The organism is Micromonospora sp. ATLC16, assembly GCF_057196645.1.
Map to the genome: position 1 here is coordinate 1 of NZ_JBXUOW010000021.1, position 55,025 is coordinate 55,025.

The window sequence follows — 55,025 nt, forward strand, 5'->3', positions numbered from 1 at the left end:
GCGGCGGCCCGGTCGGCGCCGCCGGCCCAGCCGGCCAAGGCAGCGCGCAGGGTCTTGCGCCGCTGCGCGAAGGCGGCGTCCACCACCGAGAAGACCTGCTCGCGGGGTACGTCGGCGCGGGGCGGCTCGCGGCGGGAGAAGGCGACCAGACCGGAGTCGACGTTCGGCACCGGCCAGAACACGTTCGGCGGCACCTTTCCGGCGGCCCGGGCGTGGGCGTACCAGGCCAGCTTGACCGACGGTATGCCGTACACCTTGGAGCCGGGACCGGCGACGAGCCGGTCGGCTACCTCCTTCTGCACCATCACCAGTCCGTGCCGGAGGCTGGGCAACACGGCGAGCAGGTGCAGCACCACGGGTACGGCGACGTTGTAGGGCAGGTTCGCCACCAACGCGGTGGGCGCCGGGTCGGCCAGGTCGGCGGCGGTGATCCGCAGGGCGTCCGCGTGGTGCACGGTGAGTCGGTCGGCGGCCGGGCCGGCATGCCGGCCGGCGGTGCCGGTGAGCGCGGCGGCCAGCGTGGCGTCGATCTCGACGGCGTGCACGTGGGCGGCGGCGGGCAGCAGGGCGAGGGTGAGCGAACCCAGTCCGGGGCCCACCTCCAACGCCACGTCGTCGGGAGCGAGACCGGCGGTGGCGACGATCCGGCGGACCGTGTTGGGGTCGTGCACGAAGTTCTGGCCGAGCTTCTTGGTGGGTGCGACGCCGAGCCGGGCGGCGAGGTCCCGGATCTCCGCCGGGCCGAGCAGGTCTGCGGCCATAACCCGACAGCGTACGGGTCAGCCGCCGACGCCGGCCGGGTGCCAGGGACCGAAGGCCCGTTCCCCGGCGGCCGAGATGGCGGCACAGAGTTCGTCGAGGTCGGCGCCGGTTGCGGCGGCCAGCGCCCGGACGGTCAGCGGGATCAGGTACGAGGCGTTGGGCCGGCCTCGGTGCGGGACGGGAGTGAGGTACGGGGCGTCGGTCTCCACCAGGATCTGGTCCAGCGGGGTCAGCGCGGCGGCCTCCCGCAGTGCCCCGGCGCTGGCGAAGGTGACCGTGCCGGCGAAGCTGAGCAGGTAGCCCCGACGGACGCACTCGGCGGCGAACTCGGCGTCGCCGGAGAAGCAGTGCATCACCACTGTGTCCGGTGCGCCCTCGTCGTCGAGGATGCGCAGCACGTCGGCGTGCGCGTCCCGGTCGTGGATCACCAGCGTCCGGCCGTACCGTTTGGCGATGGCGATGTGCGCCCGGAAGCTCTCCTCCTGCGCGGCGCGGCCCTCGTCACCGGTGCGGTAGCGGTCCATCCCGGTCTCACCGACACCGCGGACCCGCTCCTGACCGGCGAGTGCCTCGATCTCGCGCAGGGCGCCGTCGAGGTCGGCCAGCCGGGGCGCCTCGTTGGGGTGCAGCGCGACCGTGGCCAGCACCGCCGGGTAGCTGCCGGCCACCTCGGCGCCCCAGCGGGAGGAGGCCACGTCGACACCGACCTGCACCAGCCGGTCCACCCCCACGGCAGCGGCGACGTCGATGGCGGCGGCGACCGGGTCGGCGGGATCACCGCCACCGGGTACCCCGGCCTCGCTGACGGTGATGTCGAGGTGGGTGTGACTGTCCAGCACCGGTCGGGGCAACGGCTCGGGTGCGGGTGGGAACTCTCCGGCGCGGCGGGCCGCGCGCTGGCTACGGGACTCGGTCGGCTCACTCATCTCCTCGACAGGATCACACACCGGACGAGGCCACCCGGAGGCCACCCGGAGTTCACCTCGGCTACGCCCCACGCACCTACCGTCGCGACGTGGACGCGCGAGGTGAGCTTTTCCGGGCCGGAGGTGCGGTGCCGGAGCGGACCGGTCTGCGGGTCGCGTTCGGCGGCGCGGTGTATCCGGCGGAGGAGATCGCCCGGGGCGCGGCGTACGAGTTGTTCAGCGCCGACGAGGTGGCCGGCTTCGAATGGGCGCCCCGGGTCAACTCGACGCTGCCGTGGCGGCGGTTCGTGCACGTCACCGAGGTCCGCGCCGTGCACGGAGCGACCGAACAGGCCGAGGATCCGGAGGCTCCCCTGCTGGTGCCGCTGCACCGCGAGCGGGGCTGGGCGGAGGTGCACCGACTCGCCCAGCAGCCGGCCGCCGCGGACGACCCGCTGATCACGACGGTACGTGCCTCGGCCGGCGTACGGCGGGGCACCCGGATGATGAAGATCCTCTCCGCCCGGCAGCTCGCCGGGTACGTACGCGGCTGGCTGCCGCACGGGTTCTGCTACCGGGAACATGACGTCGCGCACCTGCGTACCCCGATGACGACAAGCGTGCTGCGCACCGACGGCGGGGACAGCCGGGACGGCGCGGACGTGACGTACGCGTTGCGCTGGCGGGCCGCCGACCCGGGCGACTACGACGTGCCGGCGGGCGCGGCGTACCGCGGGCTGACGGCGCTGGGTGCCCGGGACCGGTTGGGCCCGGCGGTGCTGGGCACCGGCTTCACGCCGAGCAATCACCACCTGATCCCCGAGTTCGTCACCCGGGACTTCGCCGACCTGCCGATGACCGCGAACGCCACCCTGCTGGCCTACCCGGCGGAGGGCCTGGAGGTGGTGCTCTACGCCTACCAGGCCGAGCAGCGGGGCTGGCTGCGGATGGTCGGGCCGCAGTGGCGACACCTGCTCGCCGCGGTGCCGGGTCTGTCCCCGGAACAGGAGTACGTGCCGACCGGGGAGGCGCCGCGGTCGACCCGCCTGGTGGGCACGTACGCGGGCGGGGAGTACGAGGCGGTCGCCGACCTGCCCGGCGATTTCCGGGTACTGGCGCTGACCCGGGCCGCCCGGTACCCGGTCGACGGGGTGAGCCGACGGTTGCGCCTGGCCGCCTGGCGGGGGGTGCCGTGCCTGGTGTTGCGTGAGGAGGCGGGCTGGCTGCGGTTGCGGCTGCGACGCCCGGATCCGGACGCGGTCGCCGCGACCGGCGCACAGTGCCACGAACGGGGCGTCTACGAGACGTGGGCCCCGGGCGGTGAGGTGACCGACGACCAGGTGGTGGACCACCCGTATCTCCGCTGACCTGGCCCGTCAGTCGGGCGGCGCAGGAATATCGGATGCCCGCCGGGGAAGCCTCGGTTTTCCACCCCTACAGGAGGACGAGATGCCCTTCATCACCGTCGGCACGGAGAACTCCGCGCCCATCGACCTGTACTACGAGGACCATGGGTCGGGTCAGCCGATCGTGCTGATCCACGGCTTCCCCTTCAATGGGGCGACCTGGGAGAAGGTCTCCGGACCGCTGCTCGACGCCGGCTACCGGGTGATCACGTACGACCGGCGTGGTTTCGGCAACTCGGCGCAGCCGACGTTCGGGTACGACTACGACACCTTCGCCGCCGACCTCGACGTGCTGATGGCCGAGCTAAATCTGCGCAACGCGATCCTGGTCGGTCACTCGATGGGTACCGGCGAGGTGACCCGCTACCTGGGCGCGTACGGCTCGGAGCGGGTGGACCGGGCGGTACTGCTGGCACCGCTGGCGCCGTACCTGCGGCAGGCGCCGGACAACCCGGAGGGTGTCGAGCCGAGTCTCTTCGAGGGCTTCAAGCAGGCGATCACGCAGGACCGGTTCGCCTACCTCACCCAGTTCTGCAACAACTTCTTCAACTACGACGAGAACAAGGGCAAGTTGGTGAGCGAGGAGGCGTACCGGGCGCACTGGAACATCGGGGCGATGGGCTCGGCCAAGGCCACGCACGACTGCGTGGACGCCTGGGGCACCGACTTCCGGGCCGACGTGTCCCGGATCGACGTGCCGGTGCTGATCGTGCAGGGCGACAAGGACAACGTGCTGCCGTACCCGAAGACGGGTCAGCGGTTGCAGCCGATGCTCGCCGACAGCCGGTTGGTCACCCTCAAGGGCGCGCCGCACGGCATCCCGTGGACCAACGCCGACGAGGTGAACAAGGCGATCATGGAGTTCGTCGGCTCGCCGGTCATGGCCCGCGCCTGATGCGGGTCGGGCCGACGTCCGGCGCCCGCCACGACGGACGGGCGAACATGTCACGCCACGGGCGCGACCCCGAGCGGGTCGCGCCCGTGGCGGACGGTCGGAGGGGTCAGCCTTCGAGCCGGGCCAGCTCCTCCTCGACGATCGAGGGGTCGAGCTTGCGGAAGACAGGCTTGGGCGCCGCGAGCGTCCGGCCCACCACGAGCGGTATGGACTCCCACCGCGCGCCCTGCGTGTAGTCCCCGGTGAGCACCGGGTACGCGGGACCGACGTCGAGGTCGGCGACCTCCTCGATGACCGGCATCGGTGCGTGCACCCCGGTGCCACCGAGCAGCTCGTGGATCTTCTGCGCGGAGTGCGGCAGGAACGGGGTGAGCAGCGTGTTGGCGTCGCTGACCACCTGGAGGGCGACGTGCAGGATGGTGCCCATCCGCGGCTTGTCCGCGGCGTCCTTGAGCTTCCACGGCGCCTGCTCGGAGAGGTACCGGTTGGCCTCGGCGACCACCTTCATCGCCTCGCCGATGGCCTGCTTCTGCCGGTGCCTGGCGATCAGGTCGCCGACCGTGCCGAAGCCGGCGCGCGCCACGGTTAGCAGCGCCTCGTCGGCCTCGGTGAGCCCGTCCGGGCCGATCGGTGGGATCTCGCCGAAGTTCTTCGCCGCCATCGAGACGGACCGGTTGACCAGGTTGCCCCAGCCGGCGACCAGCTCGTCGTTGTTGCGGCGCAGGAACTCGGCCCAGGTGAAGTCGGTGTCGTTGCTCTCCGGCCCGGCCACCGCGATGAAGTAGCGCAACGCGTCGGCGTCGTAGCGCTGGAGGAAGTCCCGGACGTAGATGACCACCCGGCGCGACGAGGAGAACTTGCGGCCCTCCATGGTCAGGAACTCGCTGGAGACCACCTCGGTGGGCAGGTTGAGCCGGCCGAGCCGGCCCGGCTCGCCGTCCCGACCGCCCTCACCGGAGTAGCCGGCCAGCAGGGCGGGCCAGATCACCGAGTGGAAGACGATGTTGTCCTTGCCCATGAAGTAGTAGGCCTGCGAGTCCTTCCCCTCACCGTCGGTGGACCACCACTTGCGCCAGGCCTCCGGGTCGCCGATGCGGCGGGCCCACTCGATGGACGCGGACAGGTAGCCGATGACGGCGTCGAACCACACGTAGATCCGCTTGTCGGTGCGGTCACGCCAGCCGTCGAGCGGGATCGGCACGCCCCACTCCAGGTCGCGGGTGATGGCCCGGGGGTGCAGGTCGTCCAGCAGGTTCCTGGAGAAGCGCAGCACGTTCGGACGCCAGCCCTCCCGGGTGTCCAGCCACTGCCGCAGCACGTCGGCCAGGGCGGGCAGGTCGAGGAAGAAGTGCTCGGTCTCGACGAACTCCGGCGTCTCCCCGTTGATCTTCGACCGTGGGTTGATCAGGTCGATCGGGTCGAGCTGGTTGCCGCAGTTGTCACACTGGTCGCCCCGGGCGCTGTCGTAGCCACAGATCGGGCAGGTGCCCTCGATGTACCGGTCGGGCAGGGTCCGCCCGGTGGACGGCGAGATGGCACCCATGGTGGTCTTCGGCACGATGTAGCCGTTGCGGTACATCCCCTCGAACAGCTCCTGCACCACGGCGTAGTGGTTGCCCGTGGTGGTGCGGGTGAACAGGTCGTAGGAGAGGCCGAGACCGTGCAGGTCCTCGACGATCACCCGGTTGTACCGGTCGGCCAGTTCCCGCGGCTTCAGCCCTTCGGCGTCGGCCTGCACCTGGATCGGCGTGCCGTGCTCGTCGGTGCCGGAGACCATGAGCACGTCGTGACCGGCCATCCGCATGTACCGGGCGAAGACGTCGGAGGGAACGCCGAAACCGGAGACGTGGCCGATGTGGCGCGGGCCGTTGGCGTACGGCCAGGCCACCGCCGCGAGAACGTGACTCATGGACAGAAAGCCTAGTGACCCCTGGGAGGTGACCGCGAACCAATAGGGGTCCCTGGTCGGCACGATGAGCCAACCACCCTCGACAAATAGTCCGAATTGTCATCGACACGCGGCCTGAGCTGCCCGATCAACCCCGCTCGCCGGTGTCCAATGAAACGCGTGACTGGCAGCCGAGCCGCCCGAGACCACTCCGACGGACCTCCTTCCGACCCGGGGGTGGATTCCACCGCGTCGCCGCGTACCCAGACGGTGGCACCTCAGCCCCGCGCGTTGCCCTCGTTGACATCGGAGCTGGAGACCGGCGCGGCCGGGCCGGAACGGGCCGACGCCGTCACGGTCGGGTCACGCACCGGAGTCGAGGTGGAGCCGACGACCGGCGCGCCGGTGGACACGCTGCCACGGCGGGTTCCGGTCCGGCCGGCCGGACGTCGGGGCCGTCGGGGCCGATCGCACGACGACGGTACGCCGGACGAGGACACCTTCTGGGCACCGATCGAGCAGGTGCACTGGGACGGCACGCCGGTGCGGCAGGAGCCCGGCGACGCCGAGCGGTGGTGGCGGCGATTATGGCCGGTGCGCCGGCGTCGGGAACGCAGCAGCCACCCGCCGGATCCGCTGGCAGGGTTGGCCGCGTTGATCGGGTTGAGCCTCGCGGCGGCCTTCTTCGCCTGGGTCAGCGCCGGTCCGCTCTGGCTCGCCGTCGGGCACGCCACCTCCGGCACGGTGGTTGTCACCAGGTGCACCGGCGACGGCCTGACCCAGCGGTGCCGAGGCATCTTCACGGCGGCGGAGGCGGAGTTCCGGATCCACGGCGTACGGATCAGCGGGGTGTCCCGGGAGCGTGCGGTGCCCGGTTCGGCCCTACCCGCCCGGGTGACCGGCCCGGACGGTCACGTCGCGTACGCCGACCGTGGGCTGGGTGCCCAGCTGCGATGGCTGCTCGGGGTGCTCGCGGTGCTCGGCTGCGCGGTGGGCATCGCCCGCTGGACCGGTGCGACCCGGCTGCCCGATCGAACCGAGCGGCGTTGGGCGATCGCCGCCTCGCTGGCCGGCCCGCCGCTGACCGCCCTCGGCTTCCTGATCGCCGCCTGGTAGTACCTGGCCTCACTGGTGCACGAGCGTGTAGACGTCGCGCCGGCGCAACCCGTACTCGGCCGCGACGTCAGTGATCGCGTCCCGGCGGCTCCGGCCCGCCGCCTCGCGCTCGGCCACCGCCGCACGCAGCGCGTCGTCGTCGGGACGGACGGCAGGTGCGGCGGGCGCACCGGCCACCACGAGGGTGATCTCGCCACGCGGGTCGCCGTCGGCGGCCCACCGGGCCAATTCACCGAGCGGGCTACGCAGCACCTCCTCGTACGTCTTGGTCAGCTCGCGGCAGACGGCGGCGGGCCGGTCGGGGCCGAACGTGTCAGCCAGGTCGGTCAGCGCGGCGGCGATCCGGTGCGGCGCTTCGAAGATGACCAACGTCCGTTCCTCGGCGGCCAGTGCCCGCAGCCGGGCGCGCCGGGCGCCGGTGGCACGGGGCAGGAACCCTTCGAAGCAGAACCGGTCGCAGGGCAGCCCGGACAGGGCCAGGGCGGTGGTGACGGCGCTGGGACCGGGCGCGGCGCTGACCGGCACCCCGGCGTCCAGGGCGGCGCGGACCAACCGGTAGCCGGGGTCGGAGACGCTCGGCATGCCACCGTCGGTCACCAGCGCTACCACGTATCCCTCGGTGAGCACCTCGACCAGTTCCGGGGTGCGCCGGTCCTCGTTGCCCTCGAAGTACGAGACGATTCGGCCGGGAATGGTCACGTCGAGGTCGCGGGCGAGCCGGCTCAGCCGGCGGGTGTCCTCGGCGGCGACCACGTCGGCGGCGGCGAGAGTGTCCCGTAGTCGGGTGGAGGCGTCGGCGGGATTGCCGAGCGGCGCGCCGAGCAGAATCAGGCGACCGGTTTCGGACATTTGACCCACGGCAGCGCACTCCTTAATCGACGGGCGTACCGGATATGGGGACGACAGGCACCACCGACCCCCTTGGCAGCCTACGATCGCCGGGTGACGAGTGCGTCGACAGCACAGAGCGCGAGCCCCGACCAGCCCGCGGAGCCGGAAACGACCACAGCCACCGCCCCCGGTCCGGCGGGGGGTGGCGTACCGGCGGCGATCCGCCGCCGGCTGGCCACCGTCGAGGCCGGGCTGGACGATCGTTCATGGCTGGCCACGGCGGTGGTCGTGGTCATCGCGGCGGTTCTCCGGTTCGCGAACCTCAGCCATCCGCCCGGCAAGATCTTCGACGAGGTCTACTACGCCCGGGACGGCTGGGGGCTGATCGACAAGAGCGTGGAGTGGAACTACACGAACAACGCGCCGTCGTACGTGGTCCACCCGCCGCTGGGCAAGTGGTTGATCGGCTTCGGCGAGTGGGCCTTCGGCTACAGCGACGCCGAGCACGGCATCTCGGTGCCCGGCCACCTGTTCACCACCGCGCCGGAGTTCGGCTGGCGCTTCTCTGCGGCACTGCTGGGCACCCTGTCGGTGCTGCTCATGGTCCGCATCGGCCGTCGGATGTTCCGCTCCACTGTGCTGGGCTGCGCCGCCGGCCTGCTGCTCGCGGTCGACGGGTTCCATCTGGTGCTCTCCCGCACCGCGCTGCTCGACATCTTCCTGCTCTTCTTCATCCTGGCCGCCTTCGGTGCGCTGGTGCTGGATCGCGACGCGACCCGCCGCCGATGGGCCCAGGCACTGGAGGCCGGGCTGGATCCGACCGCCCGGGGGCGGGTCGGTCGCCCGGCCGGCGGGTGGCGGAACTGGCCCTGGTGGCGGCTGGCGACCGGGGTGCTGCTCGGTTGTGCCTTCGGGGTCAAGTGGAGCGCGCTGTTCTTCGTACCCGTCTTCGCCCTGCTGATGCTCCTCTGGGACGTCGGGGCCCGGCGCTCGGCGGGGGTACCCCGGCCGTGGCGGGACACCCTGCTCGACGGCGTGCCCTGGATGGTGCTCGCCGGTGTGCTGATGGCGGTGACGTACGTCGCGACGTGGTCCGGCTGGCTGTTCAGCCAGGAGGGCTACTACCGGCTCGCTGAGCGGTACCCGGACGCCGGGCTCAGCGACGCGCCCCTCGTCGGCCCGCTGTGGAACCTGATTCAGTACCACGAAGCGGCGCTGGGCTTCCACAGCCAGCTCGACGACCCACACAAGTACCAGTCGTGGCCGTGGCAGTGGCTGCTGCTGGGCCGGCCGGTGGCGTTCCACTGGACCGGCGAGGGCCCGTGTGGCGCGGCGAGCTGCGCCGAGGAGGTACTGCTGTTGGGTACCCCGCTGCTGTGGTGGTCTTTCCTGCCGGCGCTGGTGGCGCTGGTCTGGCTCGGCCTGGCCCGGCGGGACTGGCGCGCCGGAGCGATCCTGCTCGCCGTGGCGGCCGGGCTGCTGCCCTGGTTCTGGTTCGCCCTCGACGGCCGGACGATGTTCTCCTTCTACGCCGCGCCCACGCTGCCGTTCCTGGTGCTGGCCGTGGTCTACGTGCTGGGGGCCATCGCCTCACCGGCCGGACCGAGCGGCACCCTGGCCGTGACCGGCGCTCACGAGGAGGCCAGCCGGGACCGCCGGCTGGTCGGCGGGGTGATCGCCGGGGCGTACGTGGCGCTTGTCGTCCTCTGCTTCGCGTACTTCTATCCGATCTTCGTCGGCTTGGTGTTGCCGTACGAGGACTGGTCCGCGCGGATGTGGTTGGACGGCCGCTGGATCTGACACCACCGCAGGGCCCGTACGCCGAGGCGTACGGGCCCTGCGTCGGAAATAGGACGCGCCCCGATCGCCTGCCACGGGGGAAGCGGGCGATTGGGGCGCGCACCAGCAGCTTAACCACCCGCGACCGAGGGCACAACGGGGCGGCGTGAGTCAGATTTCCGACGAATGCCGAATGCGACAAGAAGTTGCGGCCACGGTTGTCGCAGGGTGACTCCTCGGGGACGCTGCGCCGCCCGGAGCCACCGTACGACAGATGGCTGAACCGTTGCGTCCAGCCACTCAGCTCCCCGTGACATCGCCCGACATCGAAGTGCGGCCAGCTCGTCCGGACGAGATGGTCAGGGTCGTCTGGGGCGAGGCGGCAGCCAGCCGAAGAACCTCTCCTGCAGCGACGTCGATCCGGCGAGATGCAGATCCTCGGCGGCGGCGGCGAGACAGGCGCCCAGGTAGACACTGAGCATCGGCCGATCCACGCCGTACTCGATCAGCAACTGCTCCCGTTTCGGGGCACAAGGCCACTCGGCGCCACAGATGCCACACGTCCATTCGGGGGCCACCGGGACGTGCTCACCCGCCCGCCCGGGCGACGCGGCTCCGTCCGCCGCTGCCACCGTGGCACCCGAGCGATCCGTAACACCCGTCATCGCGCTCCTCTCCGTCTCCACCGGTGACGGCGGGCTCTGCCGCCCACCGTCGGGTCGAACGTGCCCGTGCTCATCTACAGCGCCCGGGAACGCAGCGGCGTTCGTCGTTGCGGTACGTTGACCAACCATGGCCGCCGCGACCCGCCCCGGGCACTGCATCAGCCGGAAGTATTCATCGTCGCCGGTCGCTGGTACCGGCGCCACCGGCCGAAGGGGCTACCCCGGAGCCGCAGGTGCGTGATCTGCTCCCGCCCGCCGTCGCGGTGGCCGTAGCGGGGCCGGACGACTGGTCCGGCCGGTTGCACGCGGCCGAGGCGGCCTGTCTCGGCGACCACGCGGTGGACAGCCGCCGCCGGGACTTCACCGCCGGCCGGATGTGCGCCCGCCGTGCCATGGCCACGCTCGGCCTGCCGCCGGTCGCCGTACCGGCCGCCGCCGACCGCTCACCCGTCTGGCCGGCCGGCCTGGTCGGCACCATCACGCACACCCGCGGCTACTGTGCCGCAGCCGTCGCCCGTAGTGACGAGATCCGGGCGGTCGGCATGGACGCCGAGCAACACCGCGAACTCAGTGCGGGGGTACGCCGACTGATCTGCCTGCCCGAGGAGGACGAGCAGGTCGCACACCTGCCACCGGGCACCCACTGGCCGGCGGTGATCTTCAGTGCGAAGGAGACCGTCTACAAGGTGTGGCATCCGGTCGTCGGCAACTGGCTCGACTTCCACGACGCCCTGGTACGGCTCGATCCCGACGCCGGGACGTTCACCGCGCGGATCTCCCCCGCCCGGGTAACCGAGGCGCCGGTCGACCACCCGCCCACGCTGATCAGCGGCAGCTTCGCGGTCGACGCCGACCTCGTACGCACGGCCGCCACGCTCGCCCCCCGGTAGCCGACCGGCGACCCGATGACTTGTCCTGAGTGGACTTGTCTACACTCCGCTCGGTGATCAACAAGAGATGGTCGTCAGCCGCCCTCCTCGGGTTGCTGACGGCGACCACGCTGGCCGGCCCGGTGCCGGCACTCGCCGACGACCGGGCGGAACCGCCCACCGAGCCACCCCGGGTCCAGCTCGTGCTGGACGTGAGTGGCTCGATGCGGGCCGCCGACATCGACGGACGCAGCCGGATCTCGGTTGCCCAGCAGGCGTTCGGCGAGGTGGTGGACGCCCTGCCCGACGAGACCCAGTTGGGCATCCGGGTGCTGGGCGCCACCTACCAGGGCAAGAACAAGCAGCAGGGTTGCCTGGACACCCAGCAGATCGTGCCGGTCGGCCCGGTCGACCGGACGCAGGCCAAGGCCGCCGTGGCGACCCTGCGCCCGACCGGCTTCACCCCGGTCGGGCTCGCCCTGCGCGAGGCCGCCAAGGATCTCGGTACCGGTGTCACCGCCCGCCGGATCGTGCTGATCACCGACGGCGAGGACACCTGCGCCCCACCGGACCCCTGCGAGGTGGCCCGGGAACTGGCCGCCAAGGGCACCACGCTGGTGGTGGACACCCTCGGTCTCGCACCGGACGAGAAGGTGCGCCGGCAGTTGCTCTGCATCGCCGCCGCCACCGGCGGCACCTACACGGCCGCGCAGAGCGCCGAGGATCTGACCGACCGGCTGAAGCAACTGGTGGACCGGGCCCGCGACACGTACGCCACCACCCCGGCGAAGGTCGACGGGACGAACGCCTGCCCCGGTGCGCCCCTGCTCTCTCCCGGCGTCTACACGGACCGGGAGACCTTCTCCGAGCATCGCTGGTACCGGGTGCCGGTACGGCCGGGACAGGAGCTACGCGCCTCGGTCAGCATCGCGCTCGACCGCCCGGTCAATCCCGACCACGGCGTACTGCTGCGGGCCACCACGGCGGACGGCCGGGAGCTGGTCCGCGGAGTGGACGCCGGCAGCGGACGTACCGACGTGATCTCCACCGGCCTTCGTTGGTCGGGCGGGGAGGACGCCGAGCGGCCCGAGGAGACCGACCCGACGCCGCAAACCAGCGCGCCCTCGGCCGTCACCACCGTCTGCCTGGTGGTCAGCAACATGTTCTCGCCGCGGGCGGGCACCGCGGCGGACCCGGGCATGCCCGTCGAGCTGACCATCGACTTGGTCGCCGCGTCGTCCGCTCCGGACGGGCCGGACCTGGGCCGCGGCTGGGTGCTGCTGCTCCTGCTGACCCTGGCCGGCCTGCTCACCGGGCTCGTCACCGGCCTGCTCACCCGCTGGTGGGTAGCCACCTGGAGGAACTGAGAGATGCGTATCCGTTGGGCAACCGCCGCCGCACTGATCGCCGCCGGTGTCGCCCTGACCCCCGGCACGGCGCTCGCTGCGCCCACCCCCACCCCTTCCCCGGGTGCCGTCACCGTCACCAGGGCCGGCACCTCGTACCTCACCGCCACCCCGGTCGCCGCCGGCCAACCCGTCCGGGTCGCCGCCTCGACGGGTGAATACCTCTACTGGTCGTTCCCGGCGGCTGCGGGTGAGATCCACGAGATCACCGCGACGGTCACCCTCGCGCAGAACCGCAACGGTCGATCCACCTGGACCGTGGAGGTCTTCGACGGGCTGCGCCGCCGGCAGGCGTGCACGGCCGGTGCCCAGACGCCGACCGCCGACGCCGCGGTGCGTGCCGTCGGCATCGGCTGCACGATGCGGCGGGTGCGCCCCTGGGCCGAGCCATGGTCCGGCGACCCACTGCCCGGCACCTACTACGTGCGCCTGGCCGTGGTCGACGTGCCCGAGCCCGACCTCGGCCTGCCGATCGACGTGGACCTGCTGGTCTCGACCACCGACGACGCCGGCAGCTCCGCCGACGACGGCAGACTGGAAGCGGATCTGGTGCCACCGGCCAACGCCGGCACCGTACTGGACGCCGAGCCGACGATCGCACCGGCGGGCGACGGGGACGACGGCTGGAGCCTGAGCCTCACCGGTTGGCTGCCCGAGGCCGGCTCCCGCTGGGTCTGGACCAGCGTCGGCGGAATGCTGGCCGCGGTCGCGGGCGTGGTCGGGTTCGCCCTCACCCGACGTCCCGCCACCAGGTGAACCCCGCCGGCAGGTCGTGCCGAGGTGCCCACACGACCTGCCGGCGGCCCCGCTACCGGCTGCGCCGCGAACGCCGGCGGGCCGGGCCACTTGACCCGGCGGCTACCCGACGGATAAGGCCCACACGGAAGTCCGAGCACCCGTGGTGCTCTCGTCCACATAGGCCACCGTCACCATGTCGCGGGAGTTTAGGTACGCCCTCCGACAGGCAGGCTCCGGCACGGGCCGCGACGGGCTACTCCAGGGCGAAGGTGGCCGACGCGCGTCCGGCCGCGTCCGCTACCGCCTCCAGGTAGAGCAGGCCGTCGCGGTGACGGACGTACTGGCCGGGGAAGTTGACCGACTCCAGGGACAGCTTCGTGGCGTCGGCGAGCCCGGCCCTCCGGGTGAAGGTGGCGTCCTGCCGGAAGAGATTCGAGCCGTCGTTGCGTTCCACCCAGATCTGGTGGTTGCGGTGCCGCAGGAAATGGCCGGGATAGTTGGTCGACTCCAGCGAGATCGCCGCGGAGTTCGACAGGCCGGCGACGATCCGGAACTGCGAGTCGGCCAGGTTCGTCACGTTCGGCTCCAGCCGGAACCGGAACTCCCAGTGCCGCAGGTAGCGGTCGGGCAGGTCGTGGGCGCGTAGCCGAACCGGGGTCAGGCCGTCCGGCACCGGTACACCGAAGTTCGGAGTGCCGTCGGCGTTCCAGTAGACCCGCTGGATCCGGGTACGCCGGTTCGGGTCGCTCAGCGGGTCGTAGCCGTTGCCGAGGTACCGCTCGTAGTTGCGGGAGTGGTAGACGATCACGTCGCTGCCGTCCTCGGCGACGGTGAACGAATTGTGCCCCGGGCCGTACTGACCGGTCCGGCTGTCGCTGGCCAGCAACGGTGTGGCGCGCTTGCCCCACGATGCCGGGTTCAGCAGGTCGCCGTTCGCCGAGGCGGTGAGCAGCCCGATGGCGTAACTGGCGTCGGTGGCGCTCGCCGAGTAGGTCATGAAGATCCGGCCGTTACGGATCAGCACCGCCGGTCCCTCGTTAACCCGGTAGCCCCGGGTCTCCCAGGCGTACGTCGGGGTGGCGATCAGGGTCGGGGTGCCCGTGTACGTCCAGGGGTTGACGGCTCGGGCGAGGTAGATGTTCGAGTTGCTGCCGGCGTACTCCGCCCAGGCCAGGTAACGCTGGCCGTGGTGCACGAAGGTGGTGGCGTCGAGGGAGAAGCTGCTGCGCGCCGGCTGGAGTTGGCCCCGCTCTGTCCACGGGCCGTCGAGCGGGTTCGCGGCGCTGCTCTCCAACACGTACGGCCGGATGGCCCAAATGTCGTCGGTGCGGCCGGCGGCGAAGTAGACGTACCACCGGCCGTCGATGAAGTGGATCTCCGGAGCCCAGATGTGCGCGCCCATCTCGCCGCTGGCGTGCCGACGCCAGATCACCCGCTCGGTCGCGGTGGCGAGCCCCTGAAGGGTGGTGGCACGGCGCAGCACGATCCGGTCGTACTCGGGCACCGTGGCGGTGAAGTAGTAGTAGCCGTCGGTGTGCCGGTAGATATGCGGATCGGCACGCTGCTCGGCCAACGGGTTGGTGAAGGTGACGGCGGCGGCCCGCACCGGAGCGGCCGGCCCCGCCAGGGAGCTGATCGCCGCCATCACCAGGGCGGCGGCCACCGCTGACCACTTGCGGTACGTGAGCTTCCGACGCGCCATCGCCTTGCCCTCCCGCCCACCGCGAGCCGATCATCCGTGGCGGGCACGGTCCCCGTCCGACCGTGCCCGCCGTGCCCGCTACCTCTCATTGATAGCGTTAACATTTATCGCCGTCAAGACGTGGACACGTATCCGAATCTGGTCCGTAACACGACGACGGCCGGCGGCGAGCCGTCCGCAAGTCAAACCGACGCATACCCGACTGCTCATCGTGACGATCGCCAGCAACGTCGCCAACCGGTACCGCACACCACGAGGATCACGAGGGTCGGCGACCTGCGCCAACCGGTCCAGCAAGCCCGCAGACGGTGAATCGGCACCGATGGCGGCAGCCGCGGCGTGACCCGCCCCGGCGGTGAGCGATGATGACACAGCGATCACGACACCCTTGGTGAGTCTTGAAGCGTAGACAACTTCATGATCCACAGGTGTCGTGCTCGCTCCTCATCCGGGCACGGCCCTCAGGACAACGCCAGGCAAAAGAGGACATTCGCGGACTACTCCGGGGCCCTGCCAAGAACGTCCAGTGCCCACTTCGCCATGCGATGGATCGCGGCAGGATTCTTTCGTGCGGAGTGGAATTGCAGGTCAAGGGCGACGGACCCTGTCATAGGACCCTGTCGGGCCTGCCGGAGCTGCTCAGCCACTTGACGACGGAAGTCGATTCGGCACGAGCACCCGTGCCCCCTTGCCATCCGGCTCGCCTTCAACGTAGAGCCGACGAGCACGCCGGCAGCGCCGTGGTGACTGGTAAATCCATGCCTCGGCTGACCGCCAAAAGTCGCTTCCCGACATCTCCCATCCCACAGCTCGACGCTACCCGCCTGGCCACTACAGGCGATCCGCCTCGACCAGACGATTTTCGACAGCGCAGCCACCTCGTGGCCCTGGCGATCGACCAGGGTGGGCATGACAACGTCACCGTCATCGCCGTCGACGTGACCCAGGGAACGAATCCGACCGCCACTGCCTACGATCGGGCCATGAGCAACGACGACGGCGTACGGGGCTGGCTCCGCCGGCAGGGAGCTGAGCAGATCGCGCATCCCGGCGGCAACCTGTACGCCCACCTGTGTCGGGTCAGCGAACGACTCGCCCTGCTCGGCTGCGACTGTGACGTACAGGCGGCGGGCCTCACCCACGCCGTCTACGGCACCGACGGCTTCGACCTCGCTCTGCTTGATCCGGCCGATCGTGCGGTGTTGCGGGACCTCGTGGGTGCCGAAGCTGAGGAGCTCGTCTATCTGTACGGCGCTTGCGACCGTGGGCGAAGCTGGCGGGAGTTGACCAAGACCGGCCAGGTGTTCGACCGCTTCACAGGTCAGGTGCGAACGCCGGATGCGGCTCGACTGCGGTCTCTCGTGGACTTGAGCATCGTCAACGAACTGGACGTCATCGAGCAGGATCCAGCCGTGCGGGCCCGGCACGGCGCCTACTTCCGGGAACTCTTCGCCTCCTGGGCCACGCTGGCCGGTGAGCAGGTCAGCCGCGACGCGCAGCGGGTGTTGCACCGTGACTGACGGTCGGCCACGCGTACGCGCCGTCTACCCCGGCAGCCGTCATCCGGGCGATTCTGCCGACCGGCTGGACCTCCGTCACCGTCGTGGCAGGGAGTGGGCTGACCTCCACCTACTGCCGTCGCCATGACATCGGAGTGATCGTGCGCGGCGTACGGAACACGACCGACCTGCGGAACGAGTATCAGCTGGCCGGGATGAACCAGTCGTTGGGGGTTCCCACCGTGTTTCTGCCCGCGCTGCCCGAACTGGCCGCGGTGTCGTCGACGGTGGTTCGCACCCGACGAGCCCGTCGTGGGCGGTGAGGCGGGACGGCGCGCTCCGGCCAGGTCGCCCAGTCGCCGACCAGGTTCGAGTTGGCCAGCAGCACCCGAGCCCGGCCGGCCCGCCGTCCGCGAGCACCAGCGCCAGCGCCCCGACGACCATCCCGACGTCGGCCTTCGTCGAGTTGCCGCCCGAGCTGCGGAAGTCCTCACGACGGGCCGTGGACGTCACCGACGCGCTGCCCACGCTGTGCGGCAACGAGTTCGGCACCGGAGGTCGGCAGGTCACCGCGAGCGCCGCGATGAGGCTTACCTACCAGAAGGCCGGCGCCCCGGACAGTTACGCGCCACAGGGGACGATCGATCAGACGATCTTCGCCTTCGAGGGTGACGGCGCCGTCGACTACCTGCGGCGGCTGCGCGGCGCCGTCGAGGCGTGCCCCTCGTACGACCAGGGCGGCAACCCGGTCAAGGTCGCAAGCAAGACGTTGCCCGGGGTCGGGGACGAGGCCCTGCCGGTGACCCTCACGTGGGCCGCGACGAAGCTGAACGGTGAACGCACCGGCGGCGACGGCTCCAGCCAGATCGCCGTGGCACGTGTCGACGGTGCGGTGACCGTCTTCAACGATCAGGGCTGGGAGGGCAGCAGCGGCAACCCCGAGATCCTGGACCAGACCGTACGCGACGGTGTGCAGACCATCGACGCCTGGCAGCGCTGACAAAGCGTGGGGCGGCGCCCACCGGCACCGCCCCACGCTCCGTTGGGAATTACTGCCAGGAACTCTGTTGGGTGTAGACGAGGTTGCCCGGGATGACCGTCCCGTTGGTGCTCCACTCGGTGTACGCCCAGAAGTCGCCCTCGGCCAACGGCTTGTTCGGCTTCAACGTGAAGTTGACACTCTGACCGCGCTCCGTCGTGGACGGCACGGTCAGCGTGGCAGGCGAATACCGGGCGTTGCGGCCGATGATGGCGTGCCGCAGCTCGAAGTCGACGACCGGACCATCGGAGACCTGCGCGAACACGTACGCCGTGTAGCGCCCGGGCTCGGGCAGGAACTTGTACGCCTGCTCCGTGCTGGTCCAGTACCTGTCACTGCTGTACACGAGGGTGTCGCCCTTGTACAGGTAGAGATCGAGGTTCGTGTTCGGGTCCTCGGTGTCGGTCTCGACGATGATGCCCGCGGTGTTCGCCGGCACGGTGAAGTCGACCTTCTTCACGCCGGAGGCGCTCGGGTCGAACACGCCGCCGTACACGCCGGCCGGCATCGAGTAGGTCGTCCGCCGCACCGGCGTGTAACCGGTGCTGCGACCGGCGAGCGGCCCGGTGAAGCCCGGCTGGATCATGCCGTAGGCGCCGATGGTCATCCGGCCGAACTCCTCGCCGTCGTCACCGTACGGCCGAGGGCTGATCCCCCACGGGCGGGCGGCGACCGGGATCCGGGCGCTGTGCCACTTGCCCTTCCAGGTGATCGACCCGGTCACGTACCGGTCCCAGGGGGCGCTGCCCCGGCGCAGCGTGATGGTCACCGTCGCGGACTTCCCCGGCGCCAGCGTCACCGACTTCGGCGTGACGCTGACCGCCATGCCCTTGAGGCCGGACACCGACGAGCGGTAGGTCTCCCGCGCCTTGCCCACGTTGGTCAGCGTGCGGGTGATGGTCACCGGGCGGGTGCCGTCGTACTCGCGCAGCGAGATGGCCGGCAGGTTGAGTTCCTTGCCGTCGGGCTGGGCCGTCTCGCTGAAGGCGACCAGCTCTGCCGCGGTCGGCTCGATGACCAGCCCCGGGTCGGTGGCCCCGGCCAGGTTGATGAAGCCGCTGCCCTGGTCCAGGGGGTTGGTGGTGCCGACGGTGTCGGTCGCGGTCGTGCGCAGCGCCGAGGCGACCCTGCCCGGCGTCCAGTCCGGGTGCGTGGCGCGCAGGATCGCTGCCGCGCCGGCCACGTACGGCGACGCCATCGAGGTGCCCGAGTACGCGTCGTACTGCCGCCCGAAGTTGCCCGGCGGTGAGACCGCGGCGATGATGTCCGACCCCGGGGCGACCAGGTCCGGCTTGAAGACGCCGTAGGTCACCTTGACCGGCCCGGTGGAGGAGAAGTCCGCGACGCTGGGGATACCCGCGACGCTGGAGCCGTCACCGCCGGCGCGCACGGACACCTTCGCGTCGGTGGGGTGGCGGATCAGGTAGTTGAACAACGTGCCGGCCTGCTTCTCGGTCGGCAGGTACACCACCGGAAAGTTGTAGATCGAGTTGACCCGGTAGTTGCCGACCGGGTCGAACAGCACCATCGCGGCCCCGCCCTTGGCCTTGATCTCGGCGACAGAGCCGAACGTGTCGTACAACGCGCAGGCGACCACCTTGTCCTTGATCTTGGCGGGGTCCAGGCTGCCCGGTGCGCAGTATGCGGCGCCCAGCTCGGGCGACCCGGCCTGGTCGTTGAAGACCATCGACCGCGAACGGCCGCCCGGCAGCGCGTCCAGCGAGCCACCGACCAGCTTCGTGCCGTCACCCAGCTTGAGCGTCGCCTCGTCGAGGTTCGTCACCGCCGCGCCGACAGTGGTCACCCAGGGTGCCGCGTTGCTGATGGCGCCGCTCACGATGCCGGTGTTCCCGGCCGACGCCGCGACGAAGACCCCGGAGAGGGTGGCGTTGAGGAAGGCGATGCCGATGGGAGTGTTGGCCTCCCAGTCGCCGAGCTGCGAGCCGATCGAGAAGTTCAGGACCTGCACGCCGTCGGCGACCGCCGCGTCGATGCCGGCGATGATGTCGGCGTCGTAGCCCCTGCCGGCCCAGAGCACCTTGTAGACGGCGATCTGGGCGTCCGGTGCCACCCCGGAGATCGGGTCGAAGCGCCGACCGTCGATCGTGACGTCCGAGACGGGCAGGCCGGCCGCCGTGGAGGCGGTGTGGGTGCCGTGCCCGACCGCATCACGGGGGGACAGGAATTCGCCCTCGGGCACCGAACCGCCGCCGACGAGCCAGGTGTCGGCGAAGTAGCGGGCACCGACGATCTTGCCGTTGCAGTGCTCGGCCACGAAGGCCACACCGGGCTGGCAGGTGCCGTGCCAGGTCGGGGGCGCGGGCATCTTCTTGGCGAACGATGCGCTCTCTGGCCAGATGCCGGTGTCCAGGACGCCGATCACCATGCCCTTACCGGTGGCGGGGCCGGGCTTGGGCGGCTTGGGCGGCTTGGGCGGCTTGGGCGGCTTGGGGGTCTGGACCGCTGCCGACGGGTCGGGCCCGGCCGCGGCGGTGGGCGTCGGGGCGGTGGGCGTCGCCGTGGCCGCGAGGGACGCCGTCGAGCGGCTGCCGAGCGCCTGCGAGGCGGTGACGGCACGGACCCGCTTGTCCGCCCGCAACGCGGTCGCCTGCGGGGCGGTCAGCTTCGCGGAGAACCCGTTGAAGGCGGTGGTGTAGGCCGCCCTGACCTGGGCGCCGACCGCCTTGGCAACGGCGGTCCGCTGCGCGTCGAGGTGGCTGCGGTACGCCCGCGACGGCGCCGACGTCACGTCCAGCCGGCTGCCCGGCGCCGGACGCGTCCGCGCCAGCCCCGACGTCCCGCCGACGTACGTGGCCAGTGGCTCCTCGGCCAGCTCGACGATGTAGACGCCTGATCCGCTCGCGTCTACGGCGGTCTTCGGGCTGTCCGCCTCGCCGCGGTCGGGACGACGGTCGGCCCCGTCGGTCAGGGTGACCTTCCGGTCGGACCCGGTGGTGAAGTAGCTCGGGCCGCTGTGACCCGGTCGTTCTCCGGGGGCTGCAGATGCCGAGCCCGCGACACCGGTTGTGCCGGTGATCATCGCGACGACCAACGCCGGTAGCGCCAGTCCTCGCAGCCTGTTCCCGCTCGTGCGTGTAGCCACGAGTCTCCTCTCCATCGCTCCGTTGTGGAGCTGCCTCATCTATCGCGACCCGCTCGTGGGAGCGCTCCCCACCTAAGCCCGCGACGGTTAATCGAGGATTTGCGCGGCGTTACGGATCGCTGGGCACATAAGATCATGATCGACCGGCTTTGCCTAGATCATGTTTCCGGCGACCTGGAGCCCACAATCCGCGCCGGGGAACCCTGCCACCTTCCGGCGGAGCACCGTTACCCCCGCGTCGCGGTGCGGGCCAGCCCTCACACGACGTGGCGCAGGTAGTCGGCGATCGCCGCGTCCAGAACCTGCGCGCCGGGACGCGCCCACGCCGCGGCGGAGATGACTTCCACCTCGATCGGGCCGCCGTAGCCGGCGGCGTCGACGGCCTCGCGCATTCGACGCAGCTCGATGCACCCGTCACCGGGCAGCGTCCAGCAGCGACACCTTGATGCCGTCCACCATGGGCCGGTGCGCCGTGATCACTTCGATGACCGTGTCGGCGGCCAGGTCCAGGTCGGGCGATCCCCAGTAACCGGCCAGCGCCGGATCGAACATCGGGCCGAGCCAGTGCAGCACCACTGGTTCCCCGGCGGCGCTCAGCAGCTCGTCGTACACCCGCAGGTAGTCCTCCGGGCCATGGGCGGCGGCGGCCGGGCACCGCGAATCCCAGGTGACCGAGTGGATCAGCCGCCGTTCGCAAGAGCACCACGATGTACGGTGACGCCAGCCGGCGCGGCGAAACACCGTCACAGATCGAGAGGGCTGGCCATGGCGACGCTGTCCGATGTGGCCCGTCGGGCGGGCATCTCACCCGCCACCGCCTCCCGCTGATCAACGGCAGCAGCAAACCGGTCATCGACGAGCTGCGTGAGCGGGTGCTCGCCGCCGTCGCCGCACTGCAGTACGTGCCGAACGCGCACGCCCAACTGCTGGCCCGCTCGCACCGCAGCGCGGTCGGCGTGATCGTGCACGACGTCTCCGACCCGTACTTCGCCGAGATCACCCGTGGGCTACAACGCGTCGCCACCGACCAGGGCCGGCTGCTGACGATCTGCAACAGCTACCGGGACCCGGACCGCGGGCTGAAGTACGTGGAGTTACTCCGAGGCCACCAGGTGGCAGCGCTGATCCTGGCCGGCTGCGGCGGCGCCGTCATGCCGGACAACCGGGCCGGTGGCCACCTCGCCGGTCGCGAACTGTGCGAGCTGGGGCACCGGGCCATCCACTGCACGCTCACGTGCTGGGTCACCGTGCCGTCGAACTCAACCATTCGGCTTGACTTCTGCCGCCCTGTGCCGCGGACTGGGGCTCCGTCCTGCTAACGAGACGCTGACAAATGATCAAGGGCGGGTTCCCCGTCATCCGGGAAACCCGCCCTTGAACTGCTGTTTCTTGGTGGAGCTGAGGGGATTTGAACCCCTGACCCCCTCGATGCGAACGAGGTGCGCTACCGGTCTGCGCCACAGCCCCTCCGCCGGTGAACCGGCGTCGGTCCCACCCGGCTTTCACCGGGCGGGCCGGCGACAAGGCTAACAGGTCGAGCGCTCCCGCCGCGAACCACCCCGCCACCCTGGCCCCAGCAAGATCCGTGCAGTTTCCCCGATGTTGCTGGCTCCGGAGCGGCCGAGGCAGCAGCTTCCCCGAACTTGTCGCCTCACCCGGCGGCGGGGGTAGGTTCAGGCGCTGTGGGAGCCGGGGCCGGCCTCGTAGGGGCGGCCACGCAGGCCACCGGCCCGGCGGTAGGAGACCGAGCCGCTGCCGCTGGCTGCCTGCGGGAGGTCGGCTGGGCGGTCCAGGCCCATCGCGCTGCGCCGGACGGATTCCCGCTGGGCCGCCAGGCGGCGCTGCGCCTCCCGGCGGGCAGCCGCCCGGCGTGCCTGCTCCCGGCGCACCTCGGCCTGGCGGGCGGCCAACCACGCGGCCTCGCGGGCCCGGGCCCGGCGTCGGCGACGGTCGGTCACCGCGCGGGCGCGCAGGTGTACGACGTACACGATCAGCAGGGTGCCGGTGACCGCGAAGCCGATCCAGAAGCCGGGGCCCACGACCAGCACGCCGACCAGCTCGACGGCGTTGAGCAGCACCAGCGCGGCCAGCACCCGGCGGCGGCGGTAGATGGCCGGGGTGTGGTGGTGCCGCCGGTCGGGGCGGCGGCGGGACCGGCCCCCACCCGCCGGTACGGCGCGCAACCGGCTCGGCCGACCGGAACGTCGGGGCAGCGCTCGCCCAACCGCCTCACCGCGCGCCGCCGCCTCACCGCGCCCAACCGCCTCACCGCGCCCAACCGCCTCACCGCGCGTCGGCTCATCGCCGGAGCGGCCGTCACCTGCGTCACCAGCGGGACGTGAGCGCGGCACCCGGCCGGGTGCCTCACCCGAACGAGGCGGGGCGGGAACCGCGCGCCGCAGGGCGGGCGGGCCGGAGACCGGGGTGGCGAGTTCCCCCGAGTCGGGATCCTCGCTGAGGGTGATCACCAGGGCGCGGGACGGGTTGACCGGTCGCCGGCCGGGGACAGTGCGACGACGCCGGCGGCGCTGGAGCACCCGCGCCGTCGACTGCGCCCGCTCCGCCACCAGCCGCTCGGCGGCGTCGTACCGACGAACCAGCGCCGGCGCGAGGGCGAGCAGCCCGGCGGCGGCGAGGACGGCGAGGAGCACCGAGGTCGGCACCCTCACCCCTCCCGTCACCAGATTCGGAGCAAGCGTCGACCGGCCGCAGGATCTTTCACCGATCGGCGTCGGCGACGTTAATCATGCGGGCGGACAGCGCCTGCCGCAGCTTGCAGTTACTTGAGGTTACGGGTCACCGTCGCCGGAGCCGCCGCGCCGCGCCGATCCCGCACGTGGGACGGCTCACGGGGTACGGGCGCGCAGCCGGTGCCAGCGGGCCAGCAGGCCACCCTCGGCGGCGATCTCCTCGCTGGTCATCGCGTAGCCGATGTGATCGCGCCAGGCACCGTCGATGTGCATGTAGCGCGCGTGGTACGCCTCCTCGCGGAAGCCCAGCTTCTCCACCACCCGACGGGACGGCCGGTTCTCGGGGCGGATGTTGACCTCGATCCGGTGCAACCCGCCGGAGCCGAAGGCGTGGTCGACGGCCAGAGCCAGCGCGGTGGGGATGACCCCCCGTCCGGCGACCCGCCGGTCCACCCAGTAGCCGACGTACCCGGAACAGAAGGCCCGACGCACGATGTTGCCCACGTTGATGTGACCGACCAGCCGCTCCACGCCGTCCACCTGTAGGCAGACCGCGAACGGCATCCCCTCGCCGGTACGCCCCGAGCGTCGCTGGTCGCGATAGACCCAGCGGAACGTCGCCGGGGAGTTCAGGTCGTCCCAGTCACCGGGTAGCGACGACTCCCAGGGAGCCAGCCACTCCCGGTTGGCCCGACGCACCTGCGACCAGGCCGCCGCGTCCGACCGCCGGTACGGCCGCAGCAGCACCGGGCCGTCGGAGAGCACAGCCGGCCAGCCAGGCGACCGTCGGAACACCGAACCTCCACTCCCGAGCCTCACCGGCGGCGGTCCAGCAGCAACACGTCGACGGTGGAGCCGGCGGCGGCGGCGGTCACCCGCTCGCCGAGAACGAGAAGTCCGTTCGCCTCTGCCAGGCCGGAGAGCGTGAACGGGCCGCCATTGAGCGGCTGAACAGTGTAACCCCCGCCACGCCGCTCAGCGACGTGCGCGGGCCGGAACTCGCGCAGCCCGGCCGGCGAGGAGACGGTCTCCAGCAGGTGCGCCCGTACGCTGGGACGGAAGACCGGCTCGGCGCCGGCCAGCAGGTTGATCGCCGGCCGGGCCAGCACCTCGAAGCCGATCATCGCGGCCCCCGGGTCGCCGGGCAGACACACCACCGGCACCTCCTCGGCGCCGACGGTGCCGAAACCGAGGGCGGTACCCGGATATAGCGCCACGTCGGTGAAGGTGACCGGACCGGCGCGGCTGCCCTCCCGGCGCGACAGGATCCGGCGGACCATGTCGCCCGGCCCGGTGCCGGTGCCGCCGGTCGTGATGATCAGGTCTGCCCGTAGCGTCTGGTCCTCCAGCAGCCCGCGCAGCCCCTCCGGGTCGTCGTCACAGATGCCCACCCGGTAGGCCAGCGCGCCCACCTCCGCCGCCGCGGCGGTCAGGGCGTGCGAGTTGGCGTCCACGACCTGACCGGGCTGGCTGGCCCGACCCACGTCGACGAGTTCGTCGCCGGTGGCCACGATCACCACGCGGGGGCTCGGACGTACCACCACGTGACCGATGCCGGTGGCGGCGAGCACCGCCACCAGCGCCGGCGAGACGTAGGTGCCGGAGCGGGCGAGCAGGGCCCCAGCGGCCACCTCCTCGCCCGTCCGACGGACCCCGTACCCCCGCTTCGGAACCCGGAAGATCTCCACCGCCGCCATGCCCTGGTCGGTCCACTCCACCGGGACGACCACGTCGGCGCCGATCGGCAGCGGCGCCCCGGCCGCCACCGAGAAGCACGAACCCGGGGTGAGTCGGACCGGCCGCCAGCTCGCCGCGCCGAGATCACCGACGACGTTGAGCCGTACGGTGCGACCGCCCGGCCGACTGGACTGGGCCGGGACGTATCCCACGCCCCGGCCTCCGCCCGCGATGTCCTCCCAGCGCGCGGCGTACCCGTCAACGGCCGCCTGGTGGAAGGCCGGGAACGAATGCGGGGCGACGACGTCCTCGGCGAGGACGTTGCCGTACGCCTGGGTGAGGTCGAGGTCGAGCGGAGGCAGCGCGCGCAACCTGCGCAGCACGCTGCCCAGGTAGTCGGCGAGCGGCGTCAACCCGTTTTCGGCCGCCTCGGCGTCGGCCGTCGCGGTCATGTATTCGGACCGCCCGACGCGTCGGAGTTGACGAACTCGGCCAGCCACTTGCGGAACTCGCTGCCCAGGTCCTCGCGGTCGGCGGCGATCTGGACCACGGTCTGCAGGTAGCCCAGCGGCATACCGGTGTCGTAACGGATGCCGCGGTAGACGATCGCGTGCACCGGTGTCCCCTCGGTACGCAGGATCTCCATCGCATCGGTCAGTTGGATCTCGCCGCCGCTGCCGGGCTGAGTCCGGCGGATCGCGTCGAAGATCTTGCCCGGCAGCACGTAGCGGCCGAGCACGGCGAGGTTGCTCGGGGCGTCCTCCGGCTTCGGCTTCTCCACCATGCCGGTCACCTTCACGACCTCACCGATGTCGGACAGCTCGGACTCGGCCGGCTCGACCGAGGCGATCCCGTACCGCTTCGTCTCCGCCGGGTCGACCTCGAAGAAGGCGAGCACCACCCCACCCGTACGTGCCTGGAGTTCCAGCATCGCCGGCAGCAGCGGCTCGCTGAGATTGACGAACTCGTCGCCGAGCAGCACCGCGAAGGGCTCGTTGCCGACGTGCGACTCGGCGTACCCGACGGCGTGCCCGAGACCCAACTGCTCCGGCTGGCGGCAGGTGTAGATGGACGCAAGTTCCTCGGTGCGCTTGACGGCGGCGAGCAGATCGGGTTTCTCCGCGAGGCGTTCCTCCAGGTCGGGGCGACGGTCGAAATGGTCCACCATCGACGTCTTGCCGCGACCGGTGATCAGCAGCACGTCGCCGATGCCGGCTTGGGCGGCTTCTTCGACGATGTACTGCAACACCGGACGGTCGACCACCGGCAGGAGTTCCTTGGGCACGGCCTTGGTGGCCGGCAGGAACCGGGTGGCCAGGCCGGCGGCCGGGATGACAGCCTTGACGGCACGGGGACGACCGGTGGCGGTGGCCGCTGAGGGGTTCGCTGAGTGCTCCGACATGTCGCGAGACTATCGGCCATGGCCCCACCTCGGCGGGTGAGGACCAGAAGACGCGCCGCCCGCCGGACCGGTTCTGCCGGTGCCGATGACCCCCCGGTCCGGCCGGCGGAACGCCGGTGGCCGCCCCCGCCCGGACCGACCTCGGACCCATCCGACAGACCGACGCCGACAGGTCCGGACCCGGCCCGGCAATCGCGGCCGACAGGTCAGGCGCCGGTCGCCGGGTCGGTGGCGACGGCCGGCATGTCCGGTCCGGCCCGGGGCAGTCCGTCGACGGGGCTGCGGGCCGCCGCCGGCACCGGTACCTCACGGGTCGGCGACGGCTCCCGGGCCGGTGCCAGTCGCCAGGTGTCCCGGCTGGCGGTCTTCGCGGCGTACAGCGCCTCGTCCGCCGCCGCCAACACCTGCGGGCCGGTGTCGGCGTGGTCGGGAAAGACGCCGATGCCGATGGAGACGGTCACCGGGATCAGCTCGCGGACACCGGCGTGCCCCACCGCCGTCACCGGAGTGTCGCGTACGGCCGCGCCGAGCCGCTCGGCGACGATGGTCGCGCCCCGGGCGTCGGTCTCCGGCAGCAGCACCACGAACTCCTCGCCGCCCCGGCGGAAGGCCAGGTCCACCTCGCGGATCTCACCGCGTACCCGCCGGGCGAACTCGGCCAGCACGGTGTCCCCGGCCGCGTGCCCGTACGTGTCGTTGACTCTCTTGAAGCGGTCCAGGTCGAGGGCGAGCACGCTGACCATGCGGCCGAACCGGCTGGCCCGTTCCACCTCCCGGCGCAGCGACTCCCGCAGGTACCGGTAGTTCCACAGCCCGGTCAGCGGGTCGGTGAGCGACAGTCGTTGCGCCTCCTCGTGTACGCGGACGTTGTCCACCGCGACCGCCGCGTGCCGGGCGAAGGTGCGCAAAGTGGCCAGGTCGTCGTCGTCGAACTCCTCTCCGCCGAGGCGGTCGTAGAGGGCCAGCACACCCAACACCACCTCCGCCGGTCGACCCGGCGGGCCGGCCACCGAGGCCACACCCGGCGCGTCGCCGGTCGCGTCCGGAGCGGCGAAGGGCACCGCGATGTACGTCCGGCAGCGCGGCTCGTCCGGTGCGGCTCCGGTCGATTCCAGCCGACCACGCCGGGACTTTCCGGTCGCGGCGACCGCGCCGACCACCCCGCTGCCCAGCGGCACCCGCAGCGGCGCGGCATCGGGCCCTCGGTCGTCGAGCCCCGCGCTGCACCGCGCGACGAGCTGCTCACCCTGCTCGGTGAGCAGTACGGCACCGGCCCGGGCCCCGGTCGCGGCGAGTGCGCTGTGCAGGATCACCCGCAGGATCCGAGGCAGGTCATGGGTGCTGGCCAGGGTGTCGCCGAGTACGGCCAGGTGGCCGCGCAGCTGGTCCCGGCTGCTGGCCAACGCCGCCAGGTAGCCACCCGTCTCGCGAGTCATCCGGTTGAAGGCGACGGCCAGCCGACCGATCTCGTCGCCGCTGCGTACCGGCACCCGGGCGGTGAGATCGCCGGTGGCGACCCGATCCGCCGCCTCGGCCAGTTCCACCAGCGGCCGGGTGGTGACCCGGGCCAGCCGCCAGGCCACGGCCACCCCCAGCAGGGCGGCGATCAGCACCATGGTGACCAGTACCGCGTGCAGGCCGGGCGGTTGTTCACTGGGTACGGAGAGCAGCAGTGGCAGCGGCTGTCCGGCGGTCGGGCCGGCACGGCGCACGTACCGACCGTCGGTGGTGCCGGTGACATGCTCGTCGCGCAGGGAGGCCGCAGCGTCGAGCAACGCGTCCCGACCGGTGCCGGACTCGGTGGTGTGTGCCACCTGGATGGGGGCGACCCCGTCGAGCAGGGTCACCGCCACCCCGGTCACCGCGGCGAGCCGTGCGACGAAGTCGGGATCGATCGGGAGGGCGGCAGCGACCGTACCGAGGGCCGAGCCGGCGGGGTCACGCAGCTGCACCCGCGCCACGAGGGCGCTCACCGGTCCGCCGGGCGCGGCCTGCGCCGTGCAGTCCCGCCAGGGAGCCGGGGGCGGGTCGGGAGTGGCGTAGCTGACCCGACCGGTCACGTCGGTGACGAGCACCGCGGTGGCCAGGCCCCGACTCACCACCTGAGCGGCGGCTGCGGCATGGTCGGCGGTGACGGCGACCGCGTCGGCGGCGGCGCGTAGCTGCTGGCAGAGGGCGTCGATCGAGGTACGTACGGCCGTGGCGGCCACCGCCAGCCGCTCGGTGGCACGGCTGCGGTCGACCGCCGCTACGGTGGAGGCGACGAAGACGGCACCGAGCAGGACCGGGCCGAGCGCCACCGCCAGGAAGGCTGCGGTCAACCGCCCGCGTAGCGTCAACGCTTCCCCTTCCCCCCGGAAGTTGCGCGACCGTTGCCTGCGATGCTGACACAGAGCGACGGCCGGACGAGCGTTGCGTGAGGAGTGTTGCGTGCCGGAATTTGCTGAGGGAGCGGAAGTGGCGCATGACGCAAAGCGCGTCGCGCGAGTAGAGCTGCTCGCGCGACGCCGCGCCCGCACCGAAGCCGAGCACGCGGCCACTGCGGCGCGTGTCCAGGCCGAGTTGGATTCCCTGGTACGCAGACTGCGGCCGGGCCGGGTGGTTGCGTACGCCCCGGTCGGTGGGGAACCGGGTGGGTCGGACCTGCCGACGCTGCTCGCCGACGCGCTGCCCGCCGGGGCGGATCTGCTGCTGCCGGTGCTTCGCGACGATCTCGATCTGGACTGGGCCCCCTGGGACGGGCCGCAGGCGATGGTCGCCGCCGGGCGGGGCATCCGCGAGCCGGCCGGGCCCCGGCTGGGCGTCGCGGCCGTCGCCACCGCCGACCTGGTGGTGGTGCCGGCGCTGGCGGTGGATCGACGTGGGATCCGCCTGGGTCGCGGCGGCGGGTCGTACGACCGCGCCCTGGCGCGGGTGCCGGCGACCGTCCTCACGGTGACGCCGCTGCACGACGGCGAGCTGCTGGCCGAGTTGCCGGCCGAGCCACACGACCAGCCGGTACGGGCGGTGATCACACCGGCTCGCGGCCTGCTGACCCTCTCGGGTGTCGTGCCCCACACTTCCGCTGGACGAATCGGGGGGCGATGACGCACCATTGGCACTCGAATACGTCGAGTGCCAACCGGCCGTCCCAGATCCGGAGGAGAACGTGCCCACGTACCAGTACGCCTGCACCGCGTGCGGTCACCAGCTCGAGGCGGTGCAGTCCTTCTCTGACCAGCCGCTGACCGACTGCCCGGCGTGCGAGGGACGACTGCGCAAGCTGTTCAACTCGGTCGGCATCGTCTTCAAGGGCTCGGGTTTCTACCGCACCGACTCCCGCTCCTCCGGCTCGGAGACCACGTCGAACGGGTCCACCGGCAAGTCGGAGTCGTCGTCGTCCGGCTCGGACTCCTCGAACTCCTCGTCGAGCGCTTCCAGTTCGTCCGGTTCCAGTTCGTCCGGTTCCGGTTCGTCCGGTTCCGGCTCGTCCGGTTCCGGCTCGTCCGGTTCCGGCTCGTCGGGAGGGTCCTCCGGCGGCACGAGCAAGGCAACGACCGCGGCCAGCCCCTCCTGACCGATCGGTACGCCCTGGCCGCAGGGCTGCACGGCATGGCCATCCCGCAGGCGGTGCCGCTGCCGGGCAGCCCGGCGGCCGGAGGCGTCATCCTGCACGGGGGCGGACGGGCTCAGTCCCAGTGTGGCGGGCGCTCGGCGAGCAGCCAGTCGTCGTTGCCGCCGGCACGCTCGCCCCACCCATGGTCGGTGTCGTCCGCGGTCTGTTCCGGCAGCACCACGAAGTCGTCGGTCAACTCCACCGCACGATCATCGTCACCCCGCCCGTCGGGTTCGCGAATGCTCACGAGCGGCAACCCTAACGCAGCTGCGGCACTGAGAATCCGAGCAGCTTCGGCGAAGGTGCTGGGTCTCGGTCGCGGGAGACAGCACTATCGCCGAAGTTGTCCGAGTCGGCCCTACGGGCGCGGCCTGACGGTGCGGCGACGAGGTGGTTGGTAGCGTCGGACGACGTGACGATGCCCCGCCCCGGTCTGGATCCCGACGAACCTTGGCGCCGGCCCGATGACGGCGGTGGCCTGACCGACACCACCAACCCGACTCACACCTCGGCCCCGGGCACCCCAAGCCCGAGCCACGGCCTGAACCCGAGCGGCGGACTGAGTCCCGGCGGCCCCCCAGCCCCGAGCCCCGGGCAGGTCTTCTCGGGCGGAACGGGCGGCTACAGCGGGCCGCCGCCCACCACCGCGCCACCACCCGGTTGGCGGCCCCCGGTGCACCTGCAAGGGGCACCACCCCGCCAGCTACCGGCCCAGGACCTGGCCAGCCTGGAAGCACAGGAGCAGCAGGCGCAGCGGGTCACCTGGACCGTCGGCGCGGTCGCCGGAGCCATCCTGGTGGTGCTGACCTGTCTGCTCTGCACTCGGCTGCTGTTCTGAGGAGACACCGGGACTCCGTGGTGTCAGACGCCGCGCACGGCCTACTCGTAGGTGTTGCCCCAGACCATCTCGGAACCGGAGTGACCGGTGAGCCAGACGTAGACGAGCGCGGCGACGCCCAGGCTCAGTACCACGACCGACAGCACCGCCGGCACCCAGCCGGGCAGCTTCGGCACCCGGGGGTGGTTGCTGGTGACGACCAGCAGCAGGATGACCACCAGGCCGAGTCCCAACGTCACCCGGTACAACACTTCGCCGTTCGCGGCATGCTCGTTGATCTTGCCGAGGATCTCGCCGGAGAATCCCCGCTCGATCTGCCGGGCCTGTAGCGCCTCACCGGACCTCGTGGCGACCCATGCGGTGATCGGCGCAACCACCGCCAGGACCGCCGCCGCCCAGTCCAACCGGGCGCGGAACCGGGGCAGCACGATGTACGCGAGGGCGAGCAGCACCAGCAGCGGCACGACGACGACTACCGCGTGCACGACCAGTACGTGCAGGGGCAGGCCCAGCGCCTTCTCGAACATCGGCACCTCCGAGATTGATCGTGGATGTCAGCGTACGGGCCTCTGCTTGATCAGCCCAACGCCCTGTTGCGTTACACGCAGGCCCGACCGCACGGGTTCAGTCGGTTCGCGTGGCACCCTTGACTGGTGGATACCGTCGACGTCGGCCTGTTCGGTCCCGGTTCGGTCACCTGGAAGCTGCACCAGGAGCCAATCCTGTTCGTCGCCGGTCTGCGTTCCCTCTACCTTCAGGCGTTGCATCCACGGGCGATGGCCGGAGTGGCGCAGAACAGCAACTACCGTCAGGACGCCTGGGGACGGCTGATCCGCACCGCCGACTACGTGGGCACCACCGTCTACGGCACCACCGACGAGGCGGAGCGGGCCGGACAGCGGCTACGTCGACTGCACGCCCGGCTGACCGCGGTTGATCCGGCCACCGGCGAGCGGTTCCGGATCGATGAGCCGGACCTGCTCCGCTGGGTACACGTCACGGAGGTGGAGTCGTTTCTCGACACCGCGCGGCGAGCCGGCGTAGCGCTGGACGCCAACGAGGTGGATCGCTATTACACCGAGCAGCGACGGGCCGCCGCGCTCGTCGGCCTGGTTCCGCAGACCGTGCCCGGCACCGCCGCCGAGGTGGCCGACTACTACCAGCGGATCCGGCCCGAGCTGCGGATGACCCGAGAGGCCGCCGAGACCGCCCTGTTCCTGACCGCTCCGCCCCTGCCGTGGAAGCTCGGCCTGCCGGCCCGGATCGGGTTGAATCTCGGCCCGCCCCGGTGGGCGTACCTGGGCATCGCCGGCACTGCGCTCGCCCTGCTGCCGCCCTGGGCACGGCGGCTGTACGGCGGACTGGGCCTGCCGACCACCGCGCTGTCGGCCGACGTGACGGTACGCGCACTGCGGCTCGCTCTCACCGCCCTGCCGCGCGACTGGCGGGAAGGCCCCATGCAGCGCGCCGCCAAGGAACGTGCGGCGCGACTCATCGCCGCCTCCACCTGACCCACCGCCTCCACCCGCCCGTCCGCCTCGAACGGCCGATGCGGTTCAGTCCTCCTCGGTCGCCGGCCCGGCGAAGCGTTCCACGGCGGCCCACGGCTCCTTGCCTGGTAGGGCGGCACCCGCTGGGCAGGTACGCCGGTAGTCGCACCAGGCGCAGCGGGGGCCGGGGGCGGTCGGGAAGGCATCGTCCGGATCCGCGCCGTCGGCGACGGACCGTTCGGCGGCCATGATGTCGCGGGCGGTCTCCTCCGCGCGGGTTACCTGCCGCGCCAACGACTCGGCACTGTGCTCGTGTGCGGCGACGGTGCCGCTCGGCAGGTGGTGCAACTCGACCCGGCGGCACGGCCGGCGAAAGACCCGCTCGGCCGCGTACGCGTACAGCGCGAGCGCCTGCGAGCCGCGCGCGTCGTCGCCGTCCAGCCCGGCGCGGCCGGTCTTGTAGTCGACGATGACCAGCTCGGGACCGTGCGGGCCGGGCCGGGAGTCGATCCGGTCGGCGCGGCCGTTGAAGGCCAGCACCCCGGTCTTGACCGCCACCACCCGTTCCACCCCGATCGGCTCGTCGGCCGGATCCAGCCCACCGACGTACGCCTCCAGCCAGCCGAGCGCCCGCCGGTAGGCCGCGCGTTCCTGCTCGTCGTCGCGGTAGCCCTCGCGTACCCAGGTGCTCTTGAGCAGGGGCGGCAGCGCCTCCGGACGGCGTCGGTCGGCGGGCAGCGCGTACCAGTTCTTCAGGGCGGTGTGCACGCTCGCGCCGAGCGAGTTGTGTGCCCAGGGTGGGCCCTTCGGCGGCGCCGGACGGTCGACGTACGAGTGGCGGTAACGCCGTGGACAGTCGGTGTACGTGCCGAGGCGGCTCGGCGTGCAGACGAAAAGGCGCTCCGGCATGCCGTCGAAGCCGAGTTGCTCGGGCTGCGCGTCACGGGGCCGGGGCGCGCGGCCACCGGCGGCGGGTCGTCCGGCTGGAGAGGCTCGTCGCACGACCTGATCCTGCCATCCACCCCCGACAGACCGGACGGGCCGGTCAGCCGGCGCCGTTGTACTGAGCCACGAAGGCCGCGATCGCGTCCGCGATGAGCTGTACGGCGATCGCCGCCAGCAGCAGGCCGGCGATCCGGGTGAGCACCTCGATCCCGCCCGGACGCAGCACCTTCACGATGCCTCCGGAGAATCGCAGCACGATCCAGACGGTGAGCATCACCGCGACGATGGCGGCGGCGATCGCGGAGAAGTCGCCCGCCCCGTCGGCCCGCTGGACGAAGAGCATCGTCGCCACGATCGCGCCGGGCCCGGCCAGCAACGGCGTACCGAGCGGCACCAGGGCGATGTTGGCGGTGGCCTGTTTGGTCGGGTCGTCGGTCTTGCCGGTCAACAGTTCCAGCGCCACCAGGATCAGCAACAGCCCACCGGCCGCCTGCAGCGCCGGCAGGTCGACATGCAGGTAGGCGAGCAGGGTCTGACCCGCCACCGCGAAGATCACGATCACGCCCAGCGCCAGGGTGACCGCCTGCCAGGCAGCCCGGTTGCGCTCCCGCGCGGACAGCGGGCCGGTCAACGCCAGGAAGATCGGCATCATGCCGGGCGGGTCGACGATCACCAGCAGGGTCACGAAGACCTCGCCGAAGAGCTTGAGATCCACCCGGTCACCGTAGCCGTGCCGGTCGGCGTCGAAACCCAGGTCAGCCCGACGCGACCTCGGTCACCCCGGAGGAGGCGGCGACGATCCGTTCGTACGCGTCGACGCCGGTGGTGAAGGCACCGAGCCGTACCGTCTTGTGACTGCCGTGGAAATCCGAAGAACCGGTCACCAGCAGGCCCAGTTCGGCGGCGAGACCGCGTACGTGGGCCCGCTCGGCGGGCGAATGGTCCTCGTGGTCGGCCTCCAGACCGACCAGCCCCGCCTCGGCCAGTTCGGCGATCATCTCGTCGGGCACGATCCGGCCGCGCCGGCTTGCCCGGGGATGGGCGAACACCGCCACGCCGCCGGCCGCCCGGATCAGCCGTACGGCCCGAAACACGTCGATGTCCTCCTTGGGCAGCCGGTACCGCTCCCCCAGCCAGTCCGGCCCGAACGCCTCAGTGGTGGTGGCGACCAGACCGGCCCGGATGAGCGCCTGGGCGATGTGCGGCCGGCCCACCGTCCCGCTGCCGGCCAGGGCCAGGATCTCCGGCCAGTTCACATCGATGCCGTCGGTACGCAGCAGGTCCACCATCCGCTCGCCCCGGGCCAGCCGCGCCGCGCGCAGCCGGGTCAGCTCGGCGACCAGTTCCGGGTGCGCCGGATCGAAGAGGTACGCGAGCAGGTGCAGGGGCACCGGGGGCTGCTCGCCGTCCCATCGGCAGGAAAGCTCCGCGCCACGGACCAGCCGCAGCCCGGGCGGCAGGGCACGCAGCGCCGGCTTCCAGCCGTCGGTGGTGTCGTGGTCCGTGATCGCCACCACGTCCAGTCCCGCCGCGGCGGCGGAACGCATCAGTTCGGCCGGGTCGAGCGTGCCGTCGCTGGCCGTGGAATGCGTGTGCAGGTCGATCCGGGAGGTCATTGCCCGCGGTCACCGCATACCCGGTCAGCCACCGCTCACCACCACCGGTAGCTCGTCGGCGGGGAGGCCGGGCAGGGCGGTCGGCGCGGCGGGACGGCCTGCGGTGACCCGGTCGACGGCCACCTGCACCAGACCACCGGCGGCGTCCGCGTAATAGGCCGTGTCGGACACATTCCAGACCACGGCGCCGGTCATCGGCGGCCCGGCGGGTCGTACCCCGGCGGACGTGTCGAGCTTGGCCAGGTCCACCAGCAGCGCCGAGTCCTCACCCGCCGACCGCCCGTTGACCAGCAGCCAGCGCCCGTCCGGCGACACCGCACCCCGGCCGTCACCGGACGACTCCGGCCCGCAGTCCGGCTGGCTCGGCCCGAGATCCCGGGCCGGTTCGAGCAGGGTGAGGCAGGCGGGCAGCCCGGCGCCTGGCGTGATCTCACCGACCAGGCGTCCGTCGGGCAGCGCACCGAAGATGTGGGTACTGGCCCGGTCAGCGCCCTGGGGCAGTGGGCCGGGGCTCAGCGGCCACAGCACGTGCCCGGGACGGTCGGGCGTCAACCTGACCAGCACGGCACCATTGACGAACCGCAGCGGCACCGCCTCGGCCGGTGCCTCGGCCCGCACGGTGGTGGCAAGCTCGCCGTCGACGATCCCAGCGGCCGCCAGCACCGTGCCCTGTTTCCAGGCGACCTGCCGGCCGACTGCGTCCAGAACGATCTCGTCGGCACCGGCCAGCAGCACGTGCGCGGTGCCGTCCGCAGCCACCGCCCAGAGGAACCGCCCGGCCAGGGTCGGTGCTCCGACGGCCAACCAGCCATGGCCGTCGGTGAGTCGATGTGCCCGTTCCACCTCGCCGGTGCCGAGCAGCGGCACCCGTCGGCCCTGCGCGGTGACGATCGACCCGTCAATCAACAGGTCGACCTCGGCGAGTGGGGGCGCGGTGTCCGGCCCGGGCGGCGGGATGATGCGATCGACGAGCGGCCGTTGATCCGGGTCTCCGAGCACCACCGTGCCGCCCGCCGGTGGCCGGTTGTCACGCAGGTGCAGGCTGCCCCCACTGACCGCCACGATCGCCAGCACGGCCAGGCCGACGCCGGCCAGGGTTCGGCGGCGCTGCACCCGGTTGGCCCTTCGGATGGCCGCACCGGCTGGATCGGTGGCGACCGCACGCGTTACGGCTGCCCGCCGGGACAACATCTCCCGGAGGGCGCCTTCCAGGTCATCGGGCGGCACGCCCAATGAACGATCCGGGAGCCGGCTCTGGTTGTCATGAGCTGGTGGCTCGTGCTTCACCGTCGCTCTCCGACCAGCGCGCCGTCGGGCTGCCCCGCCGACCCGGTCGGCGGTGCGGTCGGCTCCGTCCTGCTGGTCGGCCTGGCCGTCGGCTCCGTCCTGGCGACTGGCTGCTCGGCTGGCTCCGGCCTGCCCGCGCGCGGACCGAAGGCTTCCTCCGCACCGATCCGCCGACGCAGCGTGGCCAGTGCCCGGGAGGTCTGACTCTTCACGGTGCCCGGCGAGATCTCCAGCATGGCGGCGGTCTGCGCCTCCGACATGTCCTCGTAGAAACGCAGCACCAGCACCGCACGCTGTCGGGCGGGCAGCGCACGCAGGTGTCGCCAGAGCATGTCCCGGTCCAACTGGCGTTCGATCTCGTCGGTGGCGGCCTGTTCGGGCAGCACCTCGGTCGGCCGCTCACCGTGCCAGCGACGCCGCCACCAACTGGTCGAGGTGTTGACCATGACTCGTCGGGCGTAGGGCTCGATCGCCTCGATCCCGCCCAGTCGCCGCCACGCCAGATACGTCTTGGTCAGTGAGGTCTGGAGAAGATCCTCCGCGGTGCCCCAGTCCCCGGTGAGCAGGTACGCGGTACGCAGCAGGGCGCCGGAGCGGGCCGCGACGAAGTCGCGAAACTCGTCTTCCAGCGGGTTGCTGCTGGTCACACGCCACCTCCGTGCCTGATCCTGCCGCAGCGTGACCAGCGGGTCGAGGACGCAAGGTGCGCGAAATCTCCGGTGTTCGGTCAGGAAGTTTCAGGCACCGTCGTCGGCCTTCGCCTCGTCCTGCTCCTTGCCCAACCGGGCCTCGACCGCCTGCGGCTCGTACATCTCCTCGACGACGCGCAGATAGAGCTCGTTGGGGTTGGGCAGGTTCTTGACCTCGCGTAGCGCCTGCTCCTGACCGGCGGACTCCAGCACGAAGGTGCCGTAGTTGAACGTGCGACCGGCCGGCGTCTGTTCGTACTTCATGTCGGTCACCCGGGTCAGGGGCATCATCGCCACCTTCCGGGTGACGATGCCGTTGACCACCATCACCCGTTTGTTGGTCAGGATGAAGCGGTCGTACCACCAGTCGGCGACCCGCCACGCCACCCAGCCCATCACCGCGAACCAGAGCAGCACCGCGATCGTGGTGAGCGCGCCGACGTCCTGGCCGGCGAGGAAGCCGGAGAGGTAGCCGAGCACGAAGGTGGCCGCGATGCCGACGATGATCGGGGTGACGAGGTGGACCCAGTGCCGCTTCCACTCGCCCCGGTACCGCTCGGTCGGGAACAGGTACCGGGCGACCAATGAGCTGGGTTCGTCCTCCAGCGGCAGCACCCGGCGGGGGGTGGTGCCGCTGGCATCGGTGCGCAGGCCGGCCAGCTCCTCCTCGGAGATCTCCGGGGACAGGTAACCGGCCTCCGGGTCGCGTGCCCACGCCCGACCCGACCGACCCTCGCCGGCGTACGGACCGTCGCCGTAGCCGGCATCGTCGGAGAAGGACGGACCGTCGGAGCGACGGGGGCCGGCACCGGAGCCCGGCCCGTCGTCCGGATCGATTCGAGGAATCGGCTCTGTGTCGCGTTCCCGGCGGGCCCGGTCGGGATCGTCGGGATCGAAGGGTGGGCCGGAGGGGCTTCCCATCGCTGGCTAGGCGACCAGTGAGGTGAAGAAGTCGCCGAAGCCTTGGGCGATGTCCATGATGCCGCCACCTAGCGACTTGAACACGTCCGCAGCGGAATTTGGCCGGTAGGCGACGAAGAAGATCAAGAATGCAATTCCGGCCCAGGTGAGGACCTTCTTGACCATGGCGGGCCATCCTCTCGCGCGGCGCCGGGTCCCATTACCGCAGCGGCACCCAGAGTATCAGCGTGGTGTCTTACCGTGAATATCTGCGTCCGTTCTCCGACATTCCGGGAGACTTGTCAAGCCTTCCCGTGCAGATACGGAGATGGTGCGCCGTACACGAGCTCGGGCGGCGTCCACTCGACCAGGTCGTGCAGCAGCACGTCCTCCGCGAGCAGATGCCCCGCACTCGCCGGCCAGGCTATCGCATAGAGCCACATTCCCCGAGCCTCGCCGGCGTACGCGCTTCGATCCGGTAGCGAGTTCACCAACCACAGTGGAGTTGGGTGACCCGCCACCCTGATCCCGGCACGTCCGACGTGGCCGGGATGCCCCGGGCCCGGGTCGGTCAGCGCCTCCGCCAGTTCCGGACCGGCGTCCGGGCCGGGCACCCCAGCGTATCGCGTGCCCAGTCCCACACCGGGCTCCTCGGCCACGAAGACCAGGTCCGCCGGCCCACCTCCCAACGGGGCCGGCCCGGCACAGGCGACCGCCGTGGCGCGTACCCCGAGCCGGTCGTCGCCGGCCCACGCCACTCCCGTGGTGGTCCAACCCGGAGGCAGCGGCCATGGACACCACAGCGGAACCGCCGGCCGCTGCGGCTGGGCTGCGGTCTGGATATGTTCGACCACGCTGGCCACGATCTCGGCATCGATGTGCTCGGGAACGTGCAGCGGGGCCACCGGCCCACAGTCGGGGCAGCGGGATTCCGGATACATGAGGTCCGGTGCCCGCACCGACCCGCCGCATCTGGGACAACTCACCTCAACCGTCACCACTCCACCGTCGCCCCCTGGCCGCTCCCCGTCAAGCCGAGCGCCCCCATCCCCTCAACCCAGCCTCCTCACCGAACGCCTCACTGCTCGATCATGCGGTCGTTTCCCCGCCTCGGCGTGTCGCGACTACAACTTCATGATCGACCGCAGATGGGGGTGGTTCGGGTCAGGTGGGGAGTGGGGTGGCGTGGGTGCGGATCCAGGTGTGCATGGCGATTCCGCTCGCCACCCCTGCGTTGATCGAGCGGGTCGAGCCGTACTGGGCGATGGAGAAGATCTCGTCGCACGCGGAGTGCGCGGCCTCGGAGAGCCCCGGACCCTCCTGACCGAACAGTAGAACGCACCGCCGCGGCAGCGTGGCGGTTTCCAGTGGTCGGCAGCCGGGCAGGTTGTCGATGCCGACCAGCGGCAGGCCGCGCTCCGACGCCCAGACGATCAACTGGTCGATCGTCTCGTGGTGGCGTACGTGCTGGTAGCGGTCGGTGACCATCGCGCCGCGGCGGTTCCAGCGCCGCCGGCCCACGATGTGCACCTCGGCCGCGAGGAACGCGTTGGCGTTGCGTACCACCGTCCCGATGTTCAGGTCGTGCTGCCAGTTCTCGATCGCCACGTGGAAATCGTGCCGCCGCCGATCCAGGTCGGCGACGATCGCCTCGCGCCGCCAGTAGCGGTACTGGTCGACCACGTTGCGCCGGTCCCCCTCGGCGAGCAGTTCCGGGTCGTAGCGGGGGTCCTCCGGCAGATCCCCGGGCCAGGGACCCACGCCGACGTCGAGCTGCTCACCGGTCACGGCCACGCACGTTACGCCCCCCGGCGCGGGCCGCACCCCGCCGCCCGGCCACCCGGCGGCACACCGGTCAGCGCAGGGCGAGGGCGTCGCCGAGCCGGTCGAGGAGACGGCGGTCGGCGGGAGCCAGTATGCCGCCGGACACCGCCGAGGAGGCGGTACGACAGACCCGGCCGGCCACTGACTGCACCCACTGCCGGTAGGCCGCCGAGTCGGCCGGGTCGGCATGACGATCCAGTACCCGCACGACGGCCCGGCAGGCGGCGAGCACGTCCGCCAGGTCGGTGAGCTGGGCTGCTGACGGGGATGGCTCGTCGTGCCGCGCGTAGATCGCGGCCACCACCGCCCGGACCAGATCACTGTCGAAGGCCCGTCCGGCCGCCACGGCGTCCAGTCCGGCGAGGCCCGCCGCCACCCCCCGGTGCGGACGCCCCGGGCCGGGCTGGGCAGCGGCCACGATCACCCGCCCCGGCAGACCGGTGAGCAGGTCCCACTCGGTGGCGGGGTAGGCGGTGGTGGTGGTGATTCGCTCGCTCATGGCGGGACCTCCGGCGCCAGCATATGCGCCCGGACCGGGGACCGAACCCCTACGCCGGGAACCTGCTGCGGCGCGCCACCGTGCCCCTGCCGGTACCGCGAAGACTGCTTGATCAGCACCTGTGCGGGCGGACCGACACGCCCGTCGACCGAGGCCGGACGCAATGAGCGGCGGGGCCCTCCCCGGCACCCGCCGCCCACGCTCTGATGCCTCAAGATTCTGCCGCACGTCCGTCCGGTCGCACAGAGACCGAGGTCACATTTATCTTTTTGTGACATTACTCTGAGTGACTGATCATCAGTCAAAAGGCGATCTCTGCAGGTCGAATCCCCGCTCGTCAGCGCCGAAGTTACCGCTCCACACCCGGCCAGAGCGTTGATCTCATTGGAAACGCTCCCATTACGGGCAGTCACGCAAATGCGACATGCATTTGCGATCTGCGGACGCCCCCGAGAGACCGATGCCGATCGATGCAGACAAAGGCCCCACCCGGACTGCGACCAGGGTTACGGTGGCACCACGGCGGGAATGCGATCGGGTACGCCCGAGTTCCACCAGACGTAGCTGTTCCGCGTGATCGGAGAAATTCACATGGCAACCGTCGAGCTGACCACGGCTAACTTCGACCAGGTGACCGGAACCAACGGCATCGTGCTGGTCGACTTCTGGGCCGAGTGGTGCGGTCCCTGCAAGCGGTTCGCTCCGGTCTACGAGCGATCTTCCGACAAGCATGCTGACATCACCTTCGGCAAGGTGGACACCGAGGCGCAGCAGGAACTCGCCGCCAAGTTCGACATCCGGTCCATCCCGACCATCATGGCGATCCGCGACGGCGTGATCGTTTTCGCTCAGCCGGGCGCGCTGCCGGAGTCGGCCCTGGAGAACCTCATCGAGCAGGTTCAGGCGCTCGACATGGACGACGTGCACAAGAAGCTCGCCGAGCACAAGCACTGATCCCACCGACACGATGGCCGGGTCCGTAGCGGGTCCGGCCATCGGCGTCCGCACTCCCACCAGGACGCCGGGCCTCGTCACAGCTGGGACACGGCCCGCCGATGAGGCCACTCGAACGGGTGCCGGTGCCGTATCGTCGGCGGACGATGGATGCGTTGACGAGCCGCGAACGTACGGCGCGGGTGACGGTGACGGCACTCGGCCTCGCCGTCCTGCTCGCCGGCACGGTCTGGGGCGTGGACGACCACTTCCCGTTCGGTCCCTTCCGGATGTACTCCACCTCCGACCCGGCCGACTCGGACGCCCCGGACACCCGGGTCGAAGGGGTCGACCTCAGCGGCAACCTCGTTGACCTGGGCGAGGGCGCGACCGGCATCCGCCGAGCCGAGATCGAAGGCCAACAGAGCCGGTACGTGGCCGACCCCAGCCGGTTGCGCGAAATCGCCGAGGCGTACGGCCGACGCCATCCCGATGCACCGGAACTGGCCGAGGTCCGGATCGTGATCCGGTGGCACGACATCACCGACCGTCGGGCCCCCGGCCGGGGGGCCGACGAGACCGTCGTCAGCTGGCAGGTCCCCCGATGAGTCGCTGGCTAACCGAAGCGGTGCCCCGTGGTCGGGTCGCCGCGCTCCGCACGCTGGTCTACCTCTTCGTCGCCGCCGACCTGGTCGTCTTCACCCCATGGGTACGCGACCGGGTCGACGTGCCCGGCAACCTCTACCAACCGCTCTTCGTCGGGCGGGTACTGCCGCTGCCCACCCCCACCGCGACGCTGGTGAGCGTGATCTTCTGGGCCCTGCTGCTGCTGGCCCTGCTCGCCGCGACCGGACGGGCCCCCCGGCTGCTCGGCTGGACGGTCTTCGCGCTCTACCTGGAGTGGATGATCATCGCGATGAGCTACGGCAAGGTGGACCACGACCGGTTCGCCCTGCTCGTCGCGCTGGCCGTGCTGCCCACCGCGGGCCGGGCCCGGCACGGCGACCCGACCAGGACGGAGGCCGGCGGCTGGGCGCTGCGGGTCACCCAGATCTCGGTGGTCTGCACCTACTTCCTGGCCGCCTGGGCGAAGTTCCGCTTCGGCGGCCTGGACTGGGCGACCGGCTCGGTGCTCGCCAAGGCGATCATCCGACGCGGCACCGACCTGGCGGACCTGGTCGCGCAGGTGCCCCACCTGCTGCTCGTCGCCCAGTTCGGCATCCTCGCCTTCGAGCTGCTCAGCCCCCTGGTGTTCGTGCTGCCGGAGCGCTGGCGGCTCGCCACGGTCGGCTTCTTCTACTCGTTCCACCTGGTGACGATCGCGACCATCACCATCTCGTTCGCGCCCCACCTGGTCGCCATGACCAGCTTCCTGCCGCTGGAAAGGATCCGTCCGCTCGTCGCAATGCGGCGGCTCCTGGCCCGTAGGTCCACGCCCAATCGGCGACGGCTCGACTCGGACCCATCGCCGGCCGACACCCCGTCGAGGAGCAGCCGCCCCTCAGCCGCGCAGACCCGGCGCGGTGGCGGCGAGCCGATGCCGGACCCGGCAGCTCCCTGACCGGCCATGATCGGTACCCGCAAACCGGCCGAGAGCAGCCGAATCAACCGGAAGTGTCCAAGGCTGCGCCCGCGAGCTGCGACGCGCGTGACGGACAGGCGGTCCGCCCTGGCGAGGTGTCAGCCGCCGGAGGGGCCGTAGCGGCGGTCCCGGGTCTCCTGGGGCAGCGAGCAGGCGGCCGTACCGCCGGGCATCCGATGCCGGTTGCGGGCCACCCAGCGGTACACGGGCCAGGCGGCGGCGCGTACCGGCGGGATCCGTAGCCCGGCTGCGACGATCCGCCACCCACGGCCGCTGCTGGCGAGCAGCGCGGCGATGGCGTCCGGGCCGGCGGCCCGGCGGCCGGCGGCACCCACCCACTGCACCGCCTCCTCGCACTCCGCCTCGGTCAGACCGAGCCGGTCGAGGTCGGCGAACTGCCAGGGCACGACGCGGGCGCCGGTCGGGATGCGGCGCTCGATGAACTCCGCGCAGCGGGTGCAGAAGGCGCAGTCCCCGTCGTAGACGAAGGTCGACATGCTCTCATCCTGCCTTCATCGTCGGGCACCCCACACGCGAGTGTCCGGCGAGTCACTTGCACACAGATAGCACGTGTGTTCGAATACTGCCCATGCGCTGGGACAACCTCACCGCTCCCCCGGTCGAGGGAGTTCCCGGACGGGCAGCGCCAGCGACGCCACCCCTGCCGCTGGCGCTGCCCGATGCGGTCGTCCGCACCTTCGACACCCCCGATTTCGCCGGCATGACCTTCTACGAGGTGCGCGCCAAGTCGATCCTCAACAAGGTCCCGAGCACCTCCCGCGTCCCGTTCGAGTGGACGGTCAACCCGTACCGGGGATGCAGTCATGCATGTCTATATTGTTTCCCCCGAAATACCCACACCTACCTTGACTTCGACGCGGGGGCGGACTTCGACAGCCGGGTGATCGTCAAGGTCAACGCGGGAGAGCTGCTGCGTCGCGAGCTGGCCGCGCCGCGCTGGCGCGGCGCGCACGTGGCGATGGGCACAAACGTCGACTGCTACCAGCGGGCCGAGGGGCGTTACCGGCTCATGCCGCCGATCATCGAGGCGCTGCGCGACTTCGCCAATCCGTTCTCGATCCTGACCAAGGGCACCCTGATCCAGCGTGATCTCCCGCTGCTGCGGCAGGCGGCCGAGGTTGCCCGGGTGAGCGTCTCCTTCTCCGTCGGCTTCCTCGACGAGCAGCTGTGGCGCTCGGTCGAGCCCGGCACGCCGAGCCCGCGTCGGCGGCTCGACGCGGTACGCCGGTTCGCCGACGCCGGCTTCGAGGTGGGCGTGCTGATGGCGCCGATCCTGCCCGGTCTGTCCGACTCGGACGAGTCCATCGAGGCCACCGTGGCGACGATCGCCGCCGCGGGCGCGGCCAGCGTGACGCCGCTTGCGCTGCACCTGCGCCCCGGCGCCCGCGAGTGGTACGCGCGGTGGCTCGGGCGGGAGCATCCCGGGTTGGTCCCGCGCTACCGGGAGCTGTTCATGGCGGGCGCATACGCGCCGCAGTCCTACCAGCGGGAGCTGACCGCCAGGGTCCGCATCGCCGCCCGCCGGCACGGACTGATCCGGTCCGGGGCCGGTGAGCACCGGAACGCGCCGCAGCCAGCACCAGCGCCGGAGCAGCTCAGCCTGCTCTGAACGGGGGCGGGCGCGGCTGAGCGCGCCGCAGTCGCCGGCAGGTTCCGAAGGGTAGATCGGGGCAGCCTGACGGCGACGCGGCTACAGTCGGCAGGTGCGTACCGCCCAGCAGATCCTCGCCGGCGCCCAGGTGATCGCCGTCGTCGGCGCGTCCCGCGACCCGTTCAAAGCTGCCCACCGCGTACCGCTGGAGATGCAGCGGCATGGCTGGCGCATCATCCCGGTCAACCCGACCGCCGACGAGCTCTTCGGCGAGCCGGTGTACCGGTCGTTGGCCGACATCCCGCACCCGGTCGACCTGGTCGACGTCTTCCGGCCGGCGGACGACGCCGTGGAGGTGGTGCGGCAGGCGGTGGCGATCGGCGCTCCGGCGGTGTGGCTGCAGCTCGGCATCGTCTCGCCGGAGGCCCGGCGGATCGCCGAGGAGGCCGGCATCGACTATGTGGAGGACCGCTGCCTGATCGTGGAGCGGGCCGCCGCCGGGCTGACCCGCCGGAGCTGAGGCCGAGGCAGCGACCAGCACCCGGTGTCACCGTCAACCGACCGGCACACAGCTCACCAAGAGGAGTAGCCGTAGCCACCGTGGATGCGGAACGCCTCCTGTTCGAAGGCCGGCTGGAGATGCCGCAGGCTCGGGCAGCGACGTTGACCCGGCCGACCTCGATGATCGACATCGTCGCCCGGACCGGGGCGGCCAAGATGAGCAGTCCACACAACCCCTGTGAAAAGCTTCACCGCTGCGGGTAGCGTCCCGCAGAGAGGGCCCTCCCACCAGGGCGGACGGGCTACGCGGGAGGCATGGGTCGGTACGGAGGAGGAGAGCGTGGGCCAACCACCGGAGCCGGACCAGCCACCGTCGCCCTACGAGCCACCGCCGGGCGGCCAGCAGCCGCAATACGAGCAGCCGTACGGGCAGCAGGGCGAGCAACCGGCGTACGGACAGCCGGCGTACGAGCACCCCGGGCAGCCGCCACACGGCCAGCAGTGGGGTCAGCAGCCGCCGTACGCCCCGCAGGTGCCCTACGGGCAGTACGGACCGCCAACCGGCCAGAGCGGCGGACGCGGCACCAACGTACTGGCCATCCTGTCGCTGGTCTTCGCCTTCGTCTTCGCTCCCGCCGGCATCGCCCTCGGCCACCTCGCCAAGCGGCAACTGCGCACCAGCGGCGAGGACGGCGAGCAGCTGGCCACCTGGGGCCTGATCCTCAGCTACATCTTCACCGGCCTCTTCCTGCTGGCCTGCTGCGGCTGGCTGGCACTGGCGATCTGGGCCGGCTCCGACGGCACCAGCACCTGAGCCCGGTCAGCGGAACTGTGCCTCCCGGACGCTGTTGCCGCCGTCGACCACCAGCATCTGCCCGGTGATGTAGGACGCGGCGGGCGAGCAGAGGAACGTGATCGCCGCAGCGACCTCGTCGGGGGTGCCGGGGCGTCCGACCGGCGTACCCAGACCCTGCTTGATCTCGGCCATCGTCGAGGCCGCGGTGTAGATGGTGCCCGGGGCCACCGCGTTGACCGTCACTCCGTCGGCGATCATCTCCATGGCCAGCGCCCGGGTCAGGCCCACCACGCCCGCCTTGGCCGCGGCGTAGGCGGCCTCGGTGGGCAGCGCGTTGACCGGACCGGCGGTGGCGGCCAGATTCACGATCCGGCCCCAACCGCGCTCGGCCATCCCGGCGATGAAGACCCGGCTGCACAGGAAGGCGGTGGTCAGGTTCCGGTCGATCTCGCCCTGCCACTCCTCGTAGCTGAGCTGCGCAACCGGGCGCAGCACCTCCGGACTGGCCCGGCTGGCCAGACCGGCGTTGTTGACCAGCACCTCGACATCACCGAGCTGCTCGGCCACCGCGTCGGCCAGCGCGCCCACCTCCGACTCGTCGGTGAGGTCGGCGACGAAACCGGTCACCCCGAGTTCACCGGCCCGCTCGTGGATGCGCCGAGTGGTCGACACGATCGCCACCCGGGCACCGAGGTCGGACAACCGGCGAGCGGTGGCGTAGCCGATACCGTCCGGGCTGCCCGCCCCGGTCACCAGCGCGACCTTGCCGTCCAGCCGCATGGTCACCGGCTCGGGCAGTGCCGCCGGAGCATCCTGGTCGCCGGGCTCCGGTGCCGCGGCGGAGCGTGGCCGCCGACTCATGCCCGGTCGGCTGACGTCCCGTCTCGGTCTGTTGCCGGAGCGGTCCGCCGCGCGCGCGTCAATCCCCATGCCGAGATCCTGCCCCTTCCCGCCACTGTCGGGCAACGCGTACCCGGTGCCGGCGCGTCGCGAGGTGCGTGGCAATGACTACCCTGACTGCGTCACATCATCGCGACGGAGGATAAGCCCGATGACGCAACCCCCGTCTGCCGGCGGCTGGCCCGACCCCGCATCGACCGGCCAGCCATCCAGCCCACCCGCCGAACCGACCCTGGCGGTCGGCCCGCAGCCACCGATTCCACCGCAGCCGTCCGGGCACGAGCCGTATCAGCCGCCGGCCGACCCGGCCGCCGCGCCGTACCCGCCGGCCGGTTACCTGCCGGCGCAGCCCGCCGGTTACCCACCGCCCCCACCCGCCGGTTACCCGCCGCCCCCGCCCGGGTACGGCTACCCCCCGCCCGGGTACGGCTATCCCCCGCCCGGGTACGGCTACCCGCAGCAGAAGACGAACACCCTGGCGATCGTCGCCCTGGTCCTCTCACTGATCGGCATCGGCTCGTGCATCACCGCCCCGGTCGGCGCCATCATGGGCCACGTGGCCATGCGCCAGATCCGGGAGACCGGCGAGAGCGGCGAGGGGCTGGCCAAGGCCGCCATCATCGTCGGCTGGATCCTCACCGGCCTGCTCGCGCTGGTGATCATCGGTTACGCCATCGCGATCGCCTTCGCCATCGCAGACTCGTCCTCCACCACCTGATCGGCGACGCCGGCCAAGGTCGGGGCGGGCGCGGGGTGAGTGGTAGGGCTACTCGGTCGGCGGCTCGAACGTCGTGGTGCGGGTCATGCCGGCGGCCCGGCGTCGAGGAAGACCTGGTCGGCCGGGAGTGCCTGGGCCCTGCCGAACATCTTGACGCTCGATCCGGGCACGGCCAGGCAGGACCGGCGGGACGCCCGACAACGGGCATCGGCGGCGCTCCTTCGGGTACGGCAGGCCCGCCGCCCCTTTGCTCGACGATCCCGAAGGCGCTTGTGACGCCACGGTAACCTCGTACCGTGACCGCGGCGGATGGACCTGTGGAAGATGTCACTGACCGTCGACTGGTCGTGATCACCGGAGCGAGTTCCGGCATCGGGTTGGCCGCCGCCATCGATCTCGCCTGCCGGGGCGACCGGGTCGTCCTGGTCGGCCGGGATCCGGCCCGCCTGCGGGCTGCCGCCGACGAGGTGCGCGAGGTCTCCGGGGAACGGCCCGAGGTGTTCCGCGCCGACTTCGCCGTCCTCGACGACGTGCGGCAGATGGCCGAGCGGCTGCGCGCCGCGTACGACCGGATCGACGTGCTGGCCAGCAACGCCGGCGCGATCGTGCTCCAGCCGGTCACCACGGTCGACGGTTTCGAGCTGTCCATCCAGGCCAACCATCTGGCGCCTTTCCTGCTGGCCAACCTGCTGGCCGACCGGGTGGGTCGAATGGTGGTGACCGCCTCCGGCGCGCACCGCAGCGGCACGCTCGACCCGAACGACCTGAACGCGTCGCTGCGCCGCTACCGCCCGATGTCCGCGTACGGCACCAGCAAGCAGGCGAACATCCTGTTCACCGCCGAGGCGGCCCGGCGGTGGCCGCAGGTCGAGTCGTACTGCTTCCATCCCGGGGTGGTCCGGACCCGCTTCGGCAACGACAGCCGGGTGGTCGCCCTGGGCATGCGTCTGCTGCCGTTCCGCAGCCCGGCCAAGGGCGCGCAGACGCTGGTGTGGCTGGTCAACCAGGACCGGTCCCGGTTGACCAGCGGTGGTTACTACTTCGACTGCCGGCCGCGCCGCCCGTGGCCCAAGGCGGCCGATCCGCGGCTCGCGGCGCGACTCTGGGCGGCCAGCGCCGCCGCGGTGGGCATCCCGGACTGACGGCACCAGCGGCACAACCGGGTCGCCCGGCCTGCGGCCCCATCGCGCGAGCAACCGGGTCGCCCCGGTCGGGAAACATTGCGATACTCCGCGCCATGACCGTCACGGAGGGCGTCAACCTACGGGTGCTCGGCAAGGACGAGGAGCTGACCGCCCGGCTGAATGCCGAGCTGACCGCCTTCAACCAGCGGGCCACCGGCGTCGCAGACGAGGCGGAGCTGGCCGTCCGGGCCACCGACGCGGACGGCGAGCTGGTGGCCGGGTTGACCGGCTGGAGTTGGGGCACCTGCGCGGGGATCAACATGGTCTGGGTCCGTGCCGATCGCCGTGGCGAAGGCTGGGGCGGCCGGTTGCTGGCGGCGGCCGAGCAGGAGGCCCGACGACGCGGCTGCACGGAGATCTCGGTCGCCTCGTTCTCGTTCCAGGCTCCGGGCTTCTACCGCCGGCACGGCTACCTGGACACCGGTCGGCGGGAGGGCATCCCGGGTGGCCACGTCGATCACCAGTTCTGGAAGTCGCTGGTCACCGACCCGGCCGCCGCGGTGCGCCTGGTCGCGCTTGTGGAGCTGCCCGACGGCGCGGTCGAGGCCGGGCAACGGTACGAGGACACCGTGCTCGCGCTGCTGCCCCGGCACGGCGGGCGGCTGGAACGGCGGCTGCGCACCGGCGACGGGCGTACCGAGGTCCACGTCATCCGCTTCGACACCCGGGCCGGCTACGAGGCGTTCCTCGACGACCCGGAGCGGACCGCGCTGCGCGCGACGCTGGGCGAGGCCGCGCCGCAGACCCGGGTGCTCGAGGTGCACGAGGTGTGACCGGGCAGTGCTGCGCTCAGTCGTGGACCGGGGCGGCGTCCGCCGGCACCGCCGTGCTGACCCGGGTCGCACGCCGGGCCGTACGGGCGCTGGACAACACCACCACGGCCACGCCGACCAGCAGCAGCGACAGGCCGGGCAGGGTCACCGGGTCGGGCAGCTGACCCAGCCATGCCCAGCCGATCAGCGCGGCACCGGGTGCCTCCAGCAGGATCAGCACGCTGACCGTGGTGGCCGAGACCCGCCGCAGCGCGTAGCTGAACATCGAGTGGCCGAGCAGTTGCGCCCCGCCGACCAGGGCGAGCACGGCCAGCCAGGTGCCGGTGTCGAAGCCGCTCAGCGGCACCCGGCCGACCAGGCAGACCACCAGCAGGATCAGCCCACAAACGCTGTAGCAGATGGTGGTGTAGGTGGCGTTGCTGACGGTGACCCGGGCACGTTCCCCCAGCGCGGTGTACACCGCCGCGAACAGTCCACCGGTCAGCGCCAGCAGATCGCCCGCGAAGGCCTGGCCGGAGACCGTGAAATCGGCGCCGGTCGCCAGCACCGCACCGGCCACCGCCACCCCGATGCCGGCCCAGACACCCACCGGCAGCCGGCGGCCCTGCGCCCGGGCGATCAGCCCCTGCCAGACCGGCTGGGTGGCCACCAGCGCCGTTGCCGCGGCCACCGAGGTGAGCTTCGCACTCGGCATCCAGGTGGCGAAGTGTGCCGCCAGCGCCACCCCGGACAGGACACAGAACATGCCCTCACGACGGCCGACGCCGGTGGCCACCAAGCGGAACTCGGACCGCCGGCGGGCCAGCGCGAACGGACTCAGCACGGCGACCGCCAGCACGTTGCGCCAGAACGCGACCGCCAGGGCGGGCGCGGCGGCGAAGGCGATCAGCGGCGCGGATGACGAGACGGCGAAGACGGCCACGGCAAGTGCCGCGCCGGTCACCAGGTCGAGCGGCGGACGGGGAGGTACGGGTGCCACGAGGTGCAATCTTCACACGTCACCGGGCCGCCACTTTCCGGCGCACCGGCGTAACCACGCACGTGCCCCGGGCCGGCGTCGCCTCGGCCGAAGACGGGTCAGCGACGCCGGACACGGTGCAGCCGGAACGGCCGACGGGTGGCCCGGACAGCCGGCGTCGGCCGGGGCGGCTCGGCCAGCGATCCGGCCGGCAGCTCGCCACCGTGCGTCGGCTGGCCGGTCGGCGCGAGCCGCACCAGGGCGCAGTCGTCGGCGGCCCAGCGGGCGACGAGTTCGGTGGTCGGTCCCGGCGCGTTCAGCCGCTTGGCCCCCACCAGCGGGGCGAGCGTGTCCCACTGCTCGGTGCCGGGTGACAGCCGGCTGACCTGCGCCGACCAGGTGACGATCCGGCCCCCGTGGTCACCGCGCAGGGTCACCTGGGCCTCGTCGGCCTCGGCCAACCCGGGCGCGGCCTGCTCGCCGGGGCCGCTGACCACGAACAGCGCCGACTCCAGGGGTACGCACCACAGGGCGAGTGGCGGGCGGCCCGCCACCGCGACCCAGGCCACCGAGGCCTTCTTCATCGCCTCGTCGACCAGGGGGTGGTTCTCGCGCTCGTCGGTCACCGCGGCATCCTCTCGCATCCGGGCCGGTCCGCGTCGGCCGTCAGCCGACGAACGGCGGGACGAGGATCTCTCCCCGGGCCACCGGCATCACCTGACCTGCGACGCTCGCGCCCACCGCCACACCGCCGGCTGCAGTCACGGCGCAGGCCAGCGAGGACGGCCGGCCCATCTCGACGCCCTGGCGGACGGTGTACGACGATCGTCCCTCGCCGGTCAACAGGCCGCTGGCGACCAGCCACACCCCGAGACCGAGCGCGGCCGACCCGGTGGCCGGATCCTCGGGTACGCCGAGACCGGGAACGAAGACCCGGGCGTGCGCGGTTTGGGTCGCCGGGTTCCAGGAGAAGACGCTGACATGCTCGATGCCATATCGTCCGGCCGCCACCGGGTTCACCTGTGCCCGGGCGAGGGCGTCGGGGTGTACCGGCAGGAAGGGGAACTCCAGGCCGCAGCCGGCGACCCGGGGCGCTGGACCGGGATGGTCCTCAGCGCCGAGCCCGACCATCTCCAGCAGCGGCTCCGGCTCCAGCTCGGGCCCGAGGGTGGGGCTGCCGCCGGTCAGGATGGCGGCATCGCCGCTCACCTCGATCGGCAGCACGCCGGCACCGCATTCCTGGTAGACCTGCCCGGTCGGGAACATGTCCCGGCGAGCGGCGGTGACCGCGGCGCCGAGGCTGGGATGGCCGGCGAACGGCAACTCGTCGACCGGCGTGAAGATCCGGGCCCGGTAGGTGGCGCCGACCCGGGTGGCGGGCAGCACGAAGACCGTCTCCGACAGGTTGAACTCCCGTGCCAGAGCCTGCATCTGGTCGTTCGCCAGCCCGTCAGCGCCGAAGACCACCGCAAGCGGGTTCCCGGCGTACGGACGGTCGGTGAAGACGTCCACGATCTCGTAAGCCAAGGTCGACATGTTGATAGACACTAGGCCCTCAGGGCGTACGCCGGGGCCACTGCCGTCCCGTGCCGGCCCTGGACCATCGCCGGCCGGGTCGTCGACCGACCCCCTAGGCTGGTGCCCGTGAGCACGCCGACCCGGGTGTACATCGCCCGACTTGCCGGAGTCGCCGTCTTCGACCCCAACGGCGACCAGGTCGGCCGGGTACGCGACGCGGTGGCCCGGCTGCGCGCGAGCCAACGGCCGCCCGAGGTCGTGGGTCTGGTCGCCGAGATGCCGATGCGCCGACGGATCTTCCTCTCCATCAACCGGATCACCTCGATCGACGCCGACGCCATCGTGCTGGGCAGCGGCACGTTGAACCTGCGCCGGTTCGAGAAGCGGCCGAACGAGCTGCTCGTTCTTCAGGAGCTGTTGGATCGTCGGGTCCAGGTCGCCCCGGAGGGCCGCGCGGCGTCGGTGGTCGACGTCGCGATGGAGTGCAGTCGCAGTGGCGAGTGGTCGCTGACCCGGGTGGCGGTTCGCGAGCAGACCGGTCGGTTGGCTCGCCGGGGCCACCTGCACCAGGTCGAGTGGAATCAGGTACGCGGTCTCAGTGGGGTGGCGGAGACCCGGGGTACCGCCAATCTGCTCGCCGTGTTGGAGGACATGCGTCCGGCGGACCTGGCCAACGCGCTGCAGGACCTGCCCGACGCGCGGCGCAACGAGGTCGCGGCGGCCCTGGACGACCAGCGGCTGGCGGACGTGCTCAGCGAGCTGCCCGAACACGACCAGGTGGAGATTCTCGCCGCGCTGGACCGCGAGCGGGCCGCCGACATCCTGGAGGAGATGGACCCGGACGACGCCGCCGATCTGCTCGGTGAGTTGCCGCCGCCGGAACAGGACGTGCTGCTCGACCTGATGGAGCCGGACGAGGCCGATTCGGTGCGGCAGTTGCTCAAGTACACACCGGGAACGGCGGGCAGCGTGATGACCTCCGAACCGGTCATCCTGCCTCCGGACGCGACGGTGGCGGAGGCTCTCGCACGGATCAGGGAGCCGCAACTCTCCCCGGCGGTGGCCGCCCAGGTGTTCGTGGTTCGGGCGCCGATGGCCACGCCCACCGGCCGCTACCTGGGCATGGTGCATTTCCAGCGGCTGCTCCGGGAGCCCCCGGCCGATCTGCTCGGCGGGGTGGTGGTCAACGACATCGATCCGCTGCGCCCGACCACGCCACTGCCGGAGATCACCCGTCGGATGGCCACCTACGATCTGGTGGCCATGCCGGTGATCGACCGGAACAACCGGCTGGTGGGCGCCGTCACCGTCGACGACGTGTTGGATCACTCGCTGCCACCGGACTGGCGAGACCGGGACACGGCGGCGAGCGGCCCACCGAACGGCACGTCGGGCTCGACCGTTCCGGCACCGGCGACGGACGGTGGCCATGACTGAGCAGCGGCGCGCGGAGCGGCTGGACCTGCCACGGGAGCCTCGGGGATTCAAGCTGCCCCGGGTGGACCAGGAGACGTTCGGACGCGGGGCCGAGGGCATCGCCCGTGGCATGGGCACGGCGAACTTCATCGTCTACATGACGCTGGTCATCAGCGCGTGGTTTTTCTGGAACACCCTTGCTCCGGCGGGAATGCGTTTCGACCCGTACACCTTCACCTTCCTCACCCTGGTGCTCTCCATCCAGGCGTCGTACGCGGCACCGCTGATCCTGCTGGCCCAGAACCGCCAGGCCGATCGCGATCGGGTGGCGATGGAGGAGGATCGGCGCCGGGCGACCATGCAGAAGGCCGACACGGAGTACCTGGCCCGGGAGATCGCCGCGCTGCGGATCGCGCTGGGCGAGGTGGCCACCCGGGACTTTCTCCGCTCCGAGCTGACCCGGCTCGCCGAGGAACTGGACGAGGCGGCGCAGCGGCGACAGCGGCTGGAGCGCCGGCACCGGGAGGACCCGGCCGCCCGCACCGGTGGTGACGGGTTGGACGAGCCCCGCGACGAGGTGGACGGCGACCAACCGGGTGACGGTCGTCACGACCGGGCGACCTCCCACCGCTCGGAGAGCTGATCGACTCGATCACACCGCTGTGACCGGCACCGGTGGCGGCCCGCTGCCGACGTAGCATTACGGGCATGTCAGCTCCCGTCAGCACCGTCAACGACGCCGTCATGGCCGCCCTGGCCACCGTCAACGACCCGGAGATCCGCCGGCCGATCACCGAACTCGGCATGGTGCGCTCCGCCGAGGTCGGCGAGGACGGCGCGGTCTTGGTCGAGTTGCTACTGACCGTGGCCGGTTGCCCGCTGAAGGACAAACTGCGTTCGGACATCACCGCGGCCGTGGGCGCGGTGAGCGGGGTCAGTCGCGTCGAGATCGAGTTCGGTGTGATGAGCACCGAGCAGCGCCAGGGCCTTCAGGCGAAGCTGCGCGGCGGCGGCGCGAGCGAGGAGCCGGTGATCCCGTTCGCCCAGCCCGGCTCCCGGACCCGGGTGTACGCGGTGGCCAGCGGCAAGGGCGGCGTCGGCAAGTCCAGCGTGACGGTCAACCTGGCCGCCGCGCTGGCCGCCCGGGGCCTCTCCGTCGGCGTGGTGGACGCGGACATCTACGGGCACTCCGTGCCGCGGATGCTCGGTGCGGACGGCCGGCCCACCCGGGTCGAAGACATGATCATGCCGCCACAGGCACACGGGGTGAAGGTCATCTCGATCGGGATGTTCACCGCCGGCAACGCCGCCGTGGTCTGGCGTGGCCCGATGCTGCACCGCGCGTTGCAGCAGTTCCTCGCCGACGTCTACTGGGGCGACCTCGACGTGCTCCTGCTCGACCTGCCCCCGGGCACCGGCGACGTGGCGATCTCCCTGGCCCAGCTGCTGCCGAACTCCGAGATCCTGGTGGTCACCACCCCCCAGGCCGCCGCCGCGGAGGTCGCCGAGCGGGCCGGCGCGATCGCCCTGCAGACCCACCAGCGGGTGGTCGGGGTGATCGAGAACATGTCCTGGCTGGAGCTGCCCGACGGCTCCCGGATGGAGATCTTCGGCACCGGTGGCGGTCAGACGGTGGCGGATTCGCTCACCCAGACCATCGGCGCGCAGGTGCCACTGCTGGGCCAGGTGCCGCTGGACACCCGGGTCCGGGAGGCGGGCGACGAGGGCAACCCGATAGTGCTCGCCGAGCCGGACTCTCCGGCGGCGAAGGCGCTCGGCGAGGTTGCCGACCGGCTCGCGCTGCGCCGCGAGTCCCTGCTCGGCAAGCCGCTGGGCCTCACGCCGGCCGGGCGCTGACACCGAGGGCCGGCACCGGCCCGCCGCTGAGGATGGCGTTCACCTCGGCCCGGCCGAGGCCGGTGCCGGCGGCCCGTTTCATGAGGCTCACCTGAGCCGCCGGGGCGCGGGCGCTGGTCGGGTCAGCGCCCTACGCGGTCGTTCGCTGCGGGCAACCGGTGGATGTCAGGTGACGTCGTCGTAACCGACCGCGCGGGGTGCCGGGGCGGGGCTGGCGGTGCT

The 55,025-nt window shown here is 71.6% G+C and carries 57 protein-coding genes, 1 tRNA gene and 4 pseudogenes (1 of these 62 running past the window's edge); 27 read left to right on the forward strand and 35 right to left on the reverse strand.

What is annotated here, in order from left to right; genetic code table 11:
• Window positions 1-761 (reverse strand): 16S rRNA (adenine(1518)-N(6)/adenine(1519)-N(6))-dimethyltransferase RsmA (gene rsmA, locus AC2CHE_RS11420; RefSeq protein WP_484504880.1); only part of this gene is annotated, 761 nt, incomplete at its 3' end.
• 18 nt (window positions 762-779) lie between these two features.
• Window positions 780-1,688 carry a TatD family hydrolase gene (locus tag AC2CHE_RS11425; RefSeq protein ID WP_484504881.1) on the reverse strand — a complete coding sequence of 303 codons (909 nt, stop codon included), beginning with the start codon at window positions 1,686-1,688 and terminating at the stop codon, window positions 780-782.
• An 89-nt stretch (window positions 1,689-1,777) separates the two neighbouring features.
• Here AC2CHE_RS11425 and AC2CHE_RS11430 point away from each other — a divergent pair, with 89 nt between their 5' ends.
• Both AC2CHE_RS11430 and AC2CHE_RS11435 read left to right on the forward strand, forming a co-directional pair.
• A complete protein-coding gene (locus tag AC2CHE_RS11430) occupies window positions 1,778-3,034 on the forward strand; it encodes a hypothetical protein (protein WP_484504882.1) in 1,257 nt (418 codons plus the stop codon).
• 82 nt (window positions 3,035-3,116) lie between these two features.
• Window positions 3,117-3,968: an alpha/beta fold hydrolase gene (locus AC2CHE_RS11435; protein ID WP_484504883.1), complete on the forward strand. Its 852-nt coding sequence runs from the start codon at window positions 3,117-3,119 to the stop codon at window positions 3,966-3,968.
• A 106-nt stretch (window positions 3,969-4,074) separates the two neighbouring features.
• On the opposite strand, the gene metG is transcribed toward AC2CHE_RS11435, so the two are convergent.
• The gene (gene metG / locus AC2CHE_RS11440; RefSeq protein ID WP_484504884.1) at window positions 4,075-5,877 is read right to left on the reverse strand and encodes a methionine--tRNA ligase; all 1,803 of its coding nucleotides are present in this window, start codon (window positions 5,875-5,877) and stop codon (window positions 4,075-4,077) included.
• A gap of 150 nt (window positions 5,878-6,027) precedes the next feature.
• Here metG and AC2CHE_RS11445 point away from each other — a divergent pair, with 150 nt between their 5' ends.
• Window positions 6,028-6,972, forward strand: coding sequence for a hypothetical protein (locus AC2CHE_RS11445; RefSeq protein ID WP_484504885.1), 945 nt, complete (start codon window positions 6,028-6,030; stop codon window positions 6,970-6,972).
• A 9-nt stretch (window positions 6,973-6,981) separates the two neighbouring features.
• On the opposite strand, the gene rsmI is transcribed toward AC2CHE_RS11445, so the two are convergent.
• Entirely contained in the window at window positions 6,982-7,821 is an 840-nt protein-coding gene (rsmI, locus tag AC2CHE_RS11450) for a 16S rRNA (cytidine(1402)-2'-O)-methyltransferase (RefSeq protein ID WP_484504886.1), read from the reverse strand.
• A 93-nt stretch (window positions 7,822-7,914) separates the two neighbouring features.
• Between rsmI and AC2CHE_RS11455 the strand changes: the two genes are divergently transcribed.
• Complete coding sequence (locus AC2CHE_RS11455; protein ID WP_484504887.1) at window positions 7,915-9,603, forward strand: dolichyl-phosphate-mannose--protein mannosyltransferase; 1,689 nt, start codon at window positions 7,915-7,917, stop codon at window positions 9,601-9,603.
• Between the two features lie 338 nt (window positions 9,604-9,941).
• On the opposite strand, the gene AC2CHE_RS11460 is transcribed toward AC2CHE_RS11455, so the two are convergent.
• Window positions 9,942-10,247 (reverse strand): hypothetical protein, encoded by a 306-nt coding sequence (locus tag AC2CHE_RS11460; protein WP_484504888.1) that lies wholly within the window; start codon window positions 10,245-10,247, stop codon window positions 9,942-9,944.
• Between the two features lie 233 nt (window positions 10,248-10,480).
• On the opposite strand from AC2CHE_RS11460, the gene AC2CHE_RS11465 reads away from it, so the two are divergent.
• From AC2CHE_RS11465 to AC2CHE_RS11475, 3 genes are read left to right on the forward strand one after another with little or no spacing between them, the layout of a single operon-like run.
• Entirely contained in the window at window positions 10,481-11,137 is a 657-nt protein-coding gene (locus tag AC2CHE_RS11465) for a 4'-phosphopantetheinyl transferase family protein (protein WP_484504889.1), read from the forward strand.
• A 53-nt stretch (window positions 11,138-11,190) separates the two neighbouring features.
• Window positions 11,191-12,483 carry a VWA domain-containing protein gene (locus tag AC2CHE_RS11470; protein ID WP_484504890.1) on the forward strand — a complete coding sequence of 431 codons (1,293 nt, stop codon included), beginning with the start codon at window positions 11,191-11,193 and terminating at the stop codon, window positions 12,481-12,483.
• Window positions 12,484-12,486: 3 nt separating this feature from the next.
• Complete coding sequence (locus tag AC2CHE_RS11475) at window positions 12,487-13,278, forward strand: peptidase (RefSeq protein WP_484504891.1); 792 nt, start codon at window positions 12,487-12,489, stop codon at window positions 13,276-13,278.
• 235 nt (window positions 13,279-13,513) lie between these two features.
• On the opposite strand, the gene AC2CHE_RS11480 is transcribed toward AC2CHE_RS11475, so the two are convergent.
• On the reverse strand, window positions 13,514-14,962 hold the full coding sequence (locus tag AC2CHE_RS11480) for a family 43 glycosylhydrolase (RefSeq protein ID WP_484504892.1): 1,449 nt from the start codon (window positions 14,960-14,962) through the stop codon (window positions 13,514-13,516).
• Window positions 14,963-15,945: 983 nt separating this feature from the next.
• On the opposite strand from AC2CHE_RS11480, the gene AC2CHE_RS11485 reads away from it, so the two are divergent.
• From AC2CHE_RS11485 to AC2CHE_RS11495, 3 genes are all read left to right on the forward strand, one after another.
• Entirely contained in the window at window positions 15,946-16,482 is a 537-nt protein-coding gene (locus AC2CHE_RS11485) for a DUF6817 domain-containing protein (RefSeq protein ID WP_484504893.1), read from the forward strand.
• An 83-nt stretch (window positions 16,483-16,565) separates the two neighbouring features.
• Window positions 16,566-16,784: a hypothetical protein gene (locus AC2CHE_RS11490; protein WP_484504894.1), complete on the forward strand. Its 219-nt coding sequence runs from the start codon at window positions 16,566-16,568 to the stop codon at window positions 16,782-16,784.
• Window positions 16,781-17,461: a hypothetical protein gene (locus tag AC2CHE_RS11495; protein ID WP_484504895.1), complete on the forward strand. Its 681-nt coding sequence runs from the start codon at window positions 16,781-16,783 to the stop codon at window positions 17,459-17,461. The genes AC2CHE_RS11490 and AC2CHE_RS11495 overlap by 4 nt, the downstream gene beginning before the upstream one ends.
• 49 nt (window positions 17,462-17,510) lie before the next feature.
• On the opposite strand, the gene AC2CHE_RS11500 is transcribed toward AC2CHE_RS11495, so the two are convergent.
• From AC2CHE_RS11500 to AC2CHE_RS11510, 3 genes and pseudogenes are all read right to left on the reverse strand, one after another.
• A complete protein-coding gene (locus AC2CHE_RS11500) occupies window positions 17,511-20,603 on the reverse strand; it encodes a S8 family serine peptidase (RefSeq protein WP_484504896.1) in 3,093 nt (1,030 codons plus the stop codon).
• A gap of 257 nt (window positions 20,604-20,860) precedes the next feature.
• Window positions 20,861-20,995, reverse strand: a complete 135-nt coding sequence (locus AC2CHE_RS11505; RefSeq protein WP_484504897.1) for a hypothetical protein — start codon at window positions 20,993-20,995, stop codon at window positions 20,861-20,863.
• 25 nt (window positions 20,996-21,020) lie between these two features.
• Window positions 21,021-21,263: pseudogene (locus AC2CHE_RS11510) on the reverse strand (DUF993 family protein); the annotation flags it as partial.
• Window positions 21,264-21,368: 105 nt separating this feature from the next.
• Here AC2CHE_RS11510 and AC2CHE_RS11515 point away from each other — a divergent pair.
• A pseudogene (locus AC2CHE_RS11515) lies at window positions 21,369-21,823 on the forward strand (LacI family DNA-binding transcriptional regulator); the annotation flags it as partial.
• A gap of 170 nt (window positions 21,824-21,993) precedes the next feature.
• Here the strand turns inward: AC2CHE_RS11515 and AC2CHE_RS11520 are convergent.
• The 6 genes from AC2CHE_RS11520 to AC2CHE_RS11545 all read right to left on the reverse strand — a co-directional run bounded on the left by AC2CHE_RS11520 (window position 21,994) and on the right by AC2CHE_RS11545 (window position 28,672).
• Window positions 21,994-22,070: transfer RNA gene (locus AC2CHE_RS11520), tRNA-Ala, on the reverse strand.
• 206 nt (window positions 22,071-22,276) lie between these two features.
• Window positions 22,277-23,266, reverse strand: a complete 990-nt coding sequence (locus AC2CHE_RS11525; RefSeq protein ID WP_484504950.1) for a divisome protein SepX/GlpR — start codon at window positions 23,264-23,266, stop codon at window positions 22,277-22,279.
• 183 nt (window positions 23,267-23,449) lie between these two features.
• Entirely contained in the window at window positions 23,450-24,058 is a 609-nt protein-coding gene (locus tag AC2CHE_RS11530) for a GNAT family N-acetyltransferase (protein ID WP_484504951.1), read from the reverse strand.
• A gap of 50 nt (window positions 24,059-24,108) precedes the next feature.
• Complete coding sequence (locus tag AC2CHE_RS11535) at window positions 24,109-25,422, reverse strand: molybdopterin molybdotransferase MoeA (RefSeq protein WP_484504898.1); 1,314 nt, start codon at window positions 25,420-25,422, stop codon at window positions 24,109-24,111.
• A complete protein-coding gene (locus tag AC2CHE_RS11540; RefSeq protein ID WP_484504899.1) occupies window positions 25,419-26,372 on the reverse strand; it encodes a UTP--glucose-1-phosphate uridylyltransferase in 954 nt (317 codons plus the stop codon). The genes AC2CHE_RS11535 and AC2CHE_RS11540 overlap by 4 nt, the downstream gene beginning before the upstream one ends.
• A 206-nt stretch (window positions 26,373-26,578) precedes the next feature.
• A complete protein-coding gene (locus AC2CHE_RS11545; RefSeq protein ID WP_484504952.1) occupies window positions 26,579-28,672 on the reverse strand; it encodes a GGDEF domain-containing protein in 2,094 nt (697 codons plus the stop codon).
• A 130-nt stretch (window positions 28,673-28,802) separates the two neighbouring features.
• Between AC2CHE_RS11545 and AC2CHE_RS11550 the strand changes: the two genes are divergently transcribed.
• On the forward strand, window positions 28,803-29,459 hold the full coding sequence (locus AC2CHE_RS11550; protein ID WP_484504900.1) for a 5-formyltetrahydrofolate cyclo-ligase: 657 nt from the start codon (window positions 28,803-28,805) through the stop codon (window positions 29,457-29,459).
• A 61-nt stretch (window positions 29,460-29,520) separates the two neighbouring features.
• A pseudogene (locus tag AC2CHE_RS11555) lies at window positions 29,521-29,661 on the forward strand (FmdB family zinc ribbon protein); the annotation flags it as partial.
• A gap of 14 nt (window positions 29,662-29,675) precedes the next feature.
• Here AC2CHE_RS11555 and AC2CHE_RS11560 read toward each other — a convergent pair.
• Complete coding sequence (locus AC2CHE_RS11560; protein ID WP_484504958.1) at window positions 29,676-30,026, reverse strand: hypothetical protein; 351 nt, start codon at window positions 30,024-30,026, stop codon at window positions 29,676-29,678.
• A 14-nt stretch (window positions 30,027-30,040) separates the two neighbouring features.
• Window positions 30,041-30,214: a hypothetical protein gene (locus tag AC2CHE_RS11565; protein ID WP_363923898.1), complete on the reverse strand. Its 174-nt coding sequence runs from the start codon at window positions 30,212-30,214 to the stop codon at window positions 30,041-30,043.
• Window positions 30,215-30,385: 171 nt separating this feature from the next.
• Here AC2CHE_RS11565 and AC2CHE_RS11570 point away from each other — a divergent pair, with 171 nt between their 5' ends.
• Window positions 30,386-30,805 carry a hypothetical protein gene (locus AC2CHE_RS11570; RefSeq protein ID WP_484504953.1) on the forward strand — a complete coding sequence of 140 codons (420 nt, stop codon included), beginning with the start codon at window positions 30,386-30,388 and terminating at the stop codon, window positions 30,803-30,805.
• A gap of 41 nt (window positions 30,806-30,846) precedes the next feature.
• On the opposite strand, the gene AC2CHE_RS11575 is transcribed toward AC2CHE_RS11570, so the two are convergent.
• A complete protein-coding gene (locus tag AC2CHE_RS11575) occupies window positions 30,847-31,332 on the reverse strand; it encodes a DUF2231 domain-containing protein (protein ID WP_484504901.1) in 486 nt (161 codons plus the stop codon).
• A 126-nt stretch (window positions 31,333-31,458) separates the two neighbouring features.
• Here AC2CHE_RS11575 and AC2CHE_RS11580 point away from each other — a divergent pair, with 126 nt between their 5' ends.
• Window positions 31,459-32,316, forward strand: a complete 858-nt coding sequence (locus AC2CHE_RS11580; RefSeq protein ID WP_484504902.1) for an oxygenase MpaB family protein — start codon at window positions 31,459-31,461, stop codon at window positions 32,314-32,316.
• A 45-nt stretch (window positions 32,317-32,361) separates the two neighbouring features.
• Here the strand turns inward: AC2CHE_RS11580 and AC2CHE_RS11585 are convergent, their stop codons facing one another.
• The 10 genes from AC2CHE_RS11585 to AC2CHE_RS11630 all read right to left on the reverse strand — a co-directional run bounded on the left by AC2CHE_RS11585 (window position 32,362) and on the right by AC2CHE_RS11630 (window position 40,055).
• The gene (locus AC2CHE_RS11585; RefSeq protein WP_484504954.1) at window positions 32,362-33,204 is read right to left on the reverse strand and encodes a RecB family exonuclease; all 843 of its coding nucleotides are present in this window, start codon (window positions 33,202-33,204) and stop codon (window positions 32,362-32,364) included.
• A gap of 136 nt (window positions 33,205-33,340) precedes the next feature.
• Entirely contained in the window at window positions 33,341-33,955 is a 615-nt protein-coding gene (locus AC2CHE_RS11590; protein WP_484504903.1) for a MarC family protein, read from the reverse strand.
• A 40-nt stretch (window positions 33,956-33,995) separates the two neighbouring features.
• Window positions 33,996-34,856: a PHP domain-containing protein gene (locus tag AC2CHE_RS11595; protein ID WP_484504904.1), complete on the reverse strand. Its 861-nt coding sequence runs from the start codon at window positions 34,854-34,856 to the stop codon at window positions 33,996-33,998.
• 24 nt (window positions 34,857-34,880) lie between these two features.
• Window positions 34,881-36,083: a hypothetical protein gene (locus AC2CHE_RS11600; RefSeq protein WP_484504905.1), complete on the reverse strand. Its 1,203-nt coding sequence runs from the start codon at window positions 36,081-36,083 to the stop codon at window positions 34,881-34,883.
• Between the two features lie 56 nt (window positions 36,084-36,139).
• The gene (locus tag AC2CHE_RS11605) at window positions 36,140-36,790 is read right to left on the reverse strand and encodes a SigE family RNA polymerase sigma factor (RefSeq protein WP_484504906.1); all 651 of its coding nucleotides are present in this window, start codon (window positions 36,788-36,790) and stop codon (window positions 36,140-36,142) included.
• A 90-nt stretch (window positions 36,791-36,880) separates the two neighbouring features.
• Window positions 36,881-37,753 carry a PH domain-containing protein gene (locus tag AC2CHE_RS11610; protein WP_484504907.1) on the reverse strand — a complete coding sequence of 291 codons (873 nt, stop codon included), beginning with the start codon at window positions 37,751-37,753 and terminating at the stop codon, window positions 36,881-36,883.
• 6 nt (window positions 37,754-37,759) lie between these two features.
• Window positions 37,760-37,918, reverse strand: a complete 159-nt coding sequence (locus AC2CHE_RS11615) for a hypothetical protein (RefSeq protein ID WP_007455302.1) — start codon at window positions 37,916-37,918, stop codon at window positions 37,760-37,762.
• A 116-nt stretch (window positions 37,919-38,034) separates the two neighbouring features.
• Window positions 38,035-38,733: a DUF6758 family protein gene (locus tag AC2CHE_RS11620; RefSeq protein WP_484504908.1), complete on the reverse strand. Its 699-nt coding sequence runs from the start codon at window positions 38,731-38,733 to the stop codon at window positions 38,035-38,037.
• Between the two features lie 163 nt (window positions 38,734-38,896).
• Complete coding sequence (locus tag AC2CHE_RS11625; protein ID WP_484504909.1) at window positions 38,897-39,520, reverse strand: TrmH family RNA methyltransferase; 624 nt, start codon at window positions 39,518-39,520, stop codon at window positions 38,897-38,899.
• Between the two features lie 67 nt (window positions 39,521-39,587).
• Window positions 39,588-40,055 carry a hypothetical protein gene (locus AC2CHE_RS11630; protein WP_484504910.1) on the reverse strand — a complete coding sequence of 156 codons (468 nt, stop codon included), beginning with the start codon at window positions 40,053-40,055 and terminating at the stop codon, window positions 39,588-39,590.
• 591 nt (window positions 40,056-40,646) lie between these two features.
• On the opposite strand from AC2CHE_RS11630, the gene trxA reads away from it, so the two are divergent.
• The 3 genes from trxA (at window position 40,647) to AC2CHE_RS11645 (ending at window position 42,549) form a co-directional block, all read left to right on the forward strand.
• On the forward strand, window positions 40,647-41,009 hold the full coding sequence (gene trxA, locus AC2CHE_RS11635) for a thioredoxin (RefSeq protein ID WP_484504911.1): 363 nt from the start codon (window positions 40,647-40,649) through the stop codon (window positions 41,007-41,009).
• Window positions 41,010-41,155: 146 nt separating this feature from the next.
• Window positions 41,156-41,596, forward strand: a complete 441-nt coding sequence (locus AC2CHE_RS11640; RefSeq protein ID WP_484504912.1) for a hypothetical protein — start codon at window positions 41,156-41,158, stop codon at window positions 41,594-41,596.
• Entirely contained in the window at window positions 41,593-42,549 is a 957-nt protein-coding gene (locus tag AC2CHE_RS11645) for an MFS transporter permease (protein ID WP_484504913.1), read from the forward strand. The genes AC2CHE_RS11640 and AC2CHE_RS11645 overlap by 4 nt, the downstream gene beginning before the upstream one ends.
• 119 nt (window positions 42,550-42,668) lie before the next feature.
• Here the strand turns inward: AC2CHE_RS11645 and AC2CHE_RS11650 are convergent, their stop codons facing one another.
• Entirely contained in the window at window positions 42,669-43,067 is a 399-nt protein-coding gene (locus tag AC2CHE_RS11650; protein WP_484504914.1) for a thiol-disulfide oxidoreductase DCC family protein, read from the reverse strand.
• A gap of 92 nt (window positions 43,068-43,159) precedes the next feature.
• Between AC2CHE_RS11650 and AC2CHE_RS11655 the strand changes: the two genes are divergently transcribed.
• From AC2CHE_RS11655 to AC2CHE_RS11665, 3 genes are all read left to right on the forward strand, one after another.
• Window positions 43,160-44,200, forward strand: a complete 1,041-nt coding sequence (locus AC2CHE_RS11655; protein ID WP_484504915.1) for an Rv2578c family radical SAM protein — start codon at window positions 43,160-43,162, stop codon at window positions 44,198-44,200.
• 94 nt (window positions 44,201-44,294) lie between these two features.
• The gene (locus AC2CHE_RS11660; RefSeq protein WP_484504916.1) at window positions 44,295-44,702 is read left to right on the forward strand and encodes a CoA-binding protein; all 408 of its coding nucleotides are present in this window, start codon (window positions 44,295-44,297) and stop codon (window positions 44,700-44,702) included.
• A 321-nt stretch (window positions 44,703-45,023) separates the two neighbouring features.
• Window positions 45,024-45,497, forward strand: a complete 474-nt coding sequence (locus AC2CHE_RS11665) for a DUF4190 domain-containing protein (protein WP_484504917.1) — start codon at window positions 45,024-45,026, stop codon at window positions 45,495-45,497.
• Between the two features lie 6 nt (window positions 45,498-45,503).
• On the opposite strand, the gene AC2CHE_RS11670 is transcribed toward AC2CHE_RS11665, so the two are convergent.
• Window positions 45,504-46,409, reverse strand: coding sequence for an SDR family NAD(P)-dependent oxidoreductase (locus AC2CHE_RS11670; RefSeq protein WP_484504918.1), 906 nt, complete (start codon window positions 46,407-46,409; stop codon window positions 45,504-45,506).
• A 121-nt stretch (window positions 46,410-46,530) separates the two neighbouring features.
• Here AC2CHE_RS11670 and AC2CHE_RS11675 point away from each other — a divergent pair, with 121 nt between their 5' ends.
• Entirely contained in the window at window positions 46,531-47,097 is a 567-nt protein-coding gene (locus tag AC2CHE_RS11675) for a DUF4190 domain-containing protein (RefSeq protein ID WP_484504919.1), read from the forward strand.
• A 101-nt stretch (window positions 47,098-47,198) separates the two neighbouring features.
• Here the strand turns inward: AC2CHE_RS11675 and AC2CHE_RS11680 are convergent.
• Window positions 47,199-47,305, reverse strand: a pseudogene (locus AC2CHE_RS11680) (CoA ester lyase); the annotation flags it as partial.
• 109 nt (window positions 47,306-47,414) lie between these two features.
• Between AC2CHE_RS11680 and AC2CHE_RS11685 the strand changes: the two are divergent.
• Together AC2CHE_RS11685 and AC2CHE_RS11690 are read left to right on the forward strand one after the other, a co-directional pair.
• On the forward strand, window positions 47,415-48,239 hold the full coding sequence (locus AC2CHE_RS11685; RefSeq protein ID WP_484504920.1) for an SDR family NAD(P)-dependent oxidoreductase: 825 nt from the start codon (window positions 47,415-47,417) through the stop codon (window positions 48,237-48,239).
• A 95-nt stretch (window positions 48,240-48,334) separates the two neighbouring features.
• Window positions 48,335-49,054, forward strand: coding sequence for a GNAT family N-acetyltransferase (locus AC2CHE_RS11690; protein WP_484504921.1), 720 nt, complete (start codon window positions 48,335-48,337; stop codon window positions 49,052-49,054).
• Between the two features lie 16 nt (window positions 49,055-49,070).
• Here AC2CHE_RS11690 and AC2CHE_RS11695 read toward each other — a convergent pair whose 3' ends face one another.
• From AC2CHE_RS11695 to AC2CHE_RS11705, 3 genes are all read right to left on the reverse strand, one after another.
• Entirely contained in the window at window positions 49,071-50,033 is a 963-nt protein-coding gene (locus tag AC2CHE_RS11695; protein WP_484504922.1) for a DMT family transporter, read from the reverse strand.
• 98 nt (window positions 50,034-50,131) lie between these two features.
• Window positions 50,132-50,656: a hypothetical protein gene (locus tag AC2CHE_RS11700; RefSeq protein WP_484504923.1), complete on the reverse strand. Its 525-nt coding sequence runs from the start codon at window positions 50,654-50,656 to the stop codon at window positions 50,132-50,134.
• 22 nt (window positions 50,657-50,678) lie between these two features.
• Window positions 50,679-51,548, reverse strand: coding sequence for a PhzF family phenazine biosynthesis protein (locus AC2CHE_RS11705; protein WP_484504924.1), 870 nt, complete (start codon window positions 51,546-51,548; stop codon window positions 50,679-50,681).
• 108 nt (window positions 51,549-51,656) lie between these two features.
• Here AC2CHE_RS11705 and AC2CHE_RS11710 point away from each other — a divergent pair, with 108 nt between their 5' ends.
• The 3 genes from AC2CHE_RS11710 (at window position 51,657) to AC2CHE_RS11720 (ending at window position 54,803) form a co-directional block, all read left to right on the forward strand.
• On the forward strand, window positions 51,657-52,967 hold the full coding sequence (locus AC2CHE_RS11710) for a magnesium transporter MgtE N-terminal domain-containing protein (protein WP_484504925.1): 1,311 nt from the start codon (window positions 51,657-51,659) through the stop codon (window positions 52,965-52,967).
• On the forward strand, window positions 52,960-53,589 hold the full coding sequence (locus AC2CHE_RS11715) for a DUF1003 domain-containing protein (protein WP_484504926.1): 630 nt from the start codon (window positions 52,960-52,962) through the stop codon (window positions 53,587-53,589). Before AC2CHE_RS11710 ends, AC2CHE_RS11715 begins: the two co-directional genes overlap by 8 nt.
• A gap of 65 nt (window positions 53,590-53,654) precedes the next feature.
• Window positions 53,655-54,803 carry an Mrp/NBP35 family ATP-binding protein gene (locus AC2CHE_RS11720; RefSeq protein WP_484504927.1) on the forward strand — a complete coding sequence of 383 codons (1,149 nt, stop codon included), beginning with the start codon at window positions 53,655-53,657 and terminating at the stop codon, window positions 54,801-54,803.
• 165 nt (window positions 54,804-54,968) lie between these two features.
• On the opposite strand, the gene AC2CHE_RS11725 is transcribed toward AC2CHE_RS11720, so the two are convergent.
• Window positions 54,969-55,025, reverse strand: the 3' portion of a protein-coding gene (locus AC2CHE_RS11725) for a twin-arginine translocase TatA/TatE family subunit (protein ID WP_484504928.1). The gene runs 363 nt beyond the window's last position; 57 of the gene's 420 nt are visible here — the last part of the coding sequence; the start codon falls outside the window, past its right edge — the gene reads right to left on this strand; its stop codon occupies window positions 54,969-54,971.

Coding starts and splice junctions, on each gene's coding strand:
- AC2CHE_RS11720 (WP_484504927.1), top strand. CDS start 53,655: ATGTCAGCTCCCGTCAGCACCGTCAACGACGCCGTCATGGCCGCCCTG.
- rsmI (WP_484504886.1), bottom strand. CDS start 7,821: ATGTCCGAAACCGGTCGCCTGATTCTGCTCGGCGCGCCGCTCGGCAAT.
- AC2CHE_RS11570 (WP_484504953.1), top strand. CDS start 30,386: ATGCCCCGCCCCGGTCTGGATCCCGACGAACCTTGGCGCCGGCCCGAT.
- AC2CHE_RS11645 (WP_484504913.1), top strand. CDS start 41,593: ATGAGTCGCTGGCTAACCGAAGCGGTGCCCCGTGGTCGGGTCGCCGCG.
- AC2CHE_RS11445 (WP_484504885.1), top strand. CDS start 6,028: ATGAAACGCGTGACTGGCAGCCGAGCCGCCCGAGACCACTCCGACGGA.
- AC2CHE_RS11690 (WP_484504921.1), top strand. CDS start 48,335: ATGACCGTCACGGAGGGCGTCAACCTACGGGTGCTCGGCAAGGACGAG.
- AC2CHE_RS11640 (WP_484504912.1), top strand. CDS start 41,156: ATGGATGCGTTGACGAGCCGCGAACGTACGGCGCGGGTGACGGTGACG.
- AC2CHE_RS11575 (WP_484504901.1), bottom strand. CDS start 31,332: ATGTTCGAGAAGGCGCTGGGCCTGCCCCTGCACGTACTGGTCGTGCAC.
- AC2CHE_RS11595 (WP_484504904.1), bottom strand. CDS start 34,856: ATGACCTCCCGGATCGACCTGCACACGCATTCCACGGCCAGCGACGGC.
- AC2CHE_RS11535 (WP_484504898.1), bottom strand. CDS start 25,422: ATGACCGCGACGGCCGACGCCGAGGCGGCCGAAAACGGGTTGACGCCG.
- AC2CHE_RS11630 (WP_484504910.1), bottom strand. CDS start 40,055: ATGAGCGAGCGAATCACCACCACCACCGCCTACCCCGCCACCGAGTGG.
- AC2CHE_RS11615 (WP_007455302.1), bottom strand. CDS start 37,918: ATGGTCAAGAAGGTCCTCACCTGGGCCGGAATTGCATTCTTGATCTTC.
- AC2CHE_RS11715 (WP_484504926.1), top strand. CDS start 52,960: ATGACTGAGCAGCGGCGCGCGGAGCGGCTGGACCTGCCACGGGAGCCT.
- metG (WP_484504884.1), bottom strand. CDS start 5,877: ATGAGTCACGTTCTCGCGGCGGTGGCCTGGCCGTACGCCAACGGCCCG.
- AC2CHE_RS11460 (WP_484504888.1), bottom strand. CDS start 10,247: ATGACGGGTGTTACGGATCGCTCGGGTGCCACGGTGGCAGCGGCGGAC.
- AC2CHE_RS11700 (WP_484504923.1), bottom strand. CDS start 50,656: ATGCGAGAGGATGCCGCGGTGACCGACGAGCGCGAGAACCACCCCCTG.
- AC2CHE_RS11425 (WP_484504881.1), bottom strand. CDS start 1,688: ATGAGTGAGCCGACCGAGTCCCGTAGCCAGCGCGCGGCCCGCCGCGCC.
- AC2CHE_RS11505 (WP_484504897.1), bottom strand. CDS start 20,995: ATGCGCGAGGCCGTCGACGCCGCCGGCTACGGCGGCCCGATCGAGGTG.
- AC2CHE_RS11475 (WP_484504891.1), top strand. CDS start 12,487: ATGCGTATCCGTTGGGCAACCGCCGCCGCACTGATCGCCGCCGGTGTC.
- AC2CHE_RS11705 (WP_484504924.1), bottom strand. CDS start 51,548: ATGTCGACCTTGGCTTACGAGATCGTGGACGTCTTCACCGACCGTCCG.
- AC2CHE_RS11585 (WP_484504954.1), bottom strand. CDS start 33,204: ATGCCGGAGCGCCTTTTCGTCTGCACGCCGAGCCGCCTCGGCACGTAC.
- AC2CHE_RS11480 (WP_484504892.1), bottom strand. CDS start 14,962: ATGGCGCGTCGGAAGCTCACGTACCGCAAGTGGTCAGCGGTGGCCGCC.
- AC2CHE_RS11435 (WP_484504883.1), top strand. CDS start 3,117: ATGCCCTTCATCACCGTCGGCACGGAGAACTCCGCGCCCATCGACCTG.
- AC2CHE_RS11675 (WP_484504919.1), top strand. CDS start 46,531: ATGACGCAACCCCCGTCTGCCGGCGGCTGGCCCGACCCCGCATCGACC.
- AC2CHE_RS11655 (WP_484504915.1), top strand. CDS start 43,160: ATGCGCTGGGACAACCTCACCGCTCCCCCGGTCGAGGGAGTTCCCGGA.
- AC2CHE_RS11670 (WP_484504918.1), bottom strand. CDS start 46,409: ATGGGGATTGACGCGCGCGCGGCGGACCGCTCCGGCAACAGACCGAGA.
- AC2CHE_RS11540 (WP_484504899.1), bottom strand. CDS start 26,372: ATGTCGGAGCACTCAGCGAACCCCTCAGCGGCCACCGCCACCGGTCGT.
- trxA (WP_484504911.1), top strand. CDS start 40,647: ATGGCAACCGTCGAGCTGACCACGGCTAACTTCGACCAGGTGACCGGA.
- AC2CHE_RS11650 (WP_484504914.1), bottom strand. CDS start 43,067: ATGTCGACCTTCGTCTACGACGGGGACTGCGCCTTCTGCACCCGCTGC.
- AC2CHE_RS11485 (WP_484504893.1), top strand. CDS start 15,946: ATGAGCAACGACGACGGCGTACGGGGCTGGCTCCGCCGGCAGGGAGCT.
- AC2CHE_RS11610 (WP_484504907.1), bottom strand. CDS start 37,753: ATGGGAAGCCCCTCCGGCCCACCCTTCGATCCCGACGATCCCGACCGG.